Source organism: Nitratireductor sp. J20-h4 (assembly GCF_056780505.1).
Window position 1 is genome coordinate 3,510,001 of record NZ_CM165557.1, and the last position, 55,195, is coordinate 3,565,195.

The following is a 55,195-nucleotide window of genomic DNA, read 5'->3' on the forward strand; positions in this document are numbered from 1 at the left end:
GGACCGGTCGAAACCGCCACCACCGGCCTGATCTACGGTGCCAAGGTGGAAAGCGAGGTCAGCCTCAAGACCGTCGACTTCCCGATCGAGACCGCGGCCTTCGACGAAAAGAGCGGGCTTTCGGCAGAGGAAGTTGAAACGGTCGTGCGCAATACCGGCGCGATTCTCACCGACGGCGACATCCAGGTCGCGGCCCTGCATTATGTCGACCCGCAACGATTCGGCGAATCGCTCGCCACCGCCACGCTGTCGGCGTCCTACGGCGTGCGCATCGTTCAGGAGAACGTCTCGGTCGCCTTTCAGGACGCGCAGGTCGACGCGCCGGTCTTCAACGAGGAGATCGTCGCCATCCGCCAGGAAAAGCCGATCGCCGAGATACTGGCCGACGCCGGTTATGGCGACGACAGCGGCGCGGCGATGGCGGACGCGATCGGCCGCATCCTCAACGCATCGAAACTGAAGGCCGGCGCCGTGTTGCGCCTGGGAATCGAATCGACGCCGCAGGAAAGCCGGGTCATGCGCGCCAGCGTCTATGAGAGCGCCTCGCATATTCTCACCATCGCGGTCGACGACAATGACCAGTTCGTTCCCGCCGACGCGCCGGAAAGCAACCCGGAAGTCGCGGCCGCCTTCGACGAGAACCGACCGGTCGTGCGCGCCCGCGGCGACCTGCCGCGCGTCTATGACGGCATCTATCGCGCCGCCTATTCCTACGGCATGTCGCGCGAAATGACCCAGCGCCTCGTCAAGCTGCTTGCCGCAGACGTTGATTTCCAGTCGCGGGTTTCGCCGAAGGACCGGCTCGAAGTGTTCTTCTCCCAGCCCGACGAGGACAATACGGCCTCCGAGGATTCCGAACTGCTTTATGTCAAGGCGACCTTCGGCGACACCACCCGGACTTTCTACCGGTTCTCGATGAGCGACGGCACCGTCGATTATTTCGATGCCGAAGGCCGCAGCGCGCGCCAGTTCCTGCTGCGCAACCCGGTGCCCAACGGCCGTTTCCGCTCCGGCTTCGGCAGCCGGCGTCACCCTATCCTGGGCTACCGCAAGATGCATACCGGCGTCGACTGGTCCGCGCCGCGCGGCACCCCGATCATCGCCGCCGGAAACGGCAAGGTCGAGAAGGCCGGCTGGGCCGGCGGCTACGGCCGCCAGACCATCATCCGCCACGCCAACGGCTACAAGACCTCCTACAACCACCAGAATGCGATCGCCAAGGGCGTGCGGGCGGGCGCCCGCGTCCGCCAGGGTCAGGTGATCGGCTATGTCGGCTCCACCGGCCTGTCGACCGGTCCCCACCTGCACTACGAGTTGGTCGTCAACGGCACCAAGGTCGACCCGATGCGCGTGCGCCTGCCGACGGGGCGGGTGCTGAAGAAGGAAGAGCTTACCGCCTTCAACCGCGAGCGCGAACGCATCGACGCGCTTCTGGCCGACGAGACCGGCGACGCCCTGAAACTGGCGAGCCGCTGATTCCCGGCAAGGCCGGTATTGTCAGTCCGCACCGTTCCGCGGTGCCGCCCTTTCCCCGTCGCGGTCGGCGCCTTCGCCCGCGGCCCAGTGCGGCTGCGTCAGCCAGGCGATGATCGCGGCGACGGCACACAGTCCCGCCGCCACTGCCGCCACTGCCTGAAAGGCCCGGTCGCTCGCCGCGACGCGCTGGTGTTCCCCCGCCGCATCGAGCGGTACAGCGGGCAGCGCGCCGAAGGCGACGTCCGCGCCCTGCGGCGCCAGCGCCGCGAACACCAGCCCGGCCACGGCGCCGAGTGCGGCCACCGACATCAGCCCGGCGGCGCGGGCGACGGCGTTGTTGATGCCCGAGGCAAGCCCGGTATCCTCGTCGGGCGTGGCCAGCATGACGGCGGCCGAAAGCGGCGAAACCAGAACCGACATGCCGAGCCCCATCAAGGTCAGCATCGGCAGGGTGACCAGCCACATCTGGCGCAGCGGCATGGTCGCGGCGAGCCCGGCGAAGGCGAGCGCCACCACCACCCCGCCGACCGTCAGCGGCAGGCGCGGCCCGATCCGGTCGGCCAGGCGCCCGGCACGACCGGAAAGCAGGGCGATCAACAGCGACAGCGGCAGGAACATCAGGCTCGCCTGCCATTCCTCGGCGTTCCAGGCCGACACCAGCGTCATCGGCAGGAAGAACAGCACCGCGCCGAAGCCGAAAAACAGCGCCAGCGTGTAGAGATTGGCGCCCGAAAAGGCTTTGGAGCGAAACAGCTCCAGCTTGACCATCGGCGCGCGCGCCCTGCCCTCCCAGACCACGAACGCGACGAACACCGCGCCCCCGGCCCCGATCCAGGCCAGCGGCGGTGCGGCGCGCGCCTCAGGCGGCAGGCCGAGCGCGGTCAGCCCCCAGGCCATCAGGCCGAGCCCGCCGGTCGCAAGGCCCGCGCCGACAAGGTCGAGGGCGCGGCGTTCGGATGGCCGGTCGCGCGGCACGCGCAGGACGATCATGCCGATGGCGAGCAGGCCGATCGGCACGTTGATGGCGAAGATGAGCCGCCACATCCAGTCCTGGCCGAACGACAGCAGCATGCCGCCGAGAAACGGACCGGCCGCCGTCGTCAGCGACGAATAGGCCGCCCACATGCCGATCGCCGCGCCGCGTTCGCGGGCGGGGTAGGATTTCGCGATGATCGCCAGGCTGCCGGGAACCATCAAGGCGGCGCCGATGCCCTGCAACGCGCGCATGAGGATCAGCGTCTCGGCGTCGGGCGAAAGCGCGCACAATAGCGAGGTCGCCATGAACAGGCCGATGCCGGCAAGAAAGATGTTGCGCACGCCGAACACGTCGCCGGCCGCGCCGCCGATCAGCACCAGCGCCGACAAGAACAGCATGTAGGAATTGCTGATCCACTGCGCGTCGACCAGCGTCCCGCCGAGATCGGCGCGGATCGCCGGCATGGCGAGCGACACGACCGAACCGTCGATAAAGCCCATCGAGGAGGCGAGAATGGCGGAGACGAGGACGAATTTGCGCGCCGGAGGCGGGCAGAACACCCGCTGCGTCGGACTGGCCTTGTCAGGCGAGATGTCGGCGGGCGGCGCATTCATCGGCGGGTTCCTTCCGACCCGCTTTATCGAAATTGCAGGCCCGCGACCAGCCACCCGCCGGGGCGGACGGGGGGGCTTACTCGGAGAAACTCACCCACACGCCCTTTGTGACCATCTTGGCCAGTTCATGCGCGTCCCAGTTGGTCAGCCGCACGCAGCCATGGCTGTTGGTCTTGCCGATGCGGGCCGGCTCCGGCGTGCCGTGGATGCCGTAGGTCGGCTTGGACAGCGCGATCCAGATCGTGCCGACCGGCCCGTTCGGACCCGGCGGAATGGTCAGCACCTTGTCGTTGTCGCCCTGTTTGAAATTGAGCTTGGGATTGTAGGTGTATTCGGGATCGAAGGCGATGCGCTCGACCTTCACCGTGCCGGACGGCGAAGGCGTATCGGTCGAGCCGATCGTCGCCGGGTAGGCAGCGACGAGATTGCCCGCCGCGTCGTAGGCCCTGACCTGCTCGCGGCCCTTGTCGGCAACGATGCGGGTGACCGCGCCGGTGCGCGGCTTGCCCGGATCGGCTACCTTGATCCGGGTGCCCGGACGCGAAAACGCCGCGCCGGGATTGAGCGCGCGCAGATAGTTTTCGTCCATGTGGAAACGCTCCGCCAGCATCTCGACGGTGGAGGTGAAGCCGAGCCGCTCCATGCGGGCCTTGTCGCCGTAATCGGCGGGGATCGAGGCCACGAACGGGCCGGCCGCGTCGGCGGCGGTGATCGTGTAGGTCGAAAAGGCCGGCCCGCCCGTATCGGCGAGCGCGGCCTCGACCAGCGCCGTGTCGCTCGGGTCGAGTCGTTCGCCCGTCATCTCGGCGAGCGCATCCAGCGCCTTGCGCACATTGCTGCCCATCCGGCCGTCGATGACGCCGGGCGACACGCCGGCTCGGTCGAGAAGCACCTGCAGCCTGGCCACGTCCTCGCTCGCGCCGGTCGGGCCGCGCGGCCGTGCGGTCGCGCCATCGTCCTCGCGCGGGGTCGACCCGGTCACCGGATCGTCCGACAGGCGATCACGGGGAAGCGGCTCACGGCGCGCGACATCGCCGTCCTCGTCAATGGCGGGCAACCGCCGCCGGGCGATGAAATCGTCATCTTCGGGAATGGGCTGGCGGTAGTCGCGCGCGGCCTCCCCCGGCAGCGGCTCCAGCGGCCGCCCGAGCTGGCGCTCGCGATAGCGCCGGTAACGCTCCAGCGCGTCGGGGTCGTTGACGCTCGGCCCGGCGCGGCGCGGCAGGGACCGTTCGCGCAGGGGCAGCCGGCGCGGCCGCTCGATCGCGATCACCTCGCCGGTATAGGCGTCGACGATGACGCGGTTGCCGGCCCGGTCGTAAAAAATCTCAACATCGCCGCCTTGCGCCAGTAGGAGACCGGGCGCCGCGACAGAGCGCTTTTCATCGCCGGAAAGCCCGGCCAGCGGCATGGGCGCCAAGGCCGGAGATAGTGGCGCGAGAAAAACGACGGCAAGGGCGGCGAGAAGGGGGCTCGTTCCAGGCATGGACAAAACAGTCTCCGACAAATCGCTCCGCTTCATGCGGGCACGGCATCCGGCCGGCAGTCTGGCTTTTTCCAGATGAACCCGACATGAAGATGGCGGAAGACGCCACGCCGGGAAAATCGATCACCTGTCGAGGCCCAGGGCCTGCTGCGTCTTTTTCGGGAGCTTGCGCGCCACCAGACGATGGCTTTCGGCGATATAGTCGGCGAGCGCCGCGTCATCCATGCTCTCGGACGAAACCCGCTGGATCCAGGTCATGCCGCGCGAGGCCAGATAGGGCGCCGGACGGCAGCCGGGCTGCTCGCGCAGGATATCGTAGGCCAGTTCCGACACTTTGAAGGTGACGGCGGGATCCCGCCCGTCGCTCCAGCCGGCGATGGCGAACACCTTGCCGCCGACCTTCCACACATGCGCGCCGCCCCACTGCACGACGCCGGTGGTGGCGGGAAGCGTGGCGCAGAAGCGGTTATATTCGTCGAGCGTCAGGGCAGTCTCCTCCCGGGCGGACTATCTCTCGACTTGCCCCCGGACAAGCGCACGGCGTCATCGCCTCGAAGAGATTATGGCTAGGCGCTTGCCGGCTCGCAAGCCAGGCGCCCGTCAGTCCACAGCCCGGGCGCCGGCCCGCCTGGCCGCGTGGCCCGGCTCGCCGGTTTCGATGAAGCCGATCGTGGTCTGGAGGCCCTGGCGCATATGGTCGGCGAGATGATCCAGCATCGCGTCGAGATCGTCGCCCGAGGCAAGGCGAATATAGGTGTCGTGCGCCTGGCGCGAAGGGCCGCGGCGCGCATGCGCCTGCTGATGCATCGCGAAATAGAACTGCAGGTTCGGTTTCAGCCGGTTCCAGCTTTGCAACAAGAGCTGATGGTTCGACATTTCGTAACACCAGCTGTGCAGATGGAGTTCGTCCTCGATCGCGCCCAGCGGATTGGTCCCCTCCTCTATCGTAGCGGCAAGCGCTTCGTTGCGCCGGCGCAGATCGGCGAGGGCTGCCGGAGTGCGCTTGCTCCAGCACTCCTTGAACGCGAACTGCTCCAGCGCGGTGCGCAGCGAGTAGATTTCCTCGAGATCGCCGCGCGTCACCTCGCGCACGAACAGCCCCTTGTAGGGCTTGCTGACCAGAAGGCCGATATCGACCAGTTCTCGGATCGCCTCGCGCAGCGGCCCGCGGCTGATGCCCAGCGCCGAAGCGAGCCGCGTTTCGGTAAGCCGGCTGCCCGCCGGCAGCTCGCCCGAAACGATCAGCAGCTTCATCTGGTCGACTGTGCGACTGCGCAGGGTGCTGTCGGAGACCGGCTTGATCAGCGCGTTGTCAATCATGCGACTGGTCCGAGACGTTCCGCTCCACAAGCTCTTTGTATAACTGGCGGATGCGAGCCATGACGGGCCGGTTGCCGTCGCCGATCGGCTTGCCATCGATCGAGGCGACCGGCGTCTGGGCGCCGAATGTTCCGGTCAAGAACGCCTCGTCGGCGCCATAGGCCTCGTAAAGGGAAAAATTCTTCTCCAGAACCGGGATCCCGTTGTCGCGACACACCTCGATCACCTTGGCCCTGGTGACGCCGTTCATGCAGTAATCCCCGGTCGAGGTCCACACCGCGCCGCGGCGGACGACGAAGAAATTACAGGCATTGGTGGTGTTGACGAACCCGTGCGGGTCGAGCATCAGCGCCTCGTCGGCGCCGGCCTGTTCGGCCTGAAGGGCCGCAATCACGCAATTCAGCTTGGAATGGCTGTTATATTTGGCGTCCTGCGACATCGGCAGGCCGCGCACCTGGGCAACGGTGGCCAGCCGGATGCCCTGGCCCTGCAGGCCGTCGACGGGTTTCGAGTGCTCCATGATGATCACCAGCGTGGGACCCGAGCGCGACAGGCGCGGATGCTGGAACGGCCGCGCCTTGACGCCGCGCGTCAGCATCAGCCGGCAATGCACGTCGTCCGTCATCCCGTTCGCCTCAGCCGTCCGCGTCAGGGCGTCCAGAATGCCGGCCCTGTCGGTGCCGACATCGAGCGAGACCGCTTTGCAGGAATCGAAGAAGCGGTCCATATGTTCGTCGAAAAACGCCCATTTGCCTTTGTAAAGGCGCATGCCTTCCCACATTCCGTCACCGAGCATGAACCCGGAATCATAGACCGAGACCTTGGCCTCGTCGCGCGGAACGATCTCGCCATTGACGTAGATCTTGATATCGCGATTGCGGATGTCCTCGTCGGCATCGTGGGTGGTGCGGCTGTCGATTCGATCGATGGTGTTCATGGTCAGGGTCAGTCAATCTGGGGTTCGGGCAAGCGGAACATATTGTGGCCGCGGAGGAAATTCTTGGTGGCGTCCTGCCGGGGATAGGTCAGCACCTCGGCGGGCGTGCCTTGTTCAAGGATGCTGCCCTCGGACAGAAACAGAACCTTGTCGGCGACGGTATAGGCAAATCCCAATTCGTGCGTGACGATCAGCATCGTCATGCCTTCCTCGGCCAATTCCTTCATCGTTTCGAGAACCTCGCCGACGAGTTCGGGGTCGAGCGCGGAAGTCGCCTCGTCGAACAGCATGATTTCGGGCTCCATGGCCAGTGCGCGCGCGATCGCGATACGCTGCTGCTGGCCGCCCGAGAGCTGGGCCGGATAGGCGTCGGCCTTCCAGCCGAGACCCACCTTGTCGAGATATTTTTTGCCCCGGCGCCGGCATTCGGACGGATCGCATTTGAGCACCGTGCGTGGCCCCTCCATGACGTTCTCGAGCGCGGTCATGTGGGGAAACAGGTTGAAATGCTGGAACACCATGCCGACGCGCGACCTAAGCTGCGTCAGTTCCCGCTCGCCGTAGGCGACGCGGCCGTTGCGGGCGCTGCCGATGGCCTTGCCTTCCAGGTGGATGCGGCCGCTGGTGGGGATTTCCATGAAGTTGACGCAGCGCAGCAAGGTCGACTTGCCGGAGCCGGACGCCCCCAGTAGCACCACGGTCTCGCCCTTGTTCACCGACAGGTCGATCCCCTTGAGAACCTCCAGTTCGGCGAAGGATTTGTGCAAGCCCTCGATCCGTAGAACCTCTGTCATCGCGTTCACCGTTCGAATGTGTCGCGCGCCTCAAAGCGGCGCACCAGGATCGTTGCGGGGAAAAGCACCAGGAAGAAGATCAGCGCCACGCTGGTATACATTTCGATCGGATTGAACGAGATCGTCGACACCACCTTGGCCTGGTACATCAATTCGCCATAGGCGATCACCGAGGCGAGCGAGGTCATCTTGAACAGTTCGACTGCCCGGTTCATGAACGCCGGCAGCATCCGGCGCACGGCCTGCGGCAGCACCACCCGGCGCATCTGCTGCCAGTAGCTCATTCCCAGCGCCTTTCCGGCCTCCCATTGTCCCTTGTGGATCGACTGCAGGCCGGCGCGGTAGATTTCGGACGAAAACGCCACCGTGTTGAGGGTCAGGCCCAGCGTCGCGGCGGTGAAGGCGTCGATCCTGAACGGCGCGATGATCGGAAACGCGAAGAAGAACCACATGATCTGGACGAGGACGGGCGTGTTGCGGAACAGCTCGACAAAGGCCGTGGCCGGATAATAAAGCCAGCTCTTTCCCGAAAACCGGGCCGCGCCGACGAACAGGCCGAAGAACAGGCCGAGCACGAGGCAGACCGACCCCAGGATCAGCGTGTTTTGCAGCCCGATCAAAAGCAGCGTCTTATTGGCGAGAACGGAGGCGAAGTCCCAATTGTGATCCATGCCGCTCGCCTCAGTTCACGATCGTCTCGCCGCTTCGGGCGAGGCGTATTTCCAGGCGCCGGACTGCGATCGAGCAGGCCAGGATGACGACGAAATACATCGCCGCGGCAACCGTGAAGACCTCGATCGTGCGGTAGGTCGACTGGGCAATGCTGTTGGCCTGGTAGAGCAGGTCGGCATAGGAGATCGTGCTGACCAGGGTCGTCGTTTTCATCAGTTCGACGGCGCGTTCCAGGAACGCCGGGATCATGCGTTTGACAGCCTGCGGCAGGATGATCCGGCCGAGCGTCTGGTTGCGGTTCATGCCGATGGCCTTGGCCGCCTCCCATTGGCCCGAATCGATCGACTGGATGCCGCCGCGGAAAACTTCGGCGAAAAACGCCGAGGATTGCAGCGAAAACGTCAAGACCGAGGCCCGGAACGGGTCGATTTCGACGCCGATCAGGATCGGCATCGCGAAAAAGAACCAGAATAATTGCGCGATCGGCGGGGTCGTGCGCAGAAATTCGATGACGAATCCGACGGGAAGCCGCACCGCCCGGTTTCCGTAGAGACGCAGCAAAGCGAGCAGCAGGCCGAGTGGCACGCCGAACAGCAGGGCCAGACCCGTGACCTTGAGCGTGTTGATCAGGCCGAGCAGCAAGAGGTCGTAATTGCGGAAAACCACCGCAAAGTCCCACTCATATCCCATCGTCACCTCCTGCCCGTGGCGACGGGGCGCGGCGGCGCCCCGCGCTTGGCGGCGTTACCAGTCCTCGCGACGGATCGCCGGCACCGTTTCCGGGTCGACGCCATATTCGGTCAGGAACTGCTCGTACCATTCCTGGGTCTGGCCGGTCTGGTAGTAGTAGGAAATGGCCGTGTTCACCCAATCGCGGAAGCGTGTATCGGCTTCCAGGCGCACGCCGGCCGACGAGGTCGACTGGCGGATCGGCTTGGGCAGCACGATCTGGCCGCGTCCAATCTTCTGGCGCATCGCAATCAGCGGCGGATGGAACAGCGACACCGCGTTGACCCGTTTCGACTGGAAGGCGGCGACCGCTTCGCCGTTGGAGGGGAAACGCAGGATTTCCGCCTTGTCCAGGCGCCGGGAGACATAGCTGTCCATTGTCGTGCCCTGCGTCACGGCGATCTTGATGTCGGGCTTGTTGAGGTCGTCCCAGGTCTCGATCGTCAACTCGTCGTCGGCCAGAACCGCCAGCGCGTAATAAAGCAAGGGCTGCGCCGGAAAGCCGACCGCGACCGCGCGCTGGGGCGTGGCGTCAAGCACGAACATGACGTCGATCTGGTCTGCCTGCAGGGCCGACACCGCCGTACCCCAGGTCACTTCGACCGGCTCGAGCTTCACGTTCAGCGCCTCGGCCATCGCATTGCCGACGGAGACGCCGAGACCGGTCCATTCGTTGGTGGCGGGATTCTTGAAGAACCACGGCGGCGCCTGGGTGACGCCGATGCGAAGCGTCCCATTGTCCTGGATCGTGTCCCAGGTCGATTTTTCCTGGGAAAAGGCCGCGGTCGAGACGGCCAGCATGGCAACAATCGCCAAAGCGACGGCCGCCAGCCGGGATTGAAGGTGGTGAATCATGATCGTTGCTCCCATTGACGATCTTCAGAATTCAACGATTTTGTAGGATTGTCAACAATCAATCAGTACGACAACACGGCGACGATCACCCGCCTCGCCTTACGCCCCGGCCAACGAAAAACGCCCCTCCCCGATGGGGAGGAGCGCTGTTGTCGCGCCCCGGCGCCGGGCCGGGGCCGGATAGGTCGATCGCTATTCAGGCCGCGGCTTCCGCCGCATCCGCTCCGGCCTCGTCGTCGACGGACGCGGGACCGGCGCGGAAGGTGAGCCGGTCGGAGCCCGCCGTCACCGCAACGGTCTGGCCGTCGCGGACTTCGCCAAGCAGGATCTTTTCCGCCAGCGGATCCTGCAACTCCTTCTGGATCACCCGCTTCAGCGGGCGCGCGCCATAGGCGGGATCGTAGCCCTTCTCGGCCAGCCATGCGATCGCGCCGTCGTCGAGATCGAGCGTGATCTTGCGGTCGACGAGCAGCTTTTCGAGCCGTGCGAGCTGGATCTCCACGATCTGGCCCATGTCCTGCCGGCGCAGCCGGTGGAACAGGATCACCTCGTCGACGCGGTTGAGGAATTCCGGCCGGAACGAGGCCCGCACGACCGCCATCACCTCATCGCGAACCTTGTCGACATCCTCGCCCTCGCCAAGCGAAACCAGGAATTCCGACCCCAGGTTGGAGGTCATGATGATCAGCGTGTTGCGGAAATCGACCGTGCGGCCCTGCCCGTCCGTCAGCCGGCCGTCGTCGAGCACCTGCAACAAGACGTTGAAGACGTCGGGATGCGCCTTCTCGATCTCGTCGAACAGCACGACCTGATAGGGCCGACGCCGCACGGCCTCGGTCAAAACGCCGCCTTCCTCGTAGCCGACATAGCCGGGCGGCGCGCCGATCAGCCGGGACACGGAGTGTTTTTCCATGAATTCCGACATGTCGATGCGCACCATCGCCGTCTCGTCGTCGAACAGGAAATCGGCCAGAGACTTGGTCAGTTCGGTCTTGCCGACGCCCGTCGGACCGAGGAACATGAACGAGCCGATCGGCCGGTTCGGATCCTGCAGCCCGGCGCGCGCGCGGCGCACGGCCTGCGATACGGCCTGAACCGCTTCGCCCTGGCCGACGACACGCCTGGCGAGTTCATCCTCCATGCGCAACAGCTTGTCGCGTTCGCCTTCCAGCATCTTGTCGACGGGAATGCCCGTCCAGCGCGACACGATATGCGCGACATGGTCCGGCGTGACGATTTCTTCAACCATCGACCCGGTCTCGTCGCGCGTCTCGGCCTCGGCGAGTTTTCGCTCCAGCTCCGGGATCAGGCCATAGGCCAGTTCGCCGGCCTGCTGGAATTCGCCCTTGCGCTGGGCGCCGGCGAGCGCGTTGCGGGCCTCGTCGAGCTGGCGCTTGAGATCGGCCGCCAGTCCGAGCTTTTCCTTTTCCGACGCCCAGGTCGCGGTCAACCCGGCCGATTCCTCCTCCAGCTTGGCCAGTTCGGCGTCGAGCCGCTCGAGCCGGTCCTTGGAGGCGTCGTCCTTCTCCAGCTTCAGCGCCTCGCGTTCGATCTTGAGCTGCATGATGCGCCGGTCGATTTCGTCGAGCGCCTCGGGCTTGGAATCGACCTGCATTCTGAGCCGCGACGAGGCCTCGTCGACCAGATCGATCGCCTTGTCCGGCAAGAAGCGGTCGGTGATGTAGCGGTTCGACAGCGTCGCCGCCGCGACCAGCGCGGAATCGGAGATGCGCACCTTGTGGTGCTGTTCGTATTTCTCCTTCAGCCCGCGCAGGATCGACACCGTATCCTCCACCGTCGGCTCGTTGACGAACACCGGCTGGAAGCGGCGCGCCAGCGCGGCGTCCTTTTCGACATGCTTGCGGTATTCGTCGAGCGTGGTCGCGCCGACGCAGTGCAGTTCGCCCCGCGCCAGGGCCGGCTTCAACAGGTTGGAGGCGTCCATCGCCCCGTCGGCCTTGCCGGCGCCGACAAGAGTATGCATCTCGTCGATGAACAGGATGATCTCGCCTTCGGCGGCGGTGACTTCCGACAACACCGCCTTCAGCCGTTCCTCGAACTCGCCGCGATATTTCGCGCCGGCGATCAGCGCGCCCATGTCGAGCGCCATCAAGCGCTTGTCCTTGAGCGATTCGGGCACGTCGCCATTCACGATCCTGAGCGCCAGGCCTTCGGCGATCGCCGTCTTGCCGACGCCCGGCTCGCCGATCAGCACGGGATTGTTCTTGGTGCGCCGCGACAGGACCTGGATGGCGCGGCGGATCTCGTCGTCGCGTCCGATCACCGGATCGAGCCGGCCGGCACGCGCATCCGCTGTCAGGTCGCGCGCATATTTCTTCAGCGCGTCGAAACCCTGCTCGGCATTGGCCGAATCGGCGGTGCGTCCCTTGCGGATATCGTTGATGACCTGGTTCAGCGCCTGCGCGCTCACCCCGGCCTTGGTCAGGATGTCGGCGCTCTTGGCGGTTTTCTCGATCGCCAGCGCGGTCAAAAGCCGTTCGACGGTGACAAAACTGTCGCCGGCCTTCTTTGCCAGGTCCTCGGCGGTGGAAAACACTTTGGCGAGCGGCTGTGCGAGATAGAGCTGGCCGTTGCCGCCTTCCACGCGCGGCAGGGCTTCGAGCGCCGCGTCGACGGCAAGCCGCGCGTCCTGCACCCGTCCGCCGGCCCGTTCGATCAGCGAGGCGGCCAGACCTTCCTCGTCATCGACGAGGACCTTGAGCATGTGTTCGGGGGTGAATTGCTGATGATTGCGCGACAGCGCCATCGTTTGAGCGGATTGGATGAAACCACGCACGCGCTCGGAATATTTCTCGACGTTCATCAATGTCTCCGTTTCCTTGCCGGCCCGCCTGCGCGGCGCCGGATCGGTTGAGGTGACGGGCCCCTTCTCGTGAAGCGAACCCCTTCGGTTCCGATATGGGTATGCGGGCGACCGCACTCAAGCATCTGCCGCCCGGACTTTGCTCCGAAATTCGCCCGGGACCGCCACGCCAAAGAAAAAAGGCGGCACGAAGGCCGCCTTTCACATCCTTGTGCCGGCGCTGTAGCCGGTTATTGCGCGGCGGCAGGCAGAGGCAGGTCGCCCTGACCGTCTTCGGACGGCGCCTGCGCGTCGCCGTCGGCGCTCGCCTTGGCCGGCGCGGCGGCATCGGTGGTTTCGACATCGCTCGTGCGCGGGCGGCGCGGACGCCGGGCGCGACGCGGCGGTGCCTCCTCGCCATCCTTGCCCGCCTCCTCGGCGGCAGGCGCCCCGTTGGCGCGACGCGAGCGCTTGGGTTTGTCCGCGGCCGTCTTCATCGTTTCCTGTTCGATCGCAACCTCGACAGGCGTACCCTCGATCACCGGCTGCGGGCCGGAGCCGTCGTCCTTGGCGTCACTGCGCGGCGGTTGGGAGCGTTCGACCTGCTGGTCGTCCTGCGCCGCCTTGGGCTGGTTTTCGGCCGGCGTCTGCGCCGGCGCATTGTTCTGGTTGCCCTGACGCTCATCCGCGTCGTCATCGTCGAAATCGTCGCGCTGGTCGCGGGGCGCGTTGTTTTGCGCCGACTGGCTTTGCGCGGCCGCGATGATGCGGTTGTAGTGTTCGGCATGCTGCAGATAGTTTTCGGCCATCACCCGGTCGCCGGCGCTTTGCGCGTCCCGCGCCAGCGTCGTGTATTTGTCGGCAACCTGCTGCGCGGAGCCCCTGATCTTCACGTCCGGGCCGTTGCTTTCGTAGGACCGGGTCAAAGGATTGGGGCCTTTGCGGTTGTTGTTGTTGCGACCGCGCATACGCCTATTCTGCTGTTGTGGCCTCATCCGCTTCTCTTTTTTGCAATCATCGTGAACACTGGGGAACGCGGCTTCGCACTTTGTCGCGACCGCCTTACCATCGAGCATGGGCGAGTTACCGCCGTTCGACCGCTGGCTGCCAACTCGCTTTCGGTTGCGCTACCTGGCCGAACGATCCCCACACGAAGCGCTTTCGCGTCACGCGATTGGCAGCTTGTTTCCATTGGAACCGAATCGATACAGCACTGCCTGCTTCGTCTCATCCGGTGGCCGGAAACTAGCGATATTCATCACCCTTGCCAAGTATTTTTTCGCACGGCACAAAATCGCGCCCTAAAAGCCGAACACCAGCGCCCGGTCGTGACCGGCAAGATCGCGGGCTGCCGAACGCAGCCGCAGACCGTGGGCCGCGAAGGCGGCGATGACATCCGTTTTTTGCCGGCTGCCGATTTCCACGCCGACAATCCCGTCGCGTTCGAGATGGGTCCCGGCGCCCGCCGCGATGACGCGATAGGCATCAAGACCGTCGGCACCGCCATCAAGCGCCAGATGGGGATCGTGACCGGCGACTTCCACCGGCAGGTCGCCCATCTCTCGGAACGTAATATAGGGAGGATTGGACACGATCGCATCGTAAACGCCGGTCACATCTCCATACCAGTCCGAAACAATGGCCGTGAACCGCCCGTCCAGTCCGAGGCGGTCGGCATTGTCGGTCGCCGTCCGCACCGCCCCCGCCGACAAGTCCACGCCCCGCGCGCGCGCTTGCGGCAGAGCGCTCAGCAGCGCAAGCGCAACCGCGCCCGTCCCGGTGCCGAGATCGAGGATGGAACATGCCCCCTTGCGCGCGGCGATCCCGGCAAGGTCCGGCAGCACGGCCTCAACCAGCGTTTCGGTATCCGGCCTGGGTTCGAGCGTCTCCGGCGACAGGCCGAGCCGCAATCCGTAGAACTCGCGATAGCCGAGAATGCGATGCACCGGCATCCCGGCGAGCCGCAATCTTACCGCCTCTTCGATGTGCCCGACGGTTTGCGCATCGAGGCTCAATGCGGGATCGCGCAGCGCGTCGATGCGCTGCGTTTTGGAAAAATGCTCGACGATCAGCCTGGCGTCGAGCGCCGCCTCGCCGCCCCCCCCGGCCTTCAGGCGCCGGCGGGCTTCGGCCAGAACCGTGCCGAGATCGGGCGCCGACGCCGGGCTATCGTCTTCAGCCATCCTGCGCCATGTCGGCCAGCAGCGCCGATTGATGGTCGGATATCAGCGCGTCGATGATCTCGTCGAGATCGCCCTCCATCACCCGGTCGAGCTTGTAGAGCGTCAGGTTGATGCGGTGATCGCTCACCCGGCCCTGCGGAAAATTATAGGTACGGATCCGCTCCGAGCGATCGCCCGACCCGACCTGCAGGCGCCGCGATTCGGACCGCTCCTCCGCCGCCTTGGTCCGCTGGATGTCGAACAGCTTGGCGCGCAGCAACTGCATGGCGCGGGCGCGGTTTTGGTGTTGCGACTTTTCCGCCTGCATCACCATGATTCCAGTCGGAAGATGCGTGATCCGCACCGCCGAATCGGTGGTATTGACATGCTGGCCACCGGCCCCGGAGGCACGCATCGTGTCGATACGGATATCCTCGTTGCGGATCTCGACGTCGATTTCCTCGGCTTCGGGAAGCACGGCCACGGTGGCTGCGGAGGTGTGGATGCGACCGCTCGCCTCGGTTTCCGGCACGCGCTGCACGCGATGGACGCCGGATTCGAATTTAAGGCGCGAAAACACGCCCTTGCCCGATACCGTGGCGATGATTTCCTTGTAGCCGCCGGCATCACCCTCGCTCGCCGAGACGAGCTCGACGCGCCAGCCGCGGCCGGCGGCGTAGCGTTCATACATGCGAAACAGATCGCCGGCGAAGATCGCCGCCTCGTCGCCACCCGTCCCCGCCCGGATCTCCAGGATCGCGTTCTTGTCGTCGGCATCGTCCTTGGGCAAAAGCAGGATCTGGATCTCCTGCCGAAACGCCTCGATGCGCTGCTCGATCTCCGGCAGTTCGGCCTCGGCCAGCGCGCGCATCTCCGCATCGGTCGATGCATCGGCAAGCATGGTTTCCAGCCCGTCGCGTTCGGCTTCCGCGCCGCGCAGCGCGCGGATCTCGACGGCGAGCTTTTCCAGCTCGGCATATTCCGACGCCAGCCGCACATAGGCCTCGGGTTCGGGGCCGGCGGCCATCTGCGCCTCGATCATCTCGAAGCGTTTCAGGACCTGATCCATTCTCTCGGACGAAACGAAGCTCATTGGTCAGGTCTCGCAGGAAATGTCGAATTCGTCGGCGAAGGCGCGAAGCCGGGCCGGCACGTCCATGTCAACGGCGCTCTCCTTGAGCAGCTGGATCATCAGCCCTTCGAGTTCACCGACCGGCAGGTCGGCCAGCATCGCCTTCACCGGTCCGATCGCGGCGGGCGACATCGAAATCGCCCGAAAGCCGAGACCCACCAGCGCCATCGCCGAAATCGGCCGGCTGGCCAGTTCGCCGCACAGCGTCACCGGCTTGCCAGCCTCACGTCCGGCGTCGAGCACCGATTTCAGGACCCGCAGGAACGGCACCGAAAGCGGGTCGAAACGCCCCGCCAACAGGCCGTTGCCACGGTCGGTCGCGGTCATGAACTGGAACAAATCGTTTGAGCCGATCGATACGAAATCGACCGCGCGCATCAATTCGGGAAGCTGAAACAGAAGCGACGGCACCTCGATCATGGCGCCGAGCTTCAGGCTTGTCGGCAGCGCGTAGCCGAACCGCGCCAACTGCCGCACCTCGCGCTCGATCAGGCCACGCGCCTTGGTGATCTCGCCGATCTCCGTCACCATCGGCAGCATCACCCGCAACTCGCGGCCCGCCGCCGCCTTGAGCAGCGCCCGAAACTGGGTGCGCAGCAATCCCGGGCGGTCGAGCGTCAGCCGGATCGCCCGCCAGCCCAGCGCCGGGTTCTCCTCCTTCTCCGCGCCGCGGAAATAGGGCAGCACCTTGTCGCCGCCAATATCGATGGTGCGGAAGGTCACCGGCTTCGAACCCGCCGCCTCGATCACCTCGCGATAAAGCTTCTCCTGCTCCTGGGCGCGGGGAAAGGTCGCCGCCACCATGAACTGCAGTTCGGAACGGAAAAGCCCGATCCCGGCAGCGCCCGCTTCGGCAAGCTGCGGCAGGTCGACCGCCAGGCCGGCATTCATCATCAACTCGACCGCGATCCCGTCCTTCGACACGGATGGCCGGTCGCGCAACTCGCGATAAAGCTGCTGTTTCTTGGCCCGGAAACGGACCTTTTCGGCATAGGCCGCCTCGACATCGGGCTGCGGCCTGAGATGAACCTTGCCGTCGTCACCGTCGACGATCAGCGCATCGCCGTTCTCGGCCATCGAGACCGCGCCCTTGGCCTGACCGACAACCGGGATGCCCATCGCCTTGCCGACGATCACCACATGGCTCGTCACCGCGCCTTCCTCGAGCACCAGCCCGCGCAGCTTGCCGCGCGGATAGTCAAGCAGTTCGGCCGCGCCCATGGAGCGGGCGACAATGATGGCGTCCTTGGGCAGCGCGGCGGCGATTTCCTCCGGACCGCGCCCCATGAGCTGGCGCAGCAGCCGGTAGGCGAGATCGTCGAAATCGTTCATCCGCTCGCGCAGATAGGGATCGGTCATGTGCAGCATGCGCGCGCGCATGTCCGACTGCACCTTCTCCACCGCCGCCTCGGCCGTCAGTCCGTTGCGGATGGCCTCCTCGAGCCGGCGCACCCAGCCGCGGTCATGCGCGAACATACGATAGGCTTCCAGCACCGCGCGATGCTCGCCCTCAAAGGCGATCTCGCGGCGCGAGAGCATGTCGTCGATCGAAAGCCGCAGCGATCCGAGCGCGGTTTCAAGCCGCCTCAGCTCCTGGTCGACATCCTCGTTGAACAGTTCCGTGACGACGATGCGCGGCTCGTGCAGCACGACATGGCCGAGCCCGACGCCCTCATTGAAGGCAGCCCCCGTCAGGCTGACCGGACGGCTCAGGTCGAGCTCCATGCCCGGCCGTGTCAGCCGGCGCAGATCGCCGGTGGCGATCATCTCGGCGATCACCATCGCCGTGGTCTCGAGTGCTTCGGCCTCGTCGTCGCCATAGTGCCGGTTGGTCTTGTTCTGGACGACGAGCACGCCGAGCGTACGGCCGGCGCGCAGCACCGGCACGCCCAGAAAGGAATTGTAGATTTCCTCCCCGGTTTCGGGGAGGTAGGTAAAGGCGGGATGATGGCGCGCGTCCGACAGGTTGAGCGGACGCGCGCTCGCCGCGATCGTGCCGACAAGGCCCTGGCCTAGTCGCAACTGCGCCAGATGCACCGAACCGGGATTGAGGCCTTCCGTGGCGTAGAGTTCCAGCACCGCGTCGGCGCGAAGCACATAAAGCGAGCACACTTCGGCGACCATGTTGGAGGCGATTTCGCGCACGATCCGGTCGAGCCGCTCCTGCGGCTCCAAGGCTTCGGCCATGATCTCGCGCAGCCGCTTCAGCAATATGCGCGGGCTGCCGGCGATTTCGCGCATCGGCGTTTCTCCAACGACCACGCTCCGCCGGGCGGACATCGCCACGGCGGCCGGGCCGCGCTCAATTCATTGGCCTACTGCTTATCCAGCCCGTAGACGGAATGCAAAGTGCGCACGGCGAGTTCGGCATAGGGACCGTCGATCAGAATCGAAATCTTGATCTCCGAGGTCGTGATCGCGCGGATATTGATCCCCTTTTCCGACAAAGCCTTGAAGGCCGTGGCCGCCACGCCGGCATGGCTGCGCATGCCGATGCCGATCACCGACACCTTGACCATGCCCGTCTCGTGCTGAACCGCGTCGAAACCGATCGTCTCGCGCACCTTGTTGAGCACCGCGAGCGCCTTGTCGACGTCGCTCGACGGCACGGTAAACGTCATGTCGGTGCGCGAACCGTCCTCGGAGATATTCTGGACGATCATGTCGACATTGATCCTGGCTTCGGCGAGCGGACCGAATATCCCGGCGGCGACGCCGGGCCGGTCGGCGACCCGCCGCAGCGAAATCTGGGCCTCGTCCTTGGCATAGGCGATGCCGGTGACGACCTGCTGTTCCACGATTTCATCCTCTTCGCAAATGAGCGTGCCGGGCGGATTGTCGAAATCCCCCATGCCGGGCGCGTCCGGATCGGCGAACGACGACCTGACGAATGTCCTGACCTTGTGCACCATGGCCAGCTCCACCGAGCGCACCTGCAGCACCTTCGCGCCGAGCGAGGCCATTTCCAGCATTTCCTCGAACGAGATGCGGGCCAAACGGCGCGCCTTGGGCTCGATGCGCGGATCGGTGGTGTAGACGCCGTCGACGTCGGTATAGATGTCGCAGCGGTCGGCGCCCACCGCCGCGGCGATCGCAACCGCCGACGTGTCGGAGCCGCCGCGCCCGAGCGTGGCGATGCGGTTGTCGGGCCCGATGCCCTGGAAGCCGGCGATCACCGCCACCTGGCCCTCGCCGAAGCGCTTGATCAGGAACGAGCCGTCGATCTCGGTGATGCGGGCCGCGCCGTGGGCGTTGTCGGTGCGGATCGGAATCTGCCAGCCGAGCCAGGAGCGCGCATGCACGCCCATCGCCTGCAGGGTGATCGCCAGCAGTCCCGCCGTCACCTGTTCGCCCGACGCCACCACCGCGTCATACTCGCGCGCGTCGTGCAGCGGCGAGGCCTCGCGCGTCCAGCCGACAAGCTCGTTGGTCTTGCCGGCCATGGCCGACACCACCACCGCGACCTCGTGACCGGCATCGACCTCGCGTTTGACATGGCGGGCCACGATGCGGATGCGATCGATGTCGGCGACGGACGTCCCGCCGAATTTCATCACGATACGCGCCATGAAACCGTCGAACCCTGTAGCGGAATGCGCCCGGCTGCCTGCGGGCGGATTTGAAAGGAACGCGCGTCCGTAAAACGGGGCGCGATGCGCGGTTTCCATAATGCAAAGGGGGTGGGTCCGCAAGCCAACGCCGCGCCATGCCTTCGCGCCGGCAACCGGGCTCGTCTTGTCGCTGTGACAATTTTGGCGTCTTGACTTTGGCCGCCTCGGACCCGACTTGATGTCCGGCGTAGAGGAGACCGCCGGATGCCCGAGACGCAACCAACGACGATCGACACCGACGAGGTCGCACGCTTTTCCGCCCTGGCCGCGGAATGGTGGGATCCGAAGGGCAAGTTCCGCCCGCTGCACAAGTTCAACCCGGTTCGCCTGGCTTATATCCGCGACCAGATCGCGGTCCGTTTCGGGCGCGATCCGCGCTCGTCGCGGCCGTTCCAGGGCCTGCGCATCCTCGATATCGGCTGCGGCGGCGGCCTGCTGTGCGAGCCGATGGTGCGGCTCGGCGCCGAAGTGGTGGGGGCCGACGCCTCCGAAACCAATATCGAGGTCGCCAAGCTGCATGCCGCGGAAGGCGATCTGAAGATCGATTACCGCGCGACCACCGCCGAGGCGCTCGCCGAGGCGGGCGAGGAATTCGACGTCGTCCTCAACATGGAGGTGGTCGAGCATGTTTCGGACATGAACCTGTTCCTCGCCAAATGCAGCCAGATGGTCAAACCCGACGGGATCATGGTGGTCGCCACCATCAACCGCACGCTCAAGGCGCTCGGCCTGGCGATCTTCGGCGCGGAGTATGTGTTGCGCTGGCTGCCGCGCGGCACGCACCAGTTCAACAAGCTGGTGCGGCCCGCCGAGCTGGAAGCCGCGCTAAACGCGGCCGGCATGAACGTTATCGACCGCACCGGCGTCGTCTACAATCCGCTCGGCGACCGCTGGCAGCGCTCGCGCGACATGGACGTCAACTACATGGTTCTGGCCGAAAAGAAGCCTGCCGACGACTGAGGCAGGACCCACACCGCATCTCGGCCGCCCCGCTCGAACCGGTGCGCGGCAACGATCCGACGGCGGTCCCGCTCAGTTCTTGTCGTCGGGAAAATCCGGAATCGGGATGAACTCGACCCCGTCCTCGACAAGCCCCTTGGCCTCCTCCGCCGTCGCCTCGCCATAGATGCCACGGGCTTCGGTTTCGCCGAAATGGATCTTGCGGGCTTCCTCGGCGAATTTGTCGCCGACATAGTCGGCGTTCTCGCGCATCTTGTGCGCCAGTTCCTTCAGCTTGGCCATTGCCTTCTTCTGCTCGGCATTGGCCGCCAGAGCCAGCTTCTCCCTGCGGCGGCCGGTCGACACGGCCGGCGCCATCAGGGTCTTTTCCACCTTGGTCGAGCCGCAGTGCGGACAGGCCACGAGATGCCGCGCGGCCTGGGCGTCGTAATCGTCATTGCCGCGAAACCAGGCCTCGAAGTCGTGGCCCGTATCGCAATGAAGCGAAAACCGGATCAAGACGCCGCTCTCCGCACCGAAGCGTCGTCATGAGCGACCACATCGACACCGAACTCGCGCGCGTTCTGCAAATTTGGGATTTTCGCGCGCGCGGCGGCGCTGGCGCGCGGGTCGATCTCGGCAAGGGCGATGCCCGGCTCGTCGCCGGCGACCTCGGCCACCACCGCGCCCCAGGGATCGACGATCACCGAATGTCCGAACGTCTCCCGGCCGTCCTCGTGGAGCCCGCCCTGCGCCGCTGCGACCAGCCAGGCGCCGTTCTCGATCGCCCGCGCCCGTGTCAGCACGTGCCAGTGGGCCCGGCCGGTCTGGCGGGTGAAGGCCGCCGGCGCGCTCAATACCGCCGCGCCCGCCAGCGCCTGGGCTCGGAAAAGCTGCGGAAAGCGCAGATCGTAGCAGATGGCCAGCCCGAACGGGACGCCGGCCAGCATCGCCACGACCGCACGCCCGCCCGGCTGGTAGGTCGCCGATTCGCGCCAGCTCTCGCCTTTGTCGAGGTCGACGTCGAACATGTGGATCTTGTCATAGGTCGCAACCAGCGCGCCGGTCCGGTCAAACAGGAACGCCCGGTTGGCAACCTTGCCGCCCGGCAACGCGATCGCGGTCGATCCGAGGTGGATGGCGATTTGGAGTTCGGCGGCAAGCCGCCGGGCGGCGGCAACCAGAAGGTCGCCGGCCTCGTCCTTGACGATCCGCCGCAGCGTTTCCCTGTCGCGCACCAGCGCGCCGGTCATTTCCGGAGACTGCACATAGGTGGCGCCCCGGCCGGCCGCCTGGCGCACCAGCGCCTCGAAATCGGCGGCGTTGCGCGCCGGATCCATGCCCGAGCGCATCTGCACGGTCGCTGCCTTGAAAACGCTCATCGCAAACCTCAGACGAACGAGCCGTTGGCGATGAGCGTGTCGAGCTTGCCGCTCCTCTCGAGCGCCAAAAGCTCGTCGCAGCCGCCGACATGGACCGCGCCGACGAAGATCTGCGGAAAGGTCGCGCGTCCCGAGCGCGTCATCATTTCGCTGCGCAGTTCCGGCGAAAAACTCGCATCGTGCTCGACATAGGCAACGCCCTTCTGGTCGAGAAGTCGCTTCGCCGCCGTACAGTAACCGCACATAGCGCGGGTATAGATTGTCACGTCAGCCATGGCCAATTCCGGTTTTCCGCCCCCTATATAGGCGCAGCCGCGTCGTCCCGGAAGTCCTGCGACAAAACCCGCGCGAATGTAAGCACGTCGACCGCGTTCGCCCCGGCCCGCACGAGCGCGCGGGCGACCGCGCTGACCGTCGCTCCGGTGGTGTAGACGTCGTCGACGACCAGCACCCGCCGGCCCTTGACCATGGCCCGCCGGCCCGGCGGCACCGCGAACGCGCCCCTGACATTGGAGCGGCGCTCGGCAAGCCCAAGGCCGACCTGCTGGCGCGTGCTGCGCGCGCGCAGGACGAGCTCCGGCTCGAAAGCGACCCCTGCACGAACGGCGATGGCGCGGCCGAGTTCGGCCGCCTGGTTGAACCGCCTGAGGAGAAAGCGCCGCCGATGCAGCGGAACCGGCACGATCATGTCGGCGTCGCCGAGAAGCTCGGCCCCGGCGCGCGCCATCCACCGCGCCATCCAGGGCGCGAGGTCGGTTCGGTCGTGGAACTTCAACCCCTGCACCAGCCGGCGCGCCACGCCGTCATAGGCGACCGCCGCGCGCGCACGCGAAAACGGCGGCGGTTCGGAGATCGCGGCCAGACAAACCGCCTTCTCGCCCATCTCGCAGACGAACGGGATGCCCAGCACCTCGCAATAGGGACGCTCGATCATGGCCAGCCCGCGCCAGCATTCCGCGCACAGCGTGCCGGGTTCCACAACCAGCTTGCGGCAGCCCGCGCATGTCGGCGGAAAGGCGAACGCGCCGATCAGCGCGGCGCCGCCACGCACCACACGCTTGATCTCGCCGAGCCGATGGTTCACCACGCTGGTCCCATGACCGGCAAACTACCAGAACCAGGCGCCATCAGCCATTCCTCCGACCGGAACGGATCGGTGTCGCAGACGGGGCCCGATGGAAAACATCCTTGATCTCGACCTCTCGATCGCGCGCAAGAAGCGGCTTCTTGCCGGGGCGCGGCCGATCGCGACCTTTTTGATGGAGCGCACGGCCGAGGAACTCTGCGACCGGCTGACAACGGTGGAACGGCGGTTTACGGACTGCGCCGCCATTCACTGCCTGACGCCGCATGCGGCGCTGGCCATGCGCGATTCCGGCCGTGTCGGCGAGGTGGTGTGCATCGAACCCGATCCGATGTTCCTGGAAGGCGGCGCCGGATTCGTCTCCGACGGCGAGCACCTGCCGCTCGAGCCCGAAAGTCTGGACCTCGCCGTTTCCCTGCTCGCGCTGCACGAGGTCAACGATCTGCCGGGCGCCTTGATCCAGATCCGCCGCGCCCTGCGTCCGGACGGTCTGTTTCTGGCCGCCTTCGCCGGCGCCGGCACGCTGGAAGAACTGCGCCACTGCCTGCTGGCCGCCGAGACCGAGATCACCGGCGGCGCCAGTCCCAGGGTGCTGCCGTTCGCCGACGTGCGCGCAGCGGGCGCCTTGCTGCAGCGGGCGGGCTTCGCCCTGCCTGTCGCCGACATCGAAACCATCACCGTGCGTTATTCCGACATGTTCGCGCTGTTGCGCGATCTGCGCCAGATGGGGGCCACCAACACGCTGTTCGGCCGGCTGAAACGGCCGACCCGCAGGCAGGTCTTCCTGCGCGCGGCCGACCTCTACGCCGAGCGCTTTGCCGATCCGGACGGACGCCTGCGCGCCACGTTCTCGCTGATCTGGCTGTCGGGCTGGGCGCCGGACGCCTCGCAGCAAAAGCCCGCCAGGCCGGGTTCGGCGACGATGCCGCTCGCCCAAGCGCTCAAGGAGCAGGACAAGCGGTAGCGGCCGGCCAGGCAACGCCCGCGCCCGCCCCGCTCGCCAGCCCGATTTCCGGGATCGCCGAACCGTTTCTTAAAGGTTGTCCTTTATGCAGCGGAGGACGGAAAACGGAGAGTAATGCGTGCGATTTTCCGCCGCCACCACTGCGGAACGGCTGCTGCCGGAGCGCCTGGCGCTCCGCGCCCGCCCGCTGCTGGGCCTCGTGGACTCCGTTCTTTCGGGAGCCGACGGGCGCGGCGAAGCCGGGCGCATGTCGCTGATTGCGTTCTTTATCCGCATCGTCAACGCCGTCATCGCCTTCGTCAGCCAGGTGCTGCTGGCGCGCTGGATGGGCAGTTTCGAATACGGGATCTTCGTCCTCGTCTGGGTCACGATGGTGATCGTCGGCAACCTCTCCTGCCTGGGCTTTCACACCTCGATCATCCGCTTCATTCCCGAATATCGCGAAAAGGGGCGGCTGGCCGAACTGCGCGGCATCCTTCTGGCCAGCCGGCTCTTCGTTCTGATCGCCTCCACCGTTGTTGCGGCGATCGGCGCGGCCGGCATCTGGCTGTTCGCCCCGGCAATCGAATCCTACTACATCATCCCCTTCTATCTCGGCATCGTCTGCCTGCCGATGATTTCGCTGTCCGACGCGCTCCAGGGCGTGTCGCGGGCCAATGCCTGGGCGATCTCCGCGCTCTCGCCGACCTATCTGATCCGGCCGGTGCTGATCCTGGCCTTCATGGGCGGCTCGCTTCTGGCCGGTTTCCAGCCCTGCGCGGTCACCGCGATCATCGCCGCGATCATGGCCACCTACACCACCACCATCATCCAGCTCGTGTCGGTAACCGGCCGGGTGGACCGGCGCATGGAACCCGGGCCGCGCAAATACCTGCTGCGCGAGTGGATCCTGGTTTCGATGCCGATCTTTCTGGTCGAGAGTTTTTTCTTCCTGCTCACCAATGCCGACGTGCTGATGGTCGGTCGCTTCATGCCGCCGGACCAGGTCGCCGTCTATTTCGCCACGGTAAAAACCCTGGCGCTGGTGCACTTCGTCTATTTTGCCGTCAAGGCCGGCGTCGCCCAGCGTTACGCCAGCATCACCCATGCCGGCGACACCCAGTTGCTAAGCGCCTTTGCCCGCGAGACGGCCTCGTGGACCTTCTGGCCGTCGCTTGCCATGGCGTTCGCCGTCCTTCTGCTCGGCAAGCCGATGCTGTCGCTGTTCGGGCCCGAATTCGTCGCCGGCTATCCGCTTTTGTTCGTGCTCGTCGGCGGCGTGGTGGCGCGCGCGGCGGTCGGCCCGGCCGAAAGCCTGCTCACCATGACCGGCAATCAGAACGTGTGCGCCCTGGTCTACGCGCTGGCGCTGTCGCTCAACATTGCGCTCAACTTCATGCTCATCCCCGAATTCGGGCTGTGGGGCGCGGCGATCGCGACGGCGATCGCCATGGCGTTCGAAGCGCTCGCCCTGTCCTTCACCGTGTGGCGCCGCCTCGGCATCGTCATGCTGGTGTTTTTGCCGTCATCGCACGAAGCGCGAGGTTGATATGGCCGCCATTCCCCTGATCGAGGAAACCAGCGTCAGCGCGTCGAGCCCGCTGATCGCCAACCTGGCCGGCGTGAGCGCCGAAGCGCAGCAGCAGATCGAAGTGGAAATCCAAGCCGCCGGCGTGGCGCCGCGGCGTCTGGCGGTCTATCCCGCCTCGGCCGGCTTCGACCTGGTCGACGAGCTGGACTTTCTGTGCGTGCGCACGGTCGAACCCAACATCTTTTTCAACCCGCGCTTTCTGGCGCCAGCCATGCCCCGGCTGGAAGATCGCGAGGTGCGGCTGGCCGTCATTCGCGACGGCAACAGGGACAAGAACCGGCTGCGCCTTCTGGTTCCCTTTTCCGTGGAAAAACCTGCGGTGCCGCTGGGAGTCCCGGCGATGCGGACCTGGTCCAGTCCCTTCGGTCCGCTCGGCACGCCGCTGGTCGATCGCGACGATCCTGTCGGGGTGCTCGAGGATTTCTTTTCCATGCTGGGCCGCAAACACCTGAACCTGCCCAGGGTGCTGATCCTGCCCGACCTGCGCATGGACGGTCCGGTCGCCCGGCTGATCCGGACCGCCGCGATGGGGCTCGACCTGCCGGTGGTGACCACGTCACACAGCATGCGCCCGTTCCTCGACAGCGACCTCGACGGCGAGACCTATCTGCGCACGTCGCTCAAATCGCATCATGTCCGCGAGTTCCGCCGTCTCAAGCGCCGGCTCGCCGAAACCGGCGACCTCGTCTACTCAGTGGCCCGCCAGCCCGACGATATCCGCAACGCGCTGGAGACCTTCCTGGCGCTGGAGGCGTCGGGCTGGAAGGGCCGCGAACGCACCGCAATGGTGATCGACCGCTACCGCGCCGCCTTCGCGCGCGAGGCGATCAACCGGCTTGCCCAGCGCGATCTGTGCCGGATTCACACGCTCAGCCTCGATGGCGTCGCCATCGCCAGCCTGATCGTGTTCGTCGAGGCCGGCCAGGCCTACACCTGGAAGACGGCCTATGACGAAAACCACGCCGCCTTCTCCCCCGGCACGCTGCTGATGATCGAGGTCACGCGCCAGCACCTGGACGATCCCAATATCGAAGCGACCGATTCCTGCGCCGTGCCCGATCACCCGATCATGAGCCGCCTGTGGAGCGAGCGCCGCGAAATGGGCACCATGGTGGTCGGCCTGGCGCCGGACACGGACCGGCTCACCCGCCAGGCCGCCGGCCAGATCCACCTTCACCGCGAAACCCGCAATCTGGCGCGCATCCTGCGCCGGCGCATCAAGGGTCTGATCGGCAGGCACTGAGTGCCTCCGGCGCGAATCAGTCCGCCTCCGATCGGGCCTCGCGGCCGGCGCGGTCGCGAAAAATCCGCCGGATCACCTTGCCGGTGGTCGTCAGCGGCATCGAATCGACGAATTCGACCTCGCGCGGATATTCATGCGCGGAAAGCCGTTCGCGCACCCACAGGCTGATCTCGCTCTTCAGCGCCTCTGAGGGCGCGTGCCCGTCCTTCAGCACCACATAGGCCTTGACGATTTCGGTCCTGATCGCGTCCGGCTTGCCGACCGCCGCCGCCAGCGCGACCGCGGGATGGCCGGTCAGGCAGTCCTCGATCTCGCCCGGGCCGATCCGGTAGCCTGCCGAGGTGATGATGTCGTCGTCGCGGCCGAAAAAATGAACGTAGCCGTCGGCGTCGGCGATGCCCTGGTCGCCGGTCAGCATCCAGTCGCCGACGAATTTCTGCGCGGTCGCCTGCGGGTTTTGCCAATATTCTAGGAACATCACCGGGTCGGGACGCCGCACCGCGATCTGGCCGGCCTCGCCGGTCGGGCGGGGATTGCCGGCATGGTCCACAATCGCGACCTGATGGCCGGGAACCGGCTTGCCGATCGCGCCGGCACGGCTGACGCCGAGCGCGGCACAGGACGACAGCACCAGATTGCATTCCGTCTGGCCGTAGAACTCGTTGATCGTCAGGCCGAGCGCGCGCCGCGCCCAGTCATAGGTTTCCCGTCCGAGCGCCTCGCCGCCCGAGCCGACCGTGCGCAGATCGAGCGCGAACCGCTCGCGCACGTCCGGCACGGCCTTCATCATCCTGAGCGCGGTCGGCGGTATGAAGGCGTTGCGCACCTGGCGGCGCGCCATCAGCGCGAACGCCGCCTCCGGATCGAATTTTTCCGCCTGCGACGACACCACCGGCACGCCGAGCAACAGGCCCGGCAAAAGCACGTTGAGCAGACCGCCGGCCCAGGCCCAGTCGGCCGGCGTCCACAGCCGGTCGCCCGGTTGCGGCAGGAATTCGTGCGGCATCTGCACCCCCGGCACATGGCCGAGCAGCACCCGGTGGCCGTGCAGCGCGCCCTTCGGCGGCCCGGTGGTGCCGGAGGTGAAGATCATCATCGCCGGATCGTCGGGGCCGGTCTTCTCGGCGTCGAACCGCGTCGATCCGCCCGCCACCAGCCTGTCGAAGGACACCGCCCCCTCGCCCGCGTCTCCGGTCACGATCACGGTGTGCAACGAGGGCAGGCGTGCGCGCAGCGGCGCCAGCTTGGCCAGGCCGGCATGGTTGGTCACCACCGCCGAGACGCCGGCCGTCTGCAGCCGGTATTCCAGCGCCTCGACCCCGAACAGAAGCGCCAGTGGCACGGCAATGGCGCCGAGCTTGTAGATCGCGACATGGCTGATCGCGGTCTCGAAGCCCTGCGGCAGGAGCAGCGCCACCCGGTCGCCGCGGCAGGCGCCGCGCGCGCGCATCGCGTTGGCGAGCGCATTCGAGCGCTCCGCAAGCATACGATAGCTCATCGTCGCCGCGACCTCGCCGCCGGCATCGTCGATCAGCGCGATCCGGTCCGGTGCCCGCGCCGCCCATGCATCGGCAACGGCGACGCCGATATTGAACCGCTCCGGAATGGCCCAGCCAAACCCGGCATAAAGCCGCTCGTACCCTTCGCCGCGTTCAAGCATCGTGGTTGATATGCCCCCGCTCGACAACACAAAGCCCGCGCCGCCGAAGAGGCGGTATCGGGTTTTGACAGACATAGCCGATTTCAGGCAAGCCCGGAGCCTCATCCGCCAAGGCGGAAACGTGGTGCCCCTGGCCGGGATCGAACCAGCACTCCTTGCGGAACGCGATTTTGAGTCGCGCGCGTCTACCAATTCCGCCACAGGGGCCCATAGGGCGACCGGCCACGAGCCGGACGGCTGCGGACTATACGGCCGGGGCCCGGTCCGTCAACTGCCCGCCGCCGGAAACCTTGTTTTCAATTGGCGGCGCCGCCACCGCGCAAACGGCTTCCATTTGCCGATGAACGGTTCTAGAGCCATTGCTGGATGGACCGAACCATTCTGGCTCACGGGATTTTTCCATGCTTCGCCGACTCTATGACTGGACCATGTCGCTGGCCGCGACGCGCGACGCCGAAAAGGCGCTTGCCGGCGTCTCCTTCATCGAAAGCTCGGTATTTCCGATCCCGCCGGATGTCCTGCTGATACCGATGGTGCTTGCCGAACGCGCCAAATGGCTGCGCTACGCCGCGTTGTGCACGGTGGCGTCGGTGGCCGGCGCCATGCTCGGCTATCTGATCGGCGCGTTCCTGTTCGACCTTCTGGGACAGCCGATCCTGGCCTTCTACAGTGCGGAGGACTCCTTCGCCAAGGTCCAGGGCTGGTACGATCGCTGGGGCGGCTGGGGGGTGCTGTTTGCCGCCGTCACGCCGTTTCCCTACAAGGTGCTGACGATCTTTTCCGGTTTCACCGGGTTGAACTTCCTGACCTTCGTGATCGTGTCGATTATCGGCCGCGGCCTGCGCTTCACCCTCGTCGCCTGGCTGCTCTACCGTTTCGGCGAGCCGATCCGCACCTTCATCGAACGCAATCTCGGCCTTCTTTTCACCCTTTTCATGGTGCTGCTGATCGGCGGTTTCGTGGCCGTGAAATATGTCTTTTGATCCCATGACCCAAACAAACACCAACGGCTCCGGCGCGCTTGCCGCCACGGCGCTTTTTCTGCTCGCGGCGATGGCGGTCGTCGTCGGCACGGCGCTCGGCTTCGAGCATCTGGGCGGCTACATTCCCTGCAAGCTCTGCCTCGAACAGCGCATGCCCTATTATATCGGCGTGCCGTTAATGGCGGTCGCCGGCCTCGCCGCGCTGATGCGCGCGCCCGATTGGATCGTGCGGCTGCTGATCGCGGCCGGCGGTCTCTTGATGCTCTACGGGCTCTATCTCGCCGTCTACCATTCCGGCGTCGAATGGGGCTGGTGGGCTGGGCCGGCCGATTGCGGCGTGGTCGCCGCGCCGCCGTCGAGCGAGGGGGGCATTCTCGATGCCATCAACACCGTGATCCCGCCCTCCTGCGACAAGGCCGCGCTCAGGGTTCTGGGCCTGTCCTTCGCCGGATGGAACGCGATCGCCAGCCTGGCGCTCGCCGTTATCGCGCTGCGCGCCGCGGCAAGGGGCACAAGCCGCCAAGCGTGATCGATAGGCCGGCCTGGGTATTGCCGCCCGGGCAATAGCGCGCTTGCATCACCCGGGCGAAATCCTATATCGGCCTTTGAAGCGAGGACGACCTCCCCCATCCGGGACACCAGCTCGGGACGGCCCGAACCACGAATTGGGGGCACGATGCGCACCACCGGGGACCGGATCCGTCACGCTGTCAGCTTCGAGATTATCGGCCTGATCATCGTCACGCCGCTTGGCGGCTGGGCGTTTAGCCTGCCGATCCACGATATCGGCATCGTCGCGCTTGTCAGCGCCACGATCGCGACCTTGTGGAACTATCTCTACAATCTCTTGTTCGACCACGCGATGCTGCGCATTGCGGGCGACGTGCGCAAATCGCCGGCCATACGGGTGGCCCATGCCGTGCTTTTCGAGATCGGGCTTCTTCTGGTGCTGCTGCCGTTCATCGCCTGGTATCTGGGCGTCGGCGTGCTGCAGGCTCTGATGATGGACATCTCTTTCGCCCTTTTCTACATGGTCTACGCGTTCGTCTTCAACTGGGTGTATGACCTTGTGTTTCCGCTGCCGGCCTCGCCGGTTCAGTCGCGAGAAACCGGCGCAGGACGCTGAGATCGCGCGCAGGGACACCGCCCGGAGGCCTACGGCTCCAGTTCCACGTCCCAGTAGAGATAATCCATCCAGCTTTCGTGCAGATGGTTGGGCGGAAACAACCGTCCGTTGTTGTGCAAATCGTGCACCGTCGGCTGAAAAGGCGTCTGGGTCGGCCACATGCGCGCCTGCGACGGCATCATGCCGCCCTTTCTCAGGTTGCAGGGAGAGCATGCCGCGACCACGTTTTCCCAGGTCGTGGCGCCACCGCAGCGGCGCGGCACGACATGGTCGAAGGTCAGGTCCTCACGCGCGCCGCAATACTGGCATTGGAAACGGTCGCGCAGGAAGACGTTGAACCGGGTGAAGGCCGGGTGGCGCGAGGGCTTCACATAGGCCTTGAGACAAACCACGCTCGGCACCCGCATCGAGAACGAGGGCGATGACACGGCGTGTTCGTACTCGGCGACGATGTTGACCCGGTCCAAAAACACCGCCTTGATGGCGTCCTGCCACGACCACAGCGACAGGGGAAAGTAGCTGAGCGGGCGGTAGTCGGCGTTAAGCACCAGGGCCGGCAGACTGTCCGGCGACACCGAAATCGTCACGTCCGTCGTCTCCTTTCATGAGGACCTGAACGGCGCGGATAATCTAAGCGACACATGTCAGGAATGTGAAGCTTCTATTGTGACAGAACTGTTGCCGGAAAGCCGCGCCAATCATCCTATCGTGCGGCAATTTCGGGTTTGACCGCCGGCGGCAGCGCGTCGCGTCCCTTCATTTCGCGATAATAGGCCCAAAACAGGCGCGCCGCGACACCGCGCCAGGGACGCCATGATTCGGCGATTGCAGCCAGGGCCCGCGCACTCGGCCGCGGATCGATCGCAAAAGCATGCCCGACCGCGCTTTGCAGCGCCACATCGCCGGCGGGAAACACATCCGGATGGCCCGACGCGAACAGCAGATAGACCTCGGCCGTCCATGGGCCGATGCCATGCAGCGCCGTCATCCGCGCGATCGCCTGCTCGACGTCGAGCCGGCAAACCGCATCGAGATCGAACCCGCCCGCCGCGAACCTGCCGGCGACGGCGCGCAGCGTTTTCTGCTTCGGCCGCGACAGGCCCGCCTCGCGAAACAGCGCGTCGCTCGCGCCGGCGAGAGCCTGCGGGGTCATCGGTTGCACCAGCGCGGCGAGCCGTCCGAAGATCGCGTCGGCGCTGGCGCGCGAGACCTGTTGCGATACGATGATCGACACCAGGCTTGCAAAGCCCGGTTCGACGCGGCGCAGCGGCACCTCCCCGGCAACGGCCCGCACGTCCCGCAAGCGCGGATCGACGTCGCACAACGCCTCCAGGCCGGCCATCACGTCGTCCACAGCGTCGATGCGGCGCACGGGGTTTCCTTCCGCCAAAGCCGGAGCCCGGCATGGGCCAAAGGGCCGGCGTCAAGGCCTTCGCGGCTTGATTGAACTTTATTGCGCGCGTGGAAAACGCCCGTCGCGCCCATTCCGGTTTGTCGTGCGATAGTCTAGCAATCGCTGTCATGCCCGTCCAACCGCAGACGACAGCCTCATGACAGGTCCGGTCTTCCGCTTCGCGCCGAGCCCCAATGGCGCGCTGCATCTGGGGCACGCCTATTCGGCGCTGCTCAACGCCGATCTGTGCGCGGCGGCCGGCGGACGCATGCTCGTACGCATGGAAGACATCGACACCGAGCGCTGCCGGCCCGAATACGAGGCCGCCATCCTGGAAGATCTGGCCTGGCTCGGCCTGTCGTGGCAACAGCCGGTGCGCCGCCAGTCGGACCATTTTTCCGACTATCGCGACGCGCTCGACCGGCTGATCGACGCCGAACTGGTCTATCCCGCCTTCATGAGCCGCGGCGAGGTCCGCGCCTTCATTGCCGACGCCGAGACCGGGCACGAACCCTGGCCGCGCGATCCCGACGGCGCGCCCCTCTATCCGCCAATCGACAAGGCGTTGTCTGCGAAAGAGCGCGCGAGGCGCATCGCCGACGGACAGGCCTTTTCCTGGCGCCTCGACATGCAGGCGGCGCTCGACCGGATCGGCGCCCCGCTCGAATGGAGCGAGGCCGGCGGCGGACCGGCCGGCGAAACCGGATGCGTGCGCGCCGAGCCGGCCGCCTGGGGCGATGTCGTGCTGGCGCGCCGGGACAGTCCGGCGAGCTACAATCTGTGCGTGGTCGTCGACGACGCCATCCAGGGCGTCAGCCATGTCGTGCGCGGGCGCGACCTGTTTTACGCCACCGCCGTGCACCGCCTGTTGCAGGACCTGCTTGGACTGCCCGTGCCAGCCTATCTGCATCACGATCTCGTCCTCGACGCCGACGGACGCAAACTGTCGAAGAGCCGCGGCGACACGGCCCTGCGGGCCCTGCGCGCCGGTGGCGCGCGACCGGACGATATCAGGCGGATGGTCGGCCTGCCGCGTTAGGCCCGCGCTTGACGCTCAGATCCTGCGAATGACGCCCTTGACCAGAAGGAGAAACACCAGGATGACAAACGCACCGCCCAGTCCGGCGAACGCCGCCTCCTGCACCTTGCGCAGGCTGATGCCATAGGCATTGACCGCATAGATCGATGCGAAGAAACCGCCGGTCAGCACCACCATCGTGCCGAAAGGACCGAAACCGTCGCGGCCGATGATGGCGTTGAGCGCCAGCGCGAAAATGAAGGACAGGATGCACACCGTGCCAACGGCCATGAACAGCCAGCCGAAACTGAGATTCCAGATCATCTCCGATCTCCGTACCCGCATTCTGATATGCTGGATCGATGGAATGCGGTCGGTGGAGTCTAGCACGATTGCGACGCGGTTGCTTATGCCGCAACACCTGCGCCTGACACCCTGAACCAGGACACCGACCGACGATGCCCATTTCACGCCTTGCGCCCGCCCTGTTCGTCGTCCTGTGGGCGACCGGGTTCATCGGCGCCCGTTACGCCATGCCCTGGTCGGAGCCGTTCGGCTTCCTGGCGGTGCGCTCGGCGATAACCTTCCTGCTTCTGGCAGCGATGCTGCCTTTGCTGAAGACGGCCCGGCTGCGCGCCGGGGCCCAGGCCTGGCATTCCATGGTCGCCGGCATGTTGATGCACGGCATCTATCTCGGCGGTGTGTTCTGGGCGATCCGCAACGGCCTGCCGGCAGGCCTGACCGCGCTGATTGTCGGCCTTCAGCCGCTGATCACCGCCATCATGGCCGGTGTGTTCCTGGGAGAACGGATCATGCCGCGCCACTGGCTCGGGCTCGCCATCGGCTTTGCCGGCGTGGCGATCGTGCTCGGCCCCAAGCTTGGCGCGATCGGCGGCGGCGTGACGCCGGTCAATCTCGCGGCCGCCTTCGTCGCCGTCATCGGCATGGCGGCGGGCACGGTCTGGCAAAAGCGGTTCGTCACCAATCTCGACCTGGCGACCGGCGCGTTCTACCAATATCTCGGCGCCACGGTCATGACCGCGCTTGTCGCCGTCGCCTTCGAGACCGGAACCTTCGTCGTCACCGGCGAACTGATCTTCGCCTTCGCCTGGCTGGTGCTGGTGCTGTCGATCGGCGCCATCTTCCTGTTGATGTATTTGTTGCGCGAGGGCGAGGTCTCGAAAGTGGCGTCGCTGTTTTATCTGGTTCCCGCGGTCACCGCGCTAATGGCCTGGACCCTGTTCGGCGAGGAGCTTTCCCTTATCCAGATCGCGGGCATGGCGATCGCGGCCGCTGGCGTCGGGCTGGCGACCGCTCAACCGCGTATGCGCGCCCGCGCCTCGCGATAGCGTCTGATGGCGGCGTTGACTTCGCCGCCCAGGATGAAGATCACCGACACGATGTAAAGGAAGATCACCGCGATCATGATCGATGCGAGCCCGGCATAGGTCGACACGTAGGTCGAAAACCGCTCCAGATAGGCGGCAAACAGCGTCGAGCCGATCAGCCATCCCAACAGGGTGAGCACGATGCCGGGGATCACGTCCTGGAAACGCCGTTTGCTGGCCGGCAGCCAGAAATGCACCGCCACCAGACCGACGACGATCACCGACGAGGCGATCACGTAGCGCCACAGCGTGATGGTGCCCATATAGGGCCCGATCCAGGAGAATTGCCGCTCGGCGATGCGCGCGGCCAGCGGCGCCAGCACCAGGAGCACGCTGATCGCCAGGAAGCCCATCGTCGCGATCAGCACGAAAGCGAAACTCTGCAGGCGTCGATAGACGAACGACCGCGTCTCGGTGACGCGATAGGCCCGGTTGAGTGACACCCGCAGCGCCTCGATGCCGTTGGAGGCAAACAGCGCCGCCGCGATCACGCTGACGGTCAGGAAATCGCCGCGCTGGATGGTCAAAACGTTGAAGACTTCGCGCGCGATCGGCTCGGCGATCTCCTGCGGCCAGGTGTCGAAGACCAGGTGCACCGCCGTCTCTGCAAACGCGCTGGCGCCCAGAAAACTCGCGAGCGCGGTGGCGAAGATCAGAAACGGAAACAGCGCCATCAGCGCCGAAAGCGCGAGATGACTGGCCATCGACCAGCCGTCATCTGCGTCGAAATGGCCGAAAGCGTCGTTCATGATGCGTCGCACGGCGACGATTCTGCGCATAAATCCTTCCCGCGATTGTGTCCCGCCCCCGAATATGTGAAGCCTCCGACGCTATTGGCAAGCCGTGTTTGTCGCCGCAAGAGGATCTGGCCCGGATGGAGGACGCACGCACGATCGTCGTGACCGGGGCCTCGAGCGGCATCGGCGCCCATTGCGCGCACGCCCTTGCCGGGCGCGGCTGGCGGGTTTTCGCCACCGCGCGCAACCCGACCGACATCGCCGCGCTTGAAGCCGCCGGCATCGAGAGTTTTTACCTCGACTATCGCCAGCCCGGCTCGATCGCCGCCCTGGCCGACGCCGTCCTCGACAGAACGGGCGGACACATCGACGCCGTGTTCAACAACGGCGCCTACGCCCAGCCCGGCGCCGTCGAGGATCTTCCCGTTGAGGCGCTGCGCGAGCAGTTCGAGGCCAATTTCTTCGGCTGGCATGATCTGACGCGCCGCCTGGTGCCGGCGATGCGCCGGCAGGGTCGGGGCAGGATCGTCCACTGCTCCTCGATCCTCGGCCTGGTGCCGGCCTCCTATCGCGGCGCCTATGTCGCGTCCAAATACGCGCTCGAGGGGCTGATGCTGTGTCTGCGCGCCGAACTTGCCGGCTCCGGCATCCATGTCTCGCTGATCGAGCCCGGCCCGATCCGCTCGCGCTTCGCCACCACCGCGCTGGGCTGGTTCGAAAAAAACATCGCTGTGGAAAACTCGCCGCACCGCGACGCCTACCGCGCCCAGCTCGCCCGCATGCGCGCCGGTGGCACGCGGTCGCGCTTCAAGCTGGAGCCCGACGCGGTGATGGCCGTCCTGGCGCACGCGCTCGACAGCCCGCGCCCGAGACCGCATTATCCCGTCACCTTGCCGGCCAAGACGGGGCTGTTGTTGAAGCGGTTCCTGCCCGCCTCCTTGTTTTATCGCGTCGTGGCGCGCCAGTCCCAGGCGCGCTAGGGCCGCACAGCCGCCCCTTTCGGAGAAAAGCCCATGTCTTCCGTATTCAATATCCTGGCCATCGTCTTCATGGTCGCGGTCGCCTTCGTGCTTGTGCGCGGGCTCATCAACATGATGCGCGGCGGGTCGGGCAACACCTCCAACAAGCTGATGCAGGCGCGCGTGATCCTGCAGTTCATAGCGCTCGTGTTCATCGTGCTGGCGCTCTATTTCAGCCGCGGCTGAGCGTTGGCCACATGCCGCCCACGAAAGTCCATCGACTGACAGAAGAAGAAGCGCAACGAACATGGTCAAGCTCAACAAGATCTACACCCGCACCGGCGACGACGGCACCACAGGACTGGTGAGCGGTGCGCGCCGGCCGAAATTCGACCCGCGCATCGAAGCCTTCGGCGCGGTCGACGAGGCCAATGCCTGCATCGGCCTCGCCCGTCTCCACACCGCACGGGACCATACCGAAATCGACGCCATGCTGGCCCGCGTCCAGAATGATCTGTTCGATCTCGGCGCCGATCTGGCCACCCCCGACACCGGCGCGCCCACCGAATTCGAGCCGCTGCGCATCGTCGCTTCCCAGGTGACACGGCTCGAAACCGAGATCGACGGCCTCAACGCCGCACTGGCGCCGCTGCGCTCCTTCATCCTGCCCGGCGGCACGCCGGCGGCCGCCTATCTCCATCAGGCTCGCACCGTCGCCCGACGCGCCGAACGGCTGATGGTGGCGCTGTCGTCCGTCTCCGGCGAGACCGTCAGCGGCGAGGCGCTGCGCTACATCAACCGGCTGTCCGATTTCCTGTTCGTGGCCGCCCGCGCCGCCAATGACAATGGCGCAACAGACGTGTTATGGGTGCCCGGGGCCAATCGTTGACGGTGGGGATCGGCGATGTTCATTCCGCTGCACGACGCCAACAGCCTGAAACATATCAAGCTTCAATATGTCACGATCGCGCTGATCGCCATCAACGTGCTCGTCTATTTCCTCACCGCGCTGTCGGATACAACCCTGCATGCCGCCGCTTACGGCCTGGGTTATGTGCCGGCGGTGATCAACGATGTCGCCGAGCTGCCGCCGCAACTGGTGCTGGTGCCGGAGGACCTGACCTATCTCACCTATGCCTTCCTGCATGGCAACGTCTTCCATCTGGGCGGCAACATGCTGTTCTTGTGGGTGTTCGGCGACAATGTCGAGGACGCGCTCGGCCATTGGCGTTTCCTGATCTTCTATCTCGCCTGCGCCGTCGCAGGCGCCTGGCTGCACGGTGCGATCGCGCCGTCCTCCGAAGCACCGCTGATCGGCGCATCGGGCGCGGTCGCGGGCATCGTCGCCGCCTATCTGATCCTGCATCCGCGCGTGAAATTGTGGGTGCTGGCCTTCGGCCGCATTCCGCTGCGCATTCCCGCCTTCATCCCGCTCGTCCTGTGGGTGCTGTTCCAGTTCGCCATGCTGGTAATCGGCGACGATTCCCAGGTCTCGTGGGGCGCCCATGTCGGCGGCATCGTCGCTGGAGCCGGGTTGGTTCTGATCATGCGCCGTCGCGGCGTCCCCCTGTTCGATCGCGCGATCGTTACGCCCGACGCGGTCAAAACGGCCGCAACGACGGCGCCCGACGGCCCCGCGGTTGCCGACAAACCACGCTGGGGCCGGCAATAGCATGCCTCACCGCCGCAATATTGACGCGAACGTCAATCGCGACTAGACCCCGAGGCGGCACGCCGTCGCGCGATCCCATCCTGAACCACCCCGGTTTTTCGGGATGCATGTCGGCATCGGACTAGCCGAGACGGCCGCGCAAATGGTAAAGGCCGCGAAATCCGATCCATCAGAAAGGTTGTGAGCGCATGAAAGTCCTCGTCCCGGTCAAGCGTGTGATCGACGCGAATGTTAAGCCGCGTGTTAAGGCCGACGGCTCGGGCGTCGAGCTTTCGAACGTGAAGATGTCGATGAACCCTTTTGACGAGATTTCGGTCGAGGAAGCGATCCGCCTGAAGGAAGCCGGCACGGTTTCGGAGATCGTGGCGATCTCGGTCGGTCCGCAGCAGGCTCAGGAGACGATCCGCACCGCGCTTGCGATGGGCGCGGACCGCGGCATCCTGGTCAAGACCGACGAGGTTATCGAGCCGCTTGCCGTCGCCAAGATTTTGAAGGGGATCGTGGAGGAGGAGAAGCCGGAGCTGGTGATCCTGGGCAAGCAGGCGATCGACGACGACAGCAACCAGACCGGCCAGATGCTGGCCGCGCTGTTGGGCTGGAGCCAGGGCACGTTCGCCTCCAAGGTGGAGATCGCCGACGGCAAGGCGACGGTGACGCGCGAGGTCGACGGCGGGCTGCAGACGGTGGAATTGTCACTGCCGGCGATCGTGACGACGGATCTGCGCTTGAACCAGCCGCGCTACGCGTCGCTGCCCAACATCATGAAGGCAAAGAAGAAGCCGCTGGACGAGAAGGCGCCGGGCGATTACGGCGTCGACACCGCGCCGCGGCTGAAGGTCCTGAAGACCGAGGAGCCGGCCGGACGCAAGGCGGGCGTGAAGGTCAAGGACGTGGCCGAACTGGTCGACAAGCTGAAGAACGAAGCCGGCGTGCTGTAGTGAATTCGCTTGAGGCCGGGCTGCAAGCGGCCGGTCTCTGTGCTTCCGGTGCTCACGTATCCAAATACGCTCCGCGCCGGTTCTCGAACCCAACCGCTTTCGCCACGGCCTGATCCGAATTCGGACCGGGGCGAGTGGGACAAGGAAGGCAAGGACGACGACGATGGCCACTCTTTTGATTGCCGAACATGACAATGAAACCCTGTCCGATCAGACCGCCAAGGCCTTGTCGGCCGCCGCCGGGCTCGGCTCGGATGTCGATATTCTGATCGCGGGCAAGGGCGCCAAGGCGGCTGCCGACCAGGCGGCCAAGCTTGCGGGCGTGCGCAAGGTTCTGCTTGCCGAGGCCGACGCGCTCGCGGAGCGGCTGGCCGAGCCGCTTGCGGCCACGGTCGTCTCGCTGGCCGACGGCTACGACGCGCTCGTCGCGCCGGCCACGACGATGGGCAAGAACGTGATGCCGCGGGTGGCGGCGCTGCTCGACGTCATGCAGCTCTCCGATATCGTCGAGGTGGTCGACGCCAAGACATTCAAGCGGCCGATCTATGCCGGCAACGCCATCCAGACGGTGGAGTCCGGCGACGCCACCAAGGTGATCACGGTGCGCACCGCCGGGTTCCAGGCCGCCGCCGGCGGCGGTTCGGCAGCAGTCGAGACCGTCGACGCGGCCGCCGATCCGGGTCTGTCGCGCTTTGTCGAGAACAAGCTGTCGGAGAGCGACCGTCCCGAGCTGACCTCGGCCAAGGTCATCATCTCGGGCGGGCGCGCGCTCGGCTCGGAAGAAAAGTTCCAGGAGGTTATCCTGCCGGTCGCCGACAAGCTCGGCGCGGCCGTGGGCGCCTCGCGGGCCGCCGTGGATGCCGGTTACGCGCCCAATGACTGGCAGGTCGGCCAGACCGGCAAGGTGGTCGCCCCCGAACTCTATATCGCCGTGGGCATCTCAGGCGCCATCCAGCACCTGGCCGGCATGAAGGACAGCAAGGTCATCGTCGCCATCAACAAGGATGAGGAAGCGCCGATCTTCCAGGTCGCCGATTACGGACTTGTCGCCGACCTCTTCACCGTCCTGCCCGAGCTTGAGAAGGCGCTCTGAGACCAAAGCGCGCATCGGCGGTGGCAGCTTAAGGCCGGGGTGGACGAAATCCACCCCGGCTTCTATTTTTCGCAACTGCACAATATGAGCGCAACCGCTTTCCATGGGTAAACCAAAATGACAATCCAGACCGTCGGCATCATCGGCGCCGGGCAGATGGGAGGCGGCATCGCGCATGTCTGCGCCCTGGCCGGCTATCAGGTGCTCCTGTACGACCTCTCCGAGGAGAAGGTCGAAAACGGCATCGCGACGATCAACGGCCACATGGCGCGGCAGGTCTCGTCCGGCAAGTTCGACGACGAGGAGCGCGCCGCCGCGCTCGCCCGCATCGCCGGCGCGGGCAAGCTGGAGGATCTCGCTGGCGCCGACCTGGTGATTGAGGCCGCAACCGAAGACGAGACCATCAAGCGCAAGATTTTCGCCCAGCTTTGCCCGCTTCTCAATCCCGAGGCGCTGCTCGCCACCAACACCTCCTCGATCTCGATCACGCGCCTGGCCGCCCAGACCGACAGGCCGGAGCGTTTCATCGGCATCCACTTCATGAACCCCGTTCCGGTAATGAAACTGGTCGAGCTGGTGCGCGGCATAGCCACCGAGGACAGCACGTTCGAGACGGCGAAGGCGTTCGTAAGCAGCCTCGACAAGACGATTACCGTCGCCGAGGACTTCCCCGCCTTCATCGTCAACCGCATTCTGCTGCCCATGATCAACGAGGCGATCTACACGCTTTATGAGGGCGTCGGCTCGGTGGAGGCGATCGACACCGCCATGAAGCTCGGTGCCAACCATCCCATGGGGCCGCTGCAGCTCGCCGATTTCATCGGCCTCGACACCTGCCTGTCGATCATGCAGATGCTGTATGACGGGTTGGCCGATTCGAAATACCGGCCCTGTCCGCTGCTGGTCAAATATGTCGAGGCCGGATGGCTGGGGCGCAAAGCCGGACGCGGCTTTTATGACTATCGCGGCGAACACCCGGTTCCCACCCGCTGAGGCGGGCGGGAGCCTCCCGTCAAAACCGAACCCGCCATGGTCCGGGTCGGGCGGTCATCAATGGTGCACGGCCAGGTCGCTGATGTTGTAGGCTTGGATATGGGTGAGCTCGATCCGGTTGCGGCCGCTGTTCTTGGCCTGGTAGAGCCGCCGGTCCGCGATACGGAACAATTCCACGAATCCGAGCTGATCCTCGAAGCTGACGCCACCGACGCTGACGGTCAAACGGTGGGGCGTGCCCATCGGCCGGAATGACAATTCACTGATACTGCGGCGAATGCGTTCGGCGACCCCGACCGCGTTTTGCTGCGTGGCACCTGGCAGGAAGACGCCGAACTCCTCGCCGCCGAGCCGGCCCACGAGATCGTCCTTGCGCACCTGGCCGCGGATCGCGGCAGCAATCACCCTGAGCGCCTCGTCGCCGAGATCGTGGCCATAGCTGTCGTTGATCGACTTGAAATGGTCGGCGTCGATCACCAGCAAGGCGCCTTTGATACGCTGGTTGCCGCGCCCGGAACCGGAAAGACTTTCGTCAACCCGTGTCGAGAACGCACCGCGGTTGAGGCAGGCCGTGAGACTGTCCGTCGAGGCGACCAGGCCCAGCTTCTGATTGGCGCGCGCCAGTTCGCGCAGCCTGAAGCCGAGAAACAGCAACACCGGCCCCGCCAGCACGAGCAGCAGCAGCGCCGCAACAGGCAGCCCGCTGCGAAACGCCTCGCCGCCGAAACCGGCCGCCACCACGGTCATGTAGCTCAGCGAGACGAGCGCGCACCAAATCGTGCCCGCCAGCGTCCACCGCAAGACAGTCGACTGGCCCAACCGGGACGCGAAACGCCCGAAATGCCGCCTGAACGCGTCATTCATGATGCAACCCCTCATCAAGACGCGGGAAGGTAGCTGCGGCTCTTGAATACCGGGTTAGGAAAATCGGCGGCATTCGCCGCGCGACGCACACCGAACGTTTACGATGTCACAGGATGCGCGACCGGCAGGCCATAACCGGGCAACGTCAGTCGCGGCTGTAGATGCGCCAACCCTTGGCGGATTTCATGTCGGGTAATTCCGAAAACCGCGTGCAGCGGTTGCGGCCGTTCGCTTTCGATACGTAGAGCGCGCGGTCGGCCTTGACGTAGAGATCGTCGGCCCCTTCGGCTTGAACGGCCATGCAGATTCCCACCGATACGGTGATCGATCCGCTGGCAAGACCCGACCCGTTATTGGTCGCGGCCAGTTTCTCGACCATTTTTCGCACGGTCTCGCCGACCTCCGCCGCCTGATCCTCGCCCATGCCTTCCATGATCGCGGCGAATTCCTCGCCGCCCGTGCGCGCGACCATGACGCCCTCGGGCACGGCCGACTGAACCACGCTGGCGATGTGCTGGATGATCTTGTCGCCGACCGGATGGCCGAAACGGTCGTTGATCTGCTTGAAACGGTCGATGTCGACGAGCACCAGGCAACTGTAGAGCACCCGCTTCTTGTCGTCGTAGATCCGGGCAATCGCCCTATCGAAGGCGCGGCGGTTGAAAAGCTGGGTCAGCGGGTCGGTGTCGGCGAGCTTCTTGTACTCCTCGAGCTTCGACTTCACGTCCTCCAGCTCGGCGGACTTGTCCTCGATCGACGAGACGATCTGCTTGCCCTGCTCGATCTTGGTGTCGGTGGCTGCCGACATGATGCTCGATATCCGGTGCAGGATATCCTGGGTCACGAGACTGCGCTTGTGCAGCCCGTCGGAGGTCTGGTTGAGGATCGAACCGTAGCGTTCGAGCTGGACGCGCTCCTTCTCGAACAGCTTCATCACCTCTTCGACCTTGTCGGAGAGGTGGTTGCGGATATCCTCCACGAAAAGCTGACTATTCGCCTGGGCGAAATATTTGACGCTGAGTCGGTCCAGGTCGTCCTGACGCGGCCGATTGCCGAGCTTGCCCAGATCGGCGTTGAGTTCGGGATTGGCGCCGGCAAATACCTCGTAGAAGATTTCGTAGTTGCGCGGCAGCCCGACCACGCCCATCGCCCGCATCGCCAGCGCGATCTTGGCCGCAATATCCGCCACCGGCCCGGCCGGCGTATTGCCGCCGCCCGTCGCGTTCGAAAGCTGCATGTTCATATGCGCTCCCCCCATGGCAACACCCGGCTTGTGCGACCAAAACGATCCACGGCCGGCGCGTCGCCATCACTCCTGAACGATATCGATCCGTCGCCTTTCAATGGAAGTCCCACCCACATCTGAGATCAGCCTGACGTAGAGGTAAGCCAATCGCGCTAATTGTCCGTTAAACCCGGACAATTCGTCACAAACTGCTGAAAGTCGAAAGAAGCGAACCTAGACTTTGACCGGTTTGGCAACGCGGCCGCTCTCGCCGAACAACGCAAGATAGCGTTGGATCTCCTCGGGCGCGCCGGTCGCCTTTTCGGGATTGTCCGACAGCTTGACGGCCGGCCGGCCATTGGCGTGGCTGACCTTGCAAACGATCGAGATGGCGTTGAGACTGTCGATCTCGACCGGCGCGCAACCCTCGAAATCGTTGGTCAGGTTCGTGCCCCAGCCGAACGCCATGCGCACCCTGCCGTGGAAATGATGGTAGGCTTTCTCGATCGTGTCGACGTCGAGACCGTCGGAAAAGATCAGCAGCTTCTCGCGCGGGTCGCGGCCGCGCTCTTTCCACCACGAGATGATCCTTTCGCCGCCTTCGATCGCCGGCGCGCTGTCGGGCCGGAAACCGGTCCAGTCCGCCACCCAGTCCGGCGCGCCGCGCAGGAACGATTCGGTTCCGAACGTGTCGGGCAGCACGATCAGCAGATTGCCGCCATAATACTGGTTCCAGTCGCGCAGCACCTGATAGGGCGCCTCCAAAAGGGCCTCGTCGTCGGGCGCCAGCGCGGCCAGCACCATCGGCAGCTCGTGCGCATTGGTGCCGAGCGCCTCCAGATCGGTATCCATGGCCAGCTTGACGTTGCTGGTGCCGGTCAGCGCGTCGCCCAGCCCCTCCTTCAGGGCCTCCACACACCAGCGCTGCCACAGGAAGGAATGCCGGCGCCTGGTTCCGAAATCGGATATGCGCAGGTCCGGCAGCTTGCGCAGCCGCTCGACCTTGGACCATACCTTGGCCTTCGCCCGCGCATAAAGAACGTCGAGCGAAAACGGCCCCATCGACCGCATCGTGGCGCGCGAGCGCAATTCGTTGATGATCGCCAGGGCCGGGATTTCCCACATGCTGGTTTCCGTCCACCGGCCGTGGAAGCGCAGCTCGAAGCGACCGTCCCGGCGCGCCAGCTCATATTCGGGCAGTTGGAACTCGCTCAGCCACGCCAGGAAGTCTGGCCGGAAGATCTGCTTGCTGCCGTAGAAAGTATTGCCGGCAAGCCAGATCATCTCCTTCTTGGAAAACCGCAGGCTGCGCGCGTGGTCGAGCTGGTCGCGCAGCTCGGCGATATCGATCTCGTCGGCGAGCCTGACCGTCCTGGTGCGGTTGATCAGCGAAAAAGTCGCGTCGACCTGCGGATAGAGCCCCCAGATCATCTGCAGCATCAACAGCTTGTAGAAGTCCGTGTCGAGCAGGCTGCGAATGACGGGATCGAGCTTCCACGTATGATCGTAGACGCGCTTGGCAATGTCGGTCTTGGTCATCGTGCCCTTCCCGTTTCGCCCCGGCCGCCGCCGGCAACAGCGTGGTGGTCTAGGATGAAATGCCGCACGCGGCAAGAAACCCGGCCGCCCGGACCGGGACCGGTCCGCGGCATTCAGGCAAGGTGTTCGCGCACCTTCTCGCGGATCTGGGACAGCGTGAACGGTTTCTGCACGACATCGACGATCACCTTGTCGAGCCCCTCTGCCCGCTCGCGCTGGTCCGCATAGCCGGTCACCAGCATGATCTTGAGACCGGGATACTCGCGCACCGCGGCTTCCGCCATGGCGATCCCGTCCATGCCCGGCATGCGGATGTCGGACACGACCAGATCAAAGCCGCCGGCCGCTTCGCGGATCAGCGCCAGTCCCGCCTCGCCATCCTCCGCCGTCTCCACGGTGTGGCCGTCACGCGCCAGGGCCCGCGCCGCCAGGTCGCGGACCGGTTCGTCGTCTTCGACTATCAGGATTTTGGCCATTCCGCCGACAATGCCCGGTCTTGATTCGGTTTTCCGGAAACCCGCATCAACCGGCCGCATCCCCTTTCACCACGCCCACGAAGGGAAGTTCACGGAAGGCGTGCGCGACGTCCATGCCATATCCGACGACGAAATAGTCCGGACATTCGAACCCGACATAATCGGCGTTCAGCTCGGTCTGCCGCCGGGTGTGCTTGTCCAGGAGAACCGCGATCGAAACGCTGCGCGCGCCGCGCGACACCATCAAGTCGCGCGTGAACTGCAGCGTCTTGCCCGATTCCAGGATATCGTCGATCAACAGGATGTCGCGGCCGCTAACATCGTTGTCGATGTCGCGCAGCACCTTGACCTCGCCGCTGACGGTACCCGCACCATAGCTGGAGATGAAGATGAACTCGACCTCGGGCGAACTCCCCGCGTCGTGCATCGCCCGGATGAGGTCGGCGGCAAAGATGAAGGAGCCCTTGAGGATCGAGACGACCAGCAGGTCGTGATAATCGCGCGACGCGATCTCCTTGGCCAGTTCAAGGTTGCGCCGCGCGATCGCCGATGCGCTGAACAGAACCTCGATTTCCTTACCGCGTACAACCGGCATCAGCCGCCATCTCCCCTGATCATGCTCACCGATACGCCGGCTACGCCGCCCTCGGGCGCGTTGACGCGACTGGAAAAGGGAAACTGCGTCCCGGGTCCGATCCGGGCCTGTCCCGGATCGAGTATGTAGCGGGTGACGGCGCCGCCGTCACCCCTGACCTCGATGGCGAGACGCGGAACCTGAGTTACGGCGGCGCCATTATTGGCGACCGCGCCGTCGACATGCACGATCCCGCGCACCCCGCTGGTCTCGACATGCGAGCGCAGCGCGACGATGCGCATGGCCTCGGCAGTGCCTGCCGGCGCGGCGGGAAGCAGGGCGCCGCGCAGCGCGTGCCCGCCTGATATCCAGAACGCCGCGAGCGCGACCACCGATCCGAGCGCCCAGAAAACCGGTCCGGCGCGCCGGCCACCCGGTTTTGGCGAACGCGGCCCGTCCTTCTTGAGCATGTCCATCCCAGAAATCGCCGCCGGGCCTGATTCGGCCCTGGGTCCGGGGCGAAGGTCGCCGGTGGCGATGGACGGACGGTCCAGCGTGATATAGTCCGCATCGACGATCTCGCTCGCGAAATCGGTCCGTGCCGCCTTGGAGCGCCCGCCCGCCATGATTTCGCCCGAGACCGGGCGGACGTTCGCTGCATCGACCATGGAAGGGCGCCGTCCTTTTGCAAAACCCTGACACGGGGTAAAGGGAATTGGTTAATGAATTGCTGCCCAATGGCACAGACGCGGCGCGCGAAGGCCGGAACTTTACCGTTCGTTAACCATGGAAAACCAAGGTCCGCCGCAATCGACGGATATCGAAGCAGCCGGGACCGGTCAGGACAGTGATCCATTTCGAAAATGTTGGCTTGCGCTACGGAATGGGGCCGGAAATCCTGCGCGACATTTCCTTTCATATCCCCAAGCGCTCGTTCCAGTTTCTCTCCGGGCCGTCGGGCGCCGGCAAGACAACGCTGTTGCGCCTGCTTTTCCTGTCGCTGGCGCCGACCCGCGGCCTGATAAAAGTGTTCGGCAAGGATCGTGCGCTGATTCGGCGCGACGAGCTGCCGCATATCCGCAGGAAGATCGGCGTCGTCTTCCAGGATTTCCGCCTTCTGGAACACATGACCACCTACGAGAACGTGGCCCTGCCGCTGCGCGTGCGCGGCCGCGAGGAGGCAAGCTATCGCAGCGACGTGACCGAATTGCTCAAATGGGTCGGCCTCGGCGAGCGCCTGAATGCACACCCGCCCATCCTGTCGGGCGGCGAAAAGCAGCGCGCCGCGATCGCCCGTGCGCTGATCGAGCAGCCCGACATCCTGCTTGCCGACGAGCCGACCGGCAATGTCGACCCGCCGCTCGCCCGGCGGCTGTTGCGCCTGTTCATCGAACTCAACCGGTCCGGTACCGCCGTCCTCATCGCCACGCACGACCTGTCCTTGATGGATCAGGTCGACGCGCGCCGCCTCGTGCTCGCCGACGGCAGGCTGGCGGTCCATGATTGATACCACGCTCAAGTCCCTGGTCCGCGCCCGCGACGGCAGGCGCCGCCGCATGGCGCCGATCGTGCCGGCCCAGACCGTGGCCGGGCACGCCCTGATCGCCGTGATCGCGATCATGACCTTCCTGGCCTGCCTCACCGTTGGCGCGGTTACGCTGGTGCGCGACACGGCAAGCGTCTGGCAAAGCCAGATCGCCCGCGAGGCGACGATCCAGATCCGCCCCCGCGACGATCTCGACATGGAGGCCGCGCTCGAAGCCGCCAGGACGATCGCCGGGACCTTCGCCGGCGTTCGCGAGGCGACCGTCGTCGACAGCGCCGCCACCGCGCGCCTGCTCGAACCCTGGCTCGGCACCGGGCTCGACCTCGAGGAACTGCCGGTGCCGCGGCTGGTCATCGTGACGATCGACGAGGCCGCGCCGCCCGATTTCGCCGCCATGCGCGAGGCGATCCGCAAGCAGGTGCCCAACGCCAGTCTCGACGATCACCGCAACTGGGTGGATCGTCTCGTCTCCATGGCCCGAACGACCGTTACGATCGGCTTCACTGTCCTGATCCTGATGCTGTCGGCGACGGTTTTGACCGTGATTTTCGCCACCCGTGGCGCGATGGCCGGCAACGGGCACGTGATCGAGGTTCTGCACTATGTCGGCGCCGAGGCGCGGTTCATCGCCTCCCAGTTTCGCCGGCATTTCCTGTTGACCGGCATCAAGGGGGCGGCGGCCGGGGGACTTTCCGCGATCATCGTCTTCATCCTGTTCGGCTGGTGGTCGGGGCGCAACATGGCCACGCCCGAAGCCGATCAGGCGACCGCCCTGTTCGGCAATTTCGCCATCGGCATGACCGGCTATCTCGGGGTCGGGGTTGTGGTCGTGCTGGTCGCCGCGTTGACGGCGGCGACCTCGCACGCGACCGTGGTCGCGCATCTCAACGGGGTGGACGTTGGCACCGGCGACCATTTGTGAGCGCGCGGCCCGCCACGGGGCGGGTCACGGCGCCCATCGCAGCGACACGAAAAGTGTCGCAGCACGGGCGGCGCATCTACCGCGCGCCGCAATTCGGCGCTAAGCAACCACCATGGCAGAAGCGCCTCGCGAAACCGAACCGCATTCCGCGCGCGACAGACAAGCGGGCAAATATGGCCGCGCCGGGCGGGCTGGCTTGGCCGGAGCCCTGCTTGTCGCACTGGTCTTCCTCGGCGGTTTCGCCTGGTTCGCCAATCAGGTGAGCTTGATGACGACGCCTGCCGACCCGCCGGACGCCGACGCGATCGTGGTTCTGACCGGCGGACATTTCCGGCTCAACGCGGCGGTCGACCTGCTCAAGGCCGGCAAAGGCGAACGCCTGCTGATTTCCGGCGTCAATCCGGTCGCGCGCGCCGGCGACCTGCGTCGCGCCACCGGTGCCGAGGAAGCTCTGTTTTCGTGCTGCGTCGATATCGACCGGCTGGCGCTCGACACCGTCGGCAATGCCGCCGAGAGCGCGAAATGGATTCGCGCCCACGCCTACAAGACGGTCATCGTCGTCACCAACAACTACCACATGCCGCGCAGCCTGCTGGAAATGCGCCGGCTGCTCGCTGAAACGGCGCTGCTTCCCTATCCGGTGATCGCCGGCAACGCCAGGGATGGCGTGCTGTTGATCAAGCCGGATGCCTTGCGGGTGCTTTTCACCGAATATGTCAAATATCTCGGCGCTCTGGCGCGCGGCGCGTGGCCTTATGGCGACGGCGGCAACGGCACGATGTCACCAAGCGACCTCGCCAGACGCTGAGCGAAGCGGCCGCGCCCTCGAACCTGCAATCCGCGGTTTTCCTGCGCGGTGGCCGATGATACCTAGGGACAAGGACCCATTGACCGGGATCGCCACGGGACGCCAGAAACGCTTCATGACAGTGATTCGATCGCTGACGTTCAACGTCGCCTTTTACGCCAATCTGATCGTCCAGATGATCGTCTGGACCCCGTTCTATTTCCTCGCGCCCCGCCATCTGGCCTGGTTCGTGCCGAAATTCTGGTCGCGCTCCAGCCTGTGGCTCTACAACGCCATTGCCGGCACGCGCAGCGAAATCACCGGGGTGGAGAACCTGCCCGAAGGCTCCTTCATCCTGGCGCCGAAACATCAGTCATTCTGGGATACGATCGCCTTTTTTCCCTATCTGCGCGATCCGCTCTACATTTTGAAGCGCGAACTGACCTGGATCCCGTTCTTCGGCTGGTACGTATTGAAGATGCGCATGATCCCGGTCGATCGCGGCAGCCGTTCCAAGGCGCTCAGATCGGTGGTCCGGCTGACCAAGGCCGAACTGGCGCGCAATCCGCGCCAGTTGATCATCTATCCGGAAGGCACCCGCCGCGCGCCCGGCGACGAGCCGGCCTATAAATGGGGCATTGTCGAGCTCTACACCGAACTGGGACTGCCGGTCGTCCCGGTTGCCCATGTCGCCGGCCTCTACTGGCCGCGCCGCAAGTTCCTGCGCTATCCCGGCACGATCAAGGCGCGCTTCCTCGAGCCGATCCCTGCCGGGCTGAGCAAGGAGGAGTTCATGCAGCGCCTGGTGTCGACGACGGAGCACGCCGTCGACGACTTGCTGGTCGAGGCTGCCGGTTCGCCCGACGCGCCACCCTTGCCCGAGACCGCGCGCCGGCGGCTGGAGAGGTTGGGTGTCGACCTGCCCGCCTCCGTGCCGGCCTGACGGCGCCGCCCGACGAAAGCAGGAGCGGCCGATGCCGAAATCCTCCCGGCTAACCACGATCGGTTTCGACGCCGACGACACGTTGTGGCAGAACGAGCAGTTCTTTCGCCTGACCGAACGCCGTTTCGCCGAACTGCTCGCCGACCACGCCGACCCGGACCACCTCGGCGCGCGGCTGCTTGCGGCCGAGAAGCGCAATCTCGGCAGCTACGGCTTCGGCATCAAGGGTTTTACGTTGTCGATGATCGAGACCGCGATCGAGGTCACGAACGGGCATGTGCCGGCGCGTGTCATCGAGCAGATCCTCGCCGCCGGACGCGAGATGCTGGACCATCCCGTCGAAACCCTGCCGCATGCGGCCGACACGCTCGAGCGGCTGGCGGCAACGCACCGCATTGTGCTGATCACCAAGGGCGACCTTTTCGACCAGGAGCGCAAGCTCGCCCAGTCCGGGCTCGGCGAGTTCTTCGACGCGGTCGAAATCGTCAGCGACAAGAGACAGGAAACCTATCAGCGGATATTTTCGGAAACCGGCGACGGGCCCGAACATGCCATGATGGTCGGCAATTCGCTCAAGTCCGACATCGTGCCGGCGATCGCGGCGGGAAGCTGGGGCGTGCATGTGCCGCACGAGCTGACCTGGGTGCTGGAACATGTCGAGCCCCCGGCCGAGGATCCGCGCTTCCGGGTCATCGACACGCTGCGCGACCTGCCGGGCATCGTCGACGATATTGGCTGACATGCGCGGCGTTCGGGCTCAGCCCGCCGCCGGTGCCGAGCCGATCCGCCGCGCGACCTCTTCCAGCCAGTGATCGCGAATGCCGAGCGCCTCCAGGTGTTCGACCGTGTTGAGCACGTAATCCTCGTTCGGACCCGACTGGCCGACGGCGCCGCACACCGCCGCGGCCGCGTGCGCGGCGTCGAGCCGCCCGGCATATTGATCGTGCGCGCGGTCGACGACGTAACACAGCGCCTCGCCGCGCGCGCCGGAGGCAAAAGTGACCGGCAGCACGCGCTCCAGATAGACATGGGTGACGAGTTCGCGAGCGCGCAGATAGTCGAGCACCTCCTGGCGCAGGTCGCCCGGCACCCGAAAGGCGAGCCCGATACACGATCCGCCGCGGTCGAGCCCCAGCACCAGCCCCGGCCGCGCCGGCGTGCCGCGATGCACGAAAGACCGCACGCACAGCGCCCGACGGTAGCCGTGCAGGCGCGCGCGCTGGGTTTCCACATGGGCAAATCCGGGCCGCCACATCAGCGAACCGTAGCCAAACACCCAAAAATCGCCCATATCGCCTTGCCAGTCTGGAGAAATTGGCCGGAAGCACCGGCGGCATGATGGGTAGCGAGGCTGAAGGCGTGACGTCAAGTAAACGCAAAGGCGGGAGCAGTCGCCGGTTCGTCTGGCTCGCAACAGCGATCGTCGCCGCGATCGCGCTTTATACGGGCGGCTGGTTCTACGCCGCCGACGCACTGGAACAGGCGACCGACACCTGGCTCGCGCGCATGAACGAGCGCGGTGCGTCCGCGAGCTGCGAACCGCGCCAGGCACGCGGATATCCGTTCCGCATCGGGCTCTTTTGCAGCAAGGCCGCCGTCGCGGACGCCGAGGGCCGTTTCGCCGTCAGGGCCGACGGGCTGCGCTCGGCGGCGCAGGTCTACAACCCCGCGCACATCGTCGGCGAACTGGACGCCATCCGCCTCGACCTGTTCGCCGCGGCGAACCCCGTTGGCGCGAGCGCCAGCGATATCCGTTTCAGCGCAAGGTCCGCCGACCCGCTGCCGGAGCGCGCCTCGGTGACAGCCCAACAGGTCAAGCTGGACGCAACCCCGGAGGGCCGCGTGGCGTCGGTCCTGTTCGAGGCCGCACGCGCCGAGGCCCATACGCGCCGCAATGGCGCCGATCTCGATCTTGCCCTCAGCGCCGAGGCGATCTCCGCCCTTCCGCCGCAACTCGGACGCGAGATCCGTGCCGAGCGGTTCCAGGCCGACCTCACCGTCGCCGACGGCGTGCGGCTCGCCGTCGAGCGGCCGCAGAGCCTGCGCGGCATCAGCCTCGTCATTCGCGATCTCGCCATTACCCTGGCAGATCAGGCCGGTTTCGCGCTTTCCGGCCCATTTTCTGTCGATATGGACGGATTTATCGACGCAAAATTGCAGATTTCGGCGCAAAATCCGCAAAAACTGGCCACGCTTTTGGCAGAAATCATGCCGGAAAACGGCGATCAGATCCGCTCGGTGGCGGCCGGGCTCGCCGCGCTCGGCGACAATCCCAGCCTGCCGCTCACCGTGACGAAGGGGCAGGCGCGGATCGCCTTCATCACGCTCGGCCGGATCCCGCCGCTCAACTAGAACCCGACTTTTCCGGCTCCCTGTCATCGCGGGACGGATGGGCGACGGCGTGGCGGCCGAAATCGGGCACGTCGATGTCCTGGCCGGCCTCGATGATCGAGCGCCGCACCGCCCGGGTATGGGTGAACAGGTCGAACAGCTTGTCGCCGTCGCCCCAGCGGATCGCCCGCTGCAATGCCGACAGATCTTCCGAAAACCGCGCCAGCATCTCCAAAATGGCCTCGCGATTGTGCAGGCACACGTCGCGCCACATGGTCGGGTCGGACGCGGCCAGGCGGGTGAAGTCGCGAAAACCGGACGCCGAATATTTGATCACCTCGGACTTGGTCACCGCTTCCAGATCGTCGGCGGTGCCGACGATGTTGTAGGCGATGATATGCGGCAGGTGCGAGACGATGGCGAGCACCATGTCGTGATGGGCGGGGTCCATCACGTCCACCTTCGAGCCGCACGCCTCCCAGAAGCCTGACAGCCGCGCGAGCGCGTCCGGATCGGTGTCCGGCAGCGGCGTCAGGATGCACCAGCGCCCGTCGAACAGGTCGGCGAAACCGGCATCCGGCCCCGAGCGTTCCGTACCGGCGATCGGATGGCCGGGGATGAAATGGACCGAGGGCGGCAATTCAGGCGCCATCTGGCTGACGACCGACCCCTTGGTCGAGCCGACATCGGTGACGATCGCCCCGGCCTTGAGCGCGGGCGCGATCGCGCGCGCCACCGCGCCGGACGCGCCGACCGGCACCGACACGATGACGAGATCGGCATTTTCGACCGCCTTGGCCGGGTCGCCTTCATAGACATCGCCCAGACCCAGCTCCGCGGCCCGTTCGAGCGTCGCGGCCGAGCGTGTCGAGACCACAACCCTGCCCGCCAGCCCCTCGCGGCGTATCACATGGGCAAGCGACGAACCAATCAGGCCGATGCCCACCAGGGCAACGCGATCGAACATCGGATCGGACATGGTTCAGTCTTTCAGAAAATCCGAGAGCGCGGCGACCACACCCCGGTTGGCTTCTTCCGTGCCGATCGTCATCCTGAGCGCATTCGGGAATCCGTAGCCGGCGACACGGCGCAAAATATAGCCCCGCGCCGTCAGATACTCGTCGGCCAGCGCCGCCGAGCGGCGCTCGTCGGGAAAATGGATCAGGATGAAATTGCCGATGCTCGGCGTGACCCTGAGACCAAGCTTGGTCAGTTTCTCCGTCAGCCACGGCAGCCATTGGTCGTTATGCGCGACCGATTTCTCGACATGGTCGCGGTCGCGGATCGCAGCCACCCCGGCCTCGATCGCCGCCGCGTTGACGTTGAACGGACCGCGAATGCGGTTGAGCGCGGCAATCACATGCGCCGGCGCGTAGATCCAGCCGATACGCGCGCCGCCGAGGCCGTACACCTTGGAGAAGGTCCGGGTCATGACCACATTATCGAACGAGGATACGAGCTCGATGCCGGTCTCGTAGTCGTTGCGGCGCACATATTCGGCATAGGCCGCGTCGAGCACCAGAAGCACGTTTTTCGGCAGCCCCGCATGCAGCCGCCGCACCTCCTCGAACGGCACATAGGTGCCGGTCGGGTTGTTGGGATTGGCCAGAAAGACGATCCTGGTCCTGTCGGTCACCGCAGCCAGGATGGCATCGACATCGGCTGTCTCGTCGGTTTCCTTTACCACCACCGGCACCGCGCCCGCCGCCTGGATGTAGATCCGGTAGACCAGGAAGCCGTGCTCGGTGAACACACCTTCGTCGCCCGGCTGCAGATAGGCCTGCGCCAACAGCCCGAGCGCCTCGTCGGAGCCGTTGGTGCACAGAATGTTGTCCGGGTTGAGCCCCTGCACTTCCGCTATCGCCTCGCGCAACCTGCTCGCCGCGCCATCAGGGTAGAACTCGAGCGAGGCGGCCACCGACCGCACGGCCTCGACCGCCTTGGGCGACGCGCCGAGCGGGTTTTCGTTCGACGACAGCTTATGGACTTTGGCCACGCCCGCCGGCGCCGCGCTCTTGCCGGGCACATAGGCGGCGATATCCATGATGCCGGGTTTCGGCTCTGGGCGGACGGGCAGGCTCATGGCGGGGTTCCTTCGCGGATGATCGCCTTCCGACTAGCAAAGCTTTGCCGTTGACGCAAAGGCTTGCGCAAGATTATAATCGGCCTCCCGTGGTGATTTGGCCGGTCGGCTTGCAGCCACGTAAAACAAGTCGCTAAAGGGCCGTTTGCATCAGGTAACCGGCTTTGCGAGCGCGCAATGCCGGTTTTTTTGTGCTTCGAGCAAGGCCGGCCGCATGAGGTGATGTGGATGGCCGCACGGCGGGCCCGAAAGCTGAAGGCAACCAACGAGGCGACCGACCCGTCGAGCCGGGTCGCGCGCTTTGGACCGGACAGGCCGCTTTCGCTCGATTCGGGCAAGGTGCTGTCGCCGTTCCAGATCGCTTACGAGACCTATGGCGCGCTGAACGAGGCCCGCAGCAACGCCATCCTGATCTGCCATGCGCTGACCGGCGACCAATATGTCGCCAGCCGCAATCCCATCACCGGCAAGCCGGGCTGGTGGGAAAGCCTGGTCGGCCCGGGCAAGGTGATCGACACCGGCCGTTTTTTCGTCATCTGCTCCAACGTCATCGGCGGCTGTCTGGGCTCCACCGGCCCCGCCTCGCTCAACCCCGAGACCGGCCGCGCCTACGGCCTCGACCTGCCGATCGTCACCATAGGCGACATGGTGCGCGCGCAGACGATGCTGGTCGACGAACTCGGCATCGGCCGACTGTTTTCCGTCATCGGCGGTTCGATGGGCGGCATGCAGGTGCTGGAATGGGCGGCGAGCTATCCCGAGAGGGTGTTCACCGCTTTGCCGATCGCGGCAGGGGCGCGACATTCCGCCCAGAACATCGCCTTTCACGAAGTCGGCCGCCAGGCGGTGATGGCCGACCCCGAATGGTGCGGCGGGCGCTATATCGACGAGGGACGCCGGCCGGAAAAAGGCCTCGCGGTCGCGCGCATGGCCGCCCACATCACCTATCTGTCGGAAACCGCGCTGCACCGCAAATTCGGCCGCAATCTGCAGGATCGCGAGACCCTGACCTTCGGGTTCGACGCGGATTTCCAGATCGAAAGCTATTTGCGCCACCAGGGCATGACCTTCGTCGACCGCTTCGACGCCAATTCCTATCTCTACATGACGCGGGCGATGGACTATTTCGACCTCGCCGCCGATCGTGGCGGGCGGCTGGCCGACGCCTTCCGCAACACCGAGACCCGTTTCTGCCT

At 65.6% G+C, this 55,195-nt stretch carries 57 protein-coding genes, 1 tRNA gene and 1 riboswitch (2 of these 59 running past the window's edge); of the genes, 24 read left to right on the forward strand and 34 right to left on the reverse strand.

Annotated features, from left to right (window positions below; translation table 11 throughout):
- On the forward strand, positions 1–1,476 hold the 3' portion of the coding sequence (locus ACT2B0_RS16810; protein WP_473459399.1) for a M23 family metallopeptidase. Its footprint begins 462 nt before the window's first position; only the last 1,476 of its 1,938 coding nucleotides appear in the window; its start codon lies beyond the left edge, outside the window; the stop codon is at positions 1,474–1,476.
- Positions 1,477–1,497: 21 nt separating this feature from the next.
- On the opposite strand, the gene ACT2B0_RS16815 is transcribed toward ACT2B0_RS16810, so the two are convergent.
- The 15 genes from ACT2B0_RS16815 to ACT2B0_RS16885 all read right to left on the reverse strand — a co-directional run bounded on the left by ACT2B0_RS16815 (position 1,498) and on the right by ACT2B0_RS16885 (position 19,525).
- A complete protein-coding gene (locus tag ACT2B0_RS16815; protein ID WP_473459401.1) occupies positions 1,498–3,066 on the reverse strand; it encodes an MFS transporter in 1,569 nt (522 codons plus the stop codon).
- Positions 3,067–3,142: 76 nt separating this feature from the next.
- Positions 3,143–4,552 carry a L,D-transpeptidase family protein gene (locus ACT2B0_RS16820; protein WP_473459403.1) on the reverse strand — a complete coding sequence of 470 codons (1,410 nt, stop codon included), beginning with the start codon at positions 4,550–4,552 and terminating at the stop codon, positions 3,143–3,145.
- 123 nt (positions 4,553–4,675) lie between these two features.
- The gene (locus ACT2B0_RS16825) at positions 4,676–5,038 is read right to left on the reverse strand and encodes an MmcQ/YjbR family DNA-binding protein (protein WP_348337094.1); all 363 of its coding nucleotides are present in this window, start codon (positions 5,036–5,038) and stop codon (positions 4,676–4,678) included.
- A gap of 114 nt (positions 5,039–5,152) precedes the next feature.
- The gene (locus tag ACT2B0_RS16830; RefSeq protein WP_348337086.1) at positions 5,153–5,872 is read right to left on the reverse strand and encodes a GntR family transcriptional regulator; all 720 of its coding nucleotides are present in this window, start codon (positions 5,870–5,872) and stop codon (positions 5,153–5,155) included.
- Positions 5,865–6,809: an aminotransferase class IV gene (locus ACT2B0_RS16835; RefSeq protein WP_348337085.1), complete on the reverse strand. Its 945-nt coding sequence runs from the start codon at positions 6,807–6,809 to the stop codon at positions 5,865–5,867. The genes ACT2B0_RS16830 and ACT2B0_RS16835 overlap by 8 nt, the downstream gene beginning before the upstream one ends.
- An 8-nt stretch (positions 6,810–6,817) precedes the next feature.
- Complete coding sequence (locus tag ACT2B0_RS16840) at positions 6,818–7,603, reverse strand: amino acid ABC transporter ATP-binding protein (protein ID WP_473459406.1); 786 nt, start codon at positions 7,601–7,603, stop codon at positions 6,818–6,820.
- A 5-nt stretch (positions 7,604–7,608) separates the two neighbouring features.
- Positions 7,609–8,274 carry an amino acid ABC transporter permease gene (locus ACT2B0_RS16845; RefSeq protein ID WP_348337083.1) on the reverse strand — a complete coding sequence of 222 codons (666 nt, stop codon included), beginning with the start codon at positions 8,272–8,274 and terminating at the stop codon, positions 7,609–7,611.
- 10 nt (positions 8,275–8,284) lie between these two features.
- Positions 8,285–8,965 (reverse strand): amino acid ABC transporter permease, encoded by a 681-nt coding sequence (locus ACT2B0_RS16850; RefSeq protein WP_350052075.1) that lies wholly within the window; start codon positions 8,963–8,965, stop codon positions 8,285–8,287.
- A 54-nt stretch (positions 8,966–9,019) separates the two neighbouring features.
- Positions 9,020–9,859, reverse strand: a complete 840-nt coding sequence (locus ACT2B0_RS16855; protein ID WP_473459408.1) for a transporter substrate-binding domain-containing protein — start codon at positions 9,857–9,859, stop codon at positions 9,020–9,022.
- Between the two features lie 196 nt (positions 9,860–10,055).
- The gene (clpB, locus tag ACT2B0_RS16860) at positions 10,056–12,683 is read right to left on the reverse strand and encodes an ATP-dependent chaperone ClpB (RefSeq protein WP_473459410.1); all 2,628 of its coding nucleotides are present in this window, start codon (positions 12,681–12,683) and stop codon (positions 10,056–10,058) included.
- Positions 12,684–12,913: 230 nt separating this feature from the next.
- The gene (locus ACT2B0_RS16865) at positions 12,914–13,657 is read right to left on the reverse strand and encodes a DUF4167 domain-containing protein (RefSeq protein WP_473459412.1); all 744 of its coding nucleotides are present in this window, start codon (positions 13,655–13,657) and stop codon (positions 12,914–12,916) included.
- Between the two features lie 306 nt (positions 13,658–13,963).
- Positions 13,964–14,845, reverse strand: a complete 882-nt coding sequence (gene prmC / locus ACT2B0_RS16870; RefSeq protein WP_473459414.1) for a peptide chain release factor N(5)-glutamine methyltransferase — start codon at positions 14,843–14,845, stop codon at positions 13,964–13,966.
- Complete coding sequence (gene prfA / locus ACT2B0_RS16875; protein ID WP_350052072.1) at positions 14,838–15,917, reverse strand: peptide chain release factor 1; 1,080 nt, start codon at positions 15,915–15,917, stop codon at positions 14,838–14,840. Before prfA ends, prmC begins: the two co-directional genes overlap by 8 nt.
- 3 nt (positions 15,918–15,920) lie before the next feature.
- A complete protein-coding gene (ptsP, locus tag ACT2B0_RS16880) occupies positions 15,921–18,197 on the reverse strand; it encodes a phosphoenolpyruvate--protein phosphotransferase (RefSeq protein ID WP_473459417.1) in 2,277 nt (758 codons plus the stop codon).
- 74 nt (positions 18,198–18,271) lie between these two features.
- Entirely contained in the window at positions 18,272–19,525 is a 1,254-nt protein-coding gene (locus tag ACT2B0_RS16885; protein WP_473459419.1) for an aspartate kinase, read from the reverse strand.
- Positions 19,526–19,771: 246 nt separating this feature from the next.
- Between ACT2B0_RS16885 and ubiG the strand changes: the two genes are divergently transcribed.
- The gene (gene ubiG, locus ACT2B0_RS16890; RefSeq protein WP_348337075.1) at positions 19,772–20,527 is read left to right on the forward strand and encodes a bifunctional 2-polyprenyl-6-hydroxyphenol methylase/3-demethylubiquinol 3-O-methyltransferase UbiG; all 756 of its coding nucleotides are present in this window, start codon (positions 19,772–19,774) and stop codon (positions 20,525–20,527) included.
- 72 nt (positions 20,528–20,599) lie between these two features.
- Here the strand turns inward: ubiG and ACT2B0_RS16895 are convergent, their stop codons facing one another.
- The 4 genes from ACT2B0_RS16895 to ACT2B0_RS16910 are packed head-to-tail and all read right to left on the reverse strand — an operon-like array spanning position 20,600 to position 22,951.
- Positions 20,600–21,025, reverse strand: coding sequence for a DUF1178 family protein (locus ACT2B0_RS16895; RefSeq protein WP_348337074.1), 426 nt, complete (start codon positions 21,023–21,025; stop codon positions 20,600–20,602).
- Positions 21,022–21,888: a carbon-nitrogen hydrolase family protein gene (locus ACT2B0_RS16900; protein WP_473459422.1), complete on the reverse strand. Its 867-nt coding sequence runs from the start codon at positions 21,886–21,888 to the stop codon at positions 21,022–21,024. Before ACT2B0_RS16900 ends, ACT2B0_RS16895 begins: the two co-directional genes overlap by 4 nt.
- An 8-nt stretch (positions 21,889–21,896) precedes the next feature.
- Complete coding sequence (gene grxC / locus ACT2B0_RS16905; protein WP_348337072.1) at positions 21,897–22,163, reverse strand: glutaredoxin 3; 267 nt, start codon at positions 22,161–22,163, stop codon at positions 21,897–21,899.
- A 23-nt stretch (positions 22,164–22,186) separates the two neighbouring features.
- Positions 22,187–22,951 carry a double zinc ribbon domain-containing protein gene (locus ACT2B0_RS16910; RefSeq protein ID WP_348337091.1) on the reverse strand — a complete coding sequence of 255 codons (765 nt, stop codon included), beginning with the start codon at positions 22,949–22,951 and terminating at the stop codon, positions 22,187–22,189.
- A 112-nt stretch (positions 22,952–23,063) separates the two neighbouring features.
- Between ACT2B0_RS16910 and ACT2B0_RS16915 the strand changes: the two genes are divergently transcribed.
- From ACT2B0_RS16915 to ACT2B0_RS16925, 3 genes are all read left to right on the forward strand, one after another.
- Positions 23,064–23,936: a methyltransferase domain-containing protein gene (locus tag ACT2B0_RS16915; protein ID WP_473459424.1), complete on the forward strand. Its 873-nt coding sequence runs from the start codon at positions 23,064–23,066 to the stop codon at positions 23,934–23,936.
- A gap of 118 nt (positions 23,937–24,054) precedes the next feature.
- Positions 24,055–25,464, forward strand: coding sequence for a lipopolysaccharide biosynthesis protein (locus tag ACT2B0_RS16920; RefSeq protein ID WP_473459426.1), 1,410 nt, complete (start codon positions 24,055–24,057; stop codon positions 25,462–25,464).
- A gap of 1 nt (position 25,465) precedes the next feature.
- Positions 25,466–26,749 carry a GNAT family N-acetyltransferase gene (locus ACT2B0_RS16925; protein WP_473459428.1) on the forward strand — a complete coding sequence of 428 codons (1,284 nt, stop codon included), beginning with the start codon at positions 25,466–25,468 and terminating at the stop codon, positions 26,747–26,749.
- A gap of 16 nt (positions 26,750–26,765) precedes the next feature.
- Here ACT2B0_RS16925 and ACT2B0_RS16930 read toward each other — a convergent pair whose 3' ends face one another.
- Together ACT2B0_RS16930 and ACT2B0_RS16935 are read right to left on the reverse strand one after the other, a co-directional pair.
- Positions 26,766–28,409 carry an AMP-binding protein gene (locus ACT2B0_RS16930; RefSeq protein WP_473459430.1) on the reverse strand — a complete coding sequence of 548 codons (1,644 nt, stop codon included), beginning with the start codon at positions 28,407–28,409 and terminating at the stop codon, positions 26,766–26,768.
- 122 nt (positions 28,410–28,531) lie between these two features.
- Positions 28,532–28,616: transfer RNA gene (locus tag ACT2B0_RS16935), tRNA-Leu, on the reverse strand.
- A gap of 194 nt (positions 28,617–28,810) precedes the next feature.
- On the opposite strand from ACT2B0_RS16935, the gene ACT2B0_RS16940 reads away from it, so the two are divergent.
- The 3 genes from ACT2B0_RS16940 to ACT2B0_RS16950 all read left to right on the forward strand — a co-directional run bounded on the left by ACT2B0_RS16940 (position 28,811) and on the right by ACT2B0_RS16950 (position 30,518).
- The gene (locus tag ACT2B0_RS16940) at positions 28,811–29,392 is read left to right on the forward strand and encodes a YqaA family protein (RefSeq protein WP_348337068.1); all 582 of its coding nucleotides are present in this window, start codon (positions 28,811–28,813) and stop codon (positions 29,390–29,392) included.
- A 4-nt stretch (positions 29,393–29,396) separates the two neighbouring features.
- The gene (locus ACT2B0_RS16945) at positions 29,397–29,921 is read left to right on the forward strand and encodes a disulfide bond formation protein B (RefSeq protein WP_348337067.1); all 525 of its coding nucleotides are present in this window, start codon (positions 29,397–29,399) and stop codon (positions 29,919–29,921) included.
- A gap of 147 nt (positions 29,922–30,068) precedes the next feature.
- The gene (locus ACT2B0_RS16950; RefSeq protein ID WP_473459433.1) at positions 30,069–30,518 is read left to right on the forward strand and encodes a PACE efflux transporter; all 450 of its coding nucleotides are present in this window, start codon (positions 30,069–30,071) and stop codon (positions 30,516–30,518) included.
- Between the two features lie 29 nt (positions 30,519–30,547).
- Here the strand turns inward: ACT2B0_RS16950 and ACT2B0_RS16955 are convergent, their stop codons facing one another.
- Both ACT2B0_RS16955 and ACT2B0_RS16960 read right to left on the reverse strand, forming a co-directional pair.
- On the reverse strand, positions 30,548–31,105 hold the full coding sequence (locus ACT2B0_RS16955; protein WP_473459435.1) for an HNH endonuclease: 558 nt from the start codon (positions 31,103–31,105) through the stop codon (positions 30,548–30,550).
- Positions 31,106–31,221: 116 nt separating this feature from the next.
- Positions 31,222–31,890 (reverse strand): DNA-3-methyladenine glycosylase family protein, encoded by a 669-nt coding sequence (locus ACT2B0_RS16960; protein WP_473459437.1) that lies wholly within the window; start codon positions 31,888–31,890, stop codon positions 31,222–31,224.
- A 178-nt stretch (positions 31,891–32,068) separates the two neighbouring features.
- Here ACT2B0_RS16960 and gluQRS point away from each other — a divergent pair, with 178 nt between their 5' ends.
- Positions 32,069–32,950 carry a tRNA glutamyl-Q(34) synthetase GluQRS gene (gene gluQRS, locus ACT2B0_RS16965; RefSeq protein WP_473459439.1) on the forward strand — a complete coding sequence of 294 codons (882 nt, stop codon included), beginning with the start codon at positions 32,069–32,071 and terminating at the stop codon, positions 32,948–32,950.
- A gap of 15 nt (positions 32,951–32,965) precedes the next feature.
- On the opposite strand, the gene ACT2B0_RS16970 is transcribed toward gluQRS, so the two are convergent.
- Positions 32,966–33,253 (reverse strand): hypothetical protein, encoded by a 288-nt coding sequence (locus tag ACT2B0_RS16970; RefSeq protein WP_473459441.1) that lies wholly within the window; start codon positions 33,251–33,253, stop codon positions 32,966–32,968.
- 134 nt (positions 33,254–33,387) lie between these two features.
- Here ACT2B0_RS16970 and ACT2B0_RS16975 point away from each other — a divergent pair, with 134 nt between their 5' ends.
- Positions 33,388–34,278: a DMT family transporter gene (locus ACT2B0_RS16975; protein ID WP_473459443.1), complete on the forward strand. Its 891-nt coding sequence runs from the start codon at positions 33,388–33,390 to the stop codon at positions 34,276–34,278.
- Here the strand turns inward: ACT2B0_RS16975 and ACT2B0_RS16980 are convergent.
- Entirely contained in the window at positions 34,245–35,096 is an 852-nt protein-coding gene (locus ACT2B0_RS16980) for a YihY/virulence factor BrkB family protein (RefSeq protein ID WP_473459445.1), read from the reverse strand. The genes ACT2B0_RS16975 and ACT2B0_RS16980 overlap by 34 nt on opposite strands.
- A gap of 95 nt (positions 35,097–35,191) precedes the next feature.
- Here ACT2B0_RS16980 and ACT2B0_RS16985 point away from each other — a divergent pair, with 95 nt between their 5' ends.
- From ACT2B0_RS16985 to ACT2B0_RS17015, 7 genes are all read left to right on the forward strand, one after another.
- On the forward strand, positions 35,192–36,034 hold the full coding sequence (locus ACT2B0_RS16985; RefSeq protein ID WP_473459447.1) for an SDR family oxidoreductase: 843 nt from the start codon (positions 35,192–35,194) through the stop codon (positions 36,032–36,034).
- A gap of 33 nt (positions 36,035–36,067) precedes the next feature.
- Positions 36,068–36,259, forward strand: a complete 192-nt coding sequence (locus ACT2B0_RS16990) for a twin transmembrane helix small protein (protein WP_473459449.1) — start codon at positions 36,068–36,070, stop codon at positions 36,257–36,259.
- Positions 36,260–36,320: 61 nt separating this feature from the next.
- Entirely contained in the window at positions 36,321–36,902 is a 582-nt protein-coding gene (locus tag ACT2B0_RS16995) for a cob(I)yrinic acid a,c-diamide adenosyltransferase (RefSeq protein WP_473459451.1), read from the forward strand.
- Between the two features lie 15 nt (positions 36,903–36,917).
- Positions 36,918–37,685 carry a rhomboid family intramembrane serine protease gene (locus ACT2B0_RS17000; RefSeq protein ID WP_473459453.1) on the forward strand — a complete coding sequence of 256 codons (768 nt, stop codon included), beginning with the start codon at positions 36,918–36,920 and terminating at the stop codon, positions 37,683–37,685.
- A 188-nt stretch (positions 37,686–37,873) separates the two neighbouring features.
- Positions 37,874–38,623: an electron transfer flavoprotein subunit beta/FixA family protein gene (locus tag ACT2B0_RS17005; protein WP_348419630.1), complete on the forward strand. Its 750-nt coding sequence runs from the start codon at positions 37,874–37,876 to the stop codon at positions 38,621–38,623.
- A 163-nt stretch (positions 38,624–38,786) separates the two neighbouring features.
- Entirely contained in the window at positions 38,787–39,716 is a 930-nt protein-coding gene (locus ACT2B0_RS17010; RefSeq protein WP_473459455.1) for an electron transfer flavoprotein subunit alpha/FixB family protein, read from the forward strand.
- Between the two features lie 117 nt (positions 39,717–39,833).
- Positions 39,834–40,709, forward strand: coding sequence for a 3-hydroxybutyryl-CoA dehydrogenase (locus tag ACT2B0_RS17015; protein ID WP_473459457.1), 876 nt, complete (start codon positions 39,834–39,836; stop codon positions 40,707–40,709).
- 57 nt (positions 40,710–40,766) lie between these two features.
- On the opposite strand, the gene ACT2B0_RS17020 is transcribed toward ACT2B0_RS17015, so the two are convergent.
- The 6 genes from ACT2B0_RS17020 to ACT2B0_RS17045 form a co-directional block, all read right to left on the reverse strand.
- Positions 40,767–41,573 carry a GGDEF domain-containing protein gene (locus ACT2B0_RS17020; protein ID WP_473459459.1) on the reverse strand — a complete coding sequence of 269 codons (807 nt, stop codon included), beginning with the start codon at positions 41,571–41,573 and terminating at the stop codon, positions 40,767–40,769.
- A gap of 145 nt (positions 41,574–41,718) precedes the next feature.
- Complete coding sequence (locus ACT2B0_RS17025; protein WP_473459461.1) at positions 41,719–42,816, reverse strand: GGDEF domain-containing protein; 1,098 nt, start codon at positions 42,814–42,816, stop codon at positions 41,719–41,721.
- Positions 42,817–43,032: 216 nt separating this feature from the next.
- Positions 43,033–44,337, reverse strand: coding sequence for a nicotinate phosphoribosyltransferase (gene pncB, locus ACT2B0_RS17030; protein WP_473459463.1), 1,305 nt, complete (start codon positions 44,335–44,337; stop codon positions 43,033–43,035).
- Between the two features lie 113 nt (positions 44,338–44,450).
- Positions 44,451–44,813, reverse strand: a complete 363-nt coding sequence (locus ACT2B0_RS17035) for a response regulator (protein ID WP_348506265.1) — start codon at positions 44,811–44,813, stop codon at positions 44,451–44,453.
- 46 nt (positions 44,814–44,859) lie between these two features.
- Positions 44,860–45,408: a hypoxanthine phosphoribosyltransferase gene (gene hpt, locus ACT2B0_RS17040; RefSeq protein WP_348506266.1), complete on the reverse strand. Its 549-nt coding sequence runs from the start codon at positions 45,406–45,408 to the stop codon at positions 44,860–44,862.
- Positions 45,408–46,055 carry a hypothetical protein gene (locus ACT2B0_RS17045; protein ID WP_473459465.1) on the reverse strand — a complete coding sequence of 216 codons (648 nt, stop codon included), beginning with the start codon at positions 46,053–46,055 and terminating at the stop codon, positions 45,408–45,410. The genes hpt and ACT2B0_RS17045 overlap by 1 nt, the downstream gene beginning before the upstream one ends.
- A gap of 179 nt (positions 46,056–46,234) precedes the next feature.
- On the opposite strand from ACT2B0_RS17045, the gene ftsE reads away from it, so the two are divergent.
- From ftsE to ACT2B0_RS17070, 5 genes are all read left to right on the forward strand, one after another.
- Positions 46,235–46,894, forward strand: coding sequence for a cell division ATP-binding protein FtsE (gene ftsE / locus ACT2B0_RS17050; RefSeq protein ID WP_473459467.1), 660 nt, complete (start codon positions 46,235–46,237; stop codon positions 46,892–46,894).
- Positions 46,887–47,855 carry a cell division protein FtsX gene (locus ACT2B0_RS17055; protein WP_473459468.1) on the forward strand — a complete coding sequence of 323 codons (969 nt, stop codon included), beginning with the start codon at positions 46,887–46,889 and terminating at the stop codon, positions 47,853–47,855. The genes ftsE and ACT2B0_RS17055 overlap by 8 nt, the downstream gene beginning before the upstream one ends.
- A gap of 112 nt (positions 47,856–47,967) precedes the next feature.
- Positions 47,968–48,663 (forward strand): YdcF family protein, encoded by a 696-nt coding sequence (locus ACT2B0_RS17060; protein WP_473459470.1) that lies wholly within the window; start codon positions 47,968–47,970, stop codon positions 48,661–48,663.
- A gap of 115 nt (positions 48,664–48,778) precedes the next feature.
- Positions 48,779–49,585, forward strand: coding sequence for a lysophospholipid acyltransferase family protein (locus ACT2B0_RS17065; protein WP_473459472.1), 807 nt, complete (start codon positions 48,779–48,781; stop codon positions 49,583–49,585).
- A 31-nt stretch (positions 49,586–49,616) separates the two neighbouring features.
- A complete protein-coding gene (locus ACT2B0_RS17070; RefSeq protein WP_473459474.1) occupies positions 49,617–50,324 on the forward strand; it encodes an HAD family hydrolase in 708 nt (235 codons plus the stop codon).
- A gap of 18 nt (positions 50,325–50,342) precedes the next feature.
- Here the strand turns inward: ACT2B0_RS17070 and ACT2B0_RS17075 are convergent, their stop codons facing one another.
- Entirely contained in the window at positions 50,343–50,876 is a 534-nt protein-coding gene (locus ACT2B0_RS17075; RefSeq protein ID WP_473459476.1) for a gamma-glutamylcyclotransferase, read from the reverse strand.
- A gap of 23 nt (positions 50,877–50,899) precedes the next feature.
- On the opposite strand from ACT2B0_RS17075, the gene ACT2B0_RS17080 reads away from it, so the two are divergent.
- The gene (locus tag ACT2B0_RS17080; RefSeq protein WP_473459478.1) at positions 50,900–51,937 is read left to right on the forward strand and encodes a DUF2125 domain-containing protein; all 1,038 of its coding nucleotides are present in this window, start codon (positions 50,900–50,902) and stop codon (positions 51,935–51,937) included.
- Here ACT2B0_RS17080 and ACT2B0_RS17085 read toward each other — a convergent pair.
- Together ACT2B0_RS17085 and hisC are read right to left on the reverse strand one after the other, a co-directional pair.
- Positions 51,930–52,895 carry a prephenate/arogenate dehydrogenase family protein gene (locus tag ACT2B0_RS17085; protein WP_473459480.1) on the reverse strand — a complete coding sequence of 322 codons (966 nt, stop codon included), beginning with the start codon at positions 52,893–52,895 and terminating at the stop codon, positions 51,930–51,932. The genes ACT2B0_RS17080 and ACT2B0_RS17085 overlap by 8 nt on opposite strands.
- Positions 52,896–52,898: 3 nt before the next feature.
- Positions 52,899–53,999: a histidinol-phosphate transaminase gene (gene hisC, locus ACT2B0_RS17090; RefSeq protein ID WP_473459482.1), complete on the reverse strand. Its 1,101-nt coding sequence runs from the start codon at positions 53,997–53,999 to the stop codon at positions 52,899–52,901.
- Positions 54,000–54,078: 79 nt separating this feature from the next.
- Positions 54,079–54,156, forward strand: a riboswitch (SAM riboswitch).
- A 71-nt stretch (positions 54,157–54,227) separates the two neighbouring features.
- On the opposite strand from hisC, the gene metX reads away from it, so the two are divergent.
- Positions 54,228–55,195: the 5' portion of a homoserine O-acetyltransferase MetX gene (gene metX / locus ACT2B0_RS17095; protein ID WP_473466057.1), read on the forward strand. Its footprint extends 214 nt past the window's final position; the window shows 968 of its 1,182 coding nt (coding positions 1–968); the start codon lies at positions 54,228–54,230; its stop codon lies beyond the right edge, outside the window.

Coding starts and splice junctions, on each gene's coding strand:
- ACT2B0_RS16865 (WP_473459412.1), bottom strand. CDS start 13,657: ATGAGGCCACAACAGCAGAATAGGCGTATGCGCGGTCGCAACAACAAC.
- ACT2B0_RS16950 (WP_473459433.1), top strand. CDS start 30,069: ATGCGCACCACCGGGGACCGGATCCGTCACGCTGTCAGCTTCGAGATT.
- ACT2B0_RS17000 (WP_473459453.1), top strand. CDS start 36,918: ATGTTCATTCCGCTGCACGACGCCAACAGCCTGAAACATATCAAGCTT.
- ACT2B0_RS17010 (WP_473459455.1), top strand. CDS start 38,787: ATGGCCACTCTTTTGATTGCCGAACATGACAATGAAACCCTGTCCGAT.
- ACT2B0_RS17035 (WP_348506265.1), bottom strand. CDS start 44,813: ATGGCCAAAATCCTGATAGTCGAAGACGACGAACCGGTCCGCGACCTG.
- ACT2B0_RS16985 (WP_473459447.1), top strand. CDS start 35,192: ATGGAGGACGCACGCACGATCGTCGTGACCGGGGCCTCGAGCGGCATC.
- ACT2B0_RS17020 (WP_473459459.1), bottom strand. CDS start 41,573: ATGAATGACGCGTTCAGGCGGCATTTCGGGCGTTTCGCGTCCCGGTTG.
- ACT2B0_RS16925 (WP_473459428.1), top strand. CDS start 25,466: ATGGCCGCCATTCCCCTGATCGAGGAAACCAGCGTCAGCGCGTCGAGC.
- ACT2B0_RS16940 (WP_348337068.1), top strand. CDS start 28,811: ATGCTTCGCCGACTCTATGACTGGACCATGTCGCTGGCCGCGACGCGC.
- ACT2B0_RS16915 (WP_473459424.1), top strand. CDS start 23,064: ATGGAAAACATCCTTGATCTCGACCTCTCGATCGCGCGCAAGAAGCGG.
- ACT2B0_RS16995 (WP_473459451.1), top strand. CDS start 36,321: ATGGTCAAGCTCAACAAGATCTACACCCGCACCGGCGACGACGGCACC.
- ACT2B0_RS16945 (WP_348337067.1), top strand. CDS start 29,397: ATGACCCAAACAAACACCAACGGCTCCGGCGCGCTTGCCGCCACGGCG.
- ACT2B0_RS17025 (WP_473459461.1), bottom strand. CDS start 42,816: ATGAACATGCAGCTTTCGAACGCGACGGGCGGCGGCAATACGCCGGCC.
- ACT2B0_RS16970 (WP_473459441.1), bottom strand. CDS start 33,253: ATGATCTGGAATCTCAGTTTCGGCTGGCTGTTCATGGCCGTTGGCACG.
- ACT2B0_RS17005 (WP_348419630.1), top strand. CDS start 37,874: ATGAAAGTCCTCGTCCCGGTCAAGCGTGTGATCGACGCGAATGTTAAG.
- prmC (WP_473459414.1), bottom strand. CDS start 14,845: ATGGCTGAAGACGATAGCCCGGCGTCGGCGCCCGATCTCGGCACGGTT.
- gluQRS (WP_473459439.1), top strand. CDS start 32,069: ATGACAGGTCCGGTCTTCCGCTTCGCGCCGAGCCCCAATGGCGCGCTG.
- prfA (WP_350052072.1), bottom strand. CDS start 15,917: ATGAGCTTCGTTTCGTCCGAGAGAATGGATCAGGTCCTGAAACGCTTC.
- ACT2B0_RS16815 (WP_473459401.1), bottom strand. CDS start 3,066: ATGAATGCGCCGCCCGCCGACATCTCGCCTGACAAGGCCAGTCCGACG.
- ACT2B0_RS16855 (WP_473459408.1), bottom strand. CDS start 9,859: ATGATTCACCACCTTCAATCCCGGCTGGCGGCCGTCGCTTTGGCGATT.
- ACT2B0_RS16850 (WP_350052075.1), bottom strand. CDS start 8,965: ATGGGATATGAGTGGGACTTTGCGGTGGTTTTCCGCAATTACGACCTC.
- ptsP (WP_473459417.1), bottom strand. CDS start 18,197: ATGCGCGAAATCGCCGGCAGCCCGCGCATATTGCTGAAGCGGCTGCGC.
- ACT2B0_RS16840 (WP_473459406.1), bottom strand. CDS start 7,603: ATGACAGAGGTTCTACGGATCGAGGGCTTGCACAAATCCTTCGCCGAA.
- ACT2B0_RS17015 (WP_473459457.1), top strand. CDS start 39,834: ATGACAATCCAGACCGTCGGCATCATCGGCGCCGGGCAGATGGGAGGC.
- ACT2B0_RS17045 (WP_473459465.1), bottom strand. CDS start 46,055: ATGGTCGATGCAGCGAACGTCCGCCCGGTCTCGGGCGAAATCATGGCG.
- ACT2B0_RS16845 (WP_348337083.1), bottom strand. CDS start 8,274: ATGGATCACAATTGGGACTTCGCCTCCGTTCTCGCCAATAAGACGCTG.
- grxC (WP_348337072.1), bottom strand. CDS start 22,163: ATGGCTGACGTGACAATCTATACCCGCGCTATGTGCGGTTACTGTACG.
- ACT2B0_RS16830 (WP_348337086.1), bottom strand. CDS start 5,872: ATGATTGACAACGCGCTGATCAAGCCGGTCTCCGACAGCACCCTGCGC.
- ACT2B0_RS16990 (WP_473459449.1), top strand. CDS start 36,068: ATGTCTTCCGTATTCAATATCCTGGCCATCGTCTTCATGGTCGCGGTC.
- ACT2B0_RS17070 (WP_473459474.1), top strand. CDS start 49,617: ATGCCGAAATCCTCCCGGCTAACCACGATCGGTTTCGACGCCGACGAC.
- ACT2B0_RS17085 (WP_473459480.1), bottom strand. CDS start 52,895: ATGTCCGATCCGATGTTCGATCGCGTTGCCCTGGTGGGCATCGGCCTG.
- ACT2B0_RS16980 (WP_473459445.1), bottom strand. CDS start 35,096: ATGCGCAGAATCGTCGCCGTGCGACGCATCATGAACGACGCTTTCGGC.
- ACT2B0_RS16975 (WP_473459443.1), top strand. CDS start 33,388: ATGCCCATTTCACGCCTTGCGCCCGCCCTGTTCGTCGTCCTGTGGGCG.
- ACT2B0_RS17065 (WP_473459472.1), top strand. CDS start 48,779: ATGACAGTGATTCGATCGCTGACGTTCAACGTCGCCTTTTACGCCAAT.
- hisC (WP_473459482.1), bottom strand. CDS start 53,999: ATGAGCCTGCCCGTCCGCCCAGAGCCGAAACCCGGCATCATGGATATC.
- ACT2B0_RS17075 (WP_473459476.1), bottom strand. CDS start 50,876: ATGGGCGATTTTTGGGTGTTTGGCTACGGTTCGCTGATGTGGCGGCCC.
- ACT2B0_RS16930 (WP_473459430.1), bottom strand. CDS start 28,409: ATGCTTGAACGCGGCGAAGGGTACGAGCGGCTTTATGCCGGGTTTGGC.
- ubiG (WP_348337075.1), top strand. CDS start 19,772: ATGCCCGAGACGCAACCAACGACGATCGACACCGACGAGGTCGCACGC.
- ACT2B0_RS17055 (WP_473459468.1), top strand. CDS start 46,887: ATGATTGATACCACGCTCAAGTCCCTGGTCCGCGCCCGCGACGGCAGG.
- ACT2B0_RS16820 (WP_473459403.1), bottom strand. CDS start 4,552: ATGCCTGGAACGAGCCCCCTTCTCGCCGCCCTTGCCGTCGTTTTTCTC.
- hpt (WP_348506266.1), bottom strand. CDS start 45,408: ATGCCGGTTGTACGCGGTAAGGAAATCGAGGTTCTGTTCAGCGCATCG.
- pncB (WP_473459463.1), bottom strand. CDS start 44,337: ATGACCAAGACCGACATTGCCAAGCGCGTCTACGATCATACGTGGAAG.
- ACT2B0_RS16835 (WP_348337085.1), bottom strand. CDS start 6,809: ATGAACACCATCGATCGAATCGACAGCCGCACCACCCACGATGCCGAC.
- ACT2B0_RS17060 (WP_473459470.1), top strand. CDS start 47,968: ATGGCAGAAGCGCCTCGCGAAACCGAACCGCATTCCGCGCGCGACAGA.
- ACT2B0_RS16885 (WP_473459419.1), bottom strand. CDS start 19,525: ATGGCGCGTATCGTGATGAAATTCGGCGGGACGTCCGTCGCCGACATC.
- clpB (WP_473459410.1), bottom strand. CDS start 12,683: ATGAACGTCGAGAAATATTCCGAGCGCGTGCGTGGTTTCATCCAATCC.
- ACT2B0_RS16900 (WP_473459422.1), bottom strand. CDS start 21,888: ATGAGCGTTTTCAAGGCAGCGACCGTGCAGATGCGCTCGGGCATGGAT.